The sequence below is a fragment of the Planctomyces sp. SH-PL62 genome, assembly GCF_001610895.1.
Taxonomy (GTDB): Bacteria; Planctomycetota; Planctomycetia; order Isosphaerales; family Isosphaeraceae; genus Paludisphaera.
This window is the reverse complement of record NZ_CP011273.1, coordinates 5,012,693-5,070,057: the sequence shown is the minus strand read 5'-3', so window position 1 is coordinate 5,070,057 and position 57,365 is coordinate 5,012,693. Positions and strand designations below refer to the sequence as shown.

General features: G+C 68.0%; 46 protein-coding genes, 2 rRNA genes and 1 riboswitch (2 of these 49 running past the window's edge). Of the genes, 23 read left to right on the top strand and 25 right to left on the bottom strand.

Annotation, left to right across the window (positions count from 1 at the left end; all coding sequences use genetic code 11):
- Nucleotides 1–591, bottom strand: the 5' portion of a protein-coding gene (locus tag VT85_RS19585) for a glycosyltransferase family 4 protein (RefSeq protein ID WP_082858744.1). 561 nt of this gene lie to the left of the window's left edge; the window shows 591 of its 1,152 coding nt (coding positions 1–591); the start codon lies at nt 589–591; its stop codon lies beyond the left edge, outside the window.
- A gap of 304 nt (nt 592–895) precedes the next feature.
- Between VT85_RS19585 and VT85_RS19580 the strand changes: the two genes are divergently transcribed.
- The 3 genes from VT85_RS19580 to VT85_RS19570 all read left to right on the top strand — a co-directional run bounded on the left by VT85_RS19580 (nt 896) and on the right by VT85_RS19570 (nt 4,190).
- Nucleotides 896–1,297 (top strand): hypothetical protein, encoded by a 402-nt coding sequence (locus VT85_RS19580; RefSeq protein ID WP_068419207.1) that lies wholly within the window; start codon nt 896–898, stop codon nt 1,295–1,297.
- Between the two features lie 656 nt (nt 1,298–1,953).
- Nucleotides 1,954–3,159 (top strand): sodium-dependent bicarbonate transport family permease, encoded by a 1,206-nt coding sequence (locus VT85_RS19575; RefSeq protein WP_068422344.1) that lies wholly within the window; start codon nt 1,954–1,956, stop codon nt 3,157–3,159.
- A gap of 608 nt (nt 3,160–3,767) precedes the next feature.
- Nucleotides 3,768–4,190 (top strand): secondary thiamine-phosphate synthase enzyme YjbQ, encoded by a 423-nt coding sequence (locus tag VT85_RS19570; protein ID WP_068422341.1) that lies wholly within the window; start codon nt 3,768–3,770, stop codon nt 4,188–4,190.
- On the opposite strand, the gene VT85_RS19565 is transcribed toward VT85_RS19570, so the two are convergent.
- Nucleotides 4,171–5,523 carry an SGNH/GDSL hydrolase family protein gene (locus VT85_RS19565; protein ID WP_068419204.1) on the bottom strand — a complete coding sequence of 451 codons (1,353 nt, stop codon included), beginning with the start codon at nt 5,521–5,523 and terminating at the stop codon, nt 4,171–4,173. The genes VT85_RS19570 and VT85_RS19565 overlap by 20 nt on opposite strands.
- A gap of 121 nt (nt 5,524–5,644) precedes the next feature.
- On the opposite strand from VT85_RS19565, the gene VT85_RS19560 reads away from it, so the two are divergent.
- Nucleotides 5,645–7,165, top strand: coding sequence for an aldehyde dehydrogenase family protein (locus tag VT85_RS19560; protein WP_068419201.1), 1,521 nt, complete (start codon nt 5,645–5,647; stop codon nt 7,163–7,165).
- On the opposite strand, the gene VT85_RS19555 is transcribed toward VT85_RS19560, so the two are convergent.
- Together VT85_RS19555 and VT85_RS19550 are read right to left on the bottom strand one after the other, a co-directional pair.
- Entirely contained in the window at nt 7,162–7,866 is a 705-nt protein-coding gene (locus tag VT85_RS19555) for a (5-formylfuran-3-yl)methyl phosphate synthase (RefSeq protein ID WP_068419197.1), read from the bottom strand. The two genes, VT85_RS19560 and VT85_RS19555, sit on opposite strands and share 4 nt — an antisense overlap.
- A complete protein-coding gene (locus VT85_RS19550; protein WP_068419196.1) occupies nt 7,848–8,693 on the bottom strand; it encodes an exonuclease domain-containing protein in 846 nt (281 codons plus the stop codon). The genes VT85_RS19555 and VT85_RS19550 overlap by 19 nt, the downstream gene beginning before the upstream one ends.
- Before the next feature lie 123 nt (nt 8,694–8,816).
- Here VT85_RS19550 and VT85_RS19545 point away from each other — a divergent pair, with 123 nt between their 5' ends.
- The gene (locus tag VT85_RS19545; protein ID WP_068419191.1) at nt 8,817–9,371 is read left to right on the top strand and encodes a CAP domain-containing protein; all 555 of its coding nucleotides are present in this window, start codon (nt 8,817–8,819) and stop codon (nt 9,369–9,371) included.
- A gap of 103 nt (nt 9,372–9,474) precedes the next feature.
- Entirely contained in the window at nt 9,475–9,816 is a 342-nt protein-coding gene (locus tag VT85_RS19540) for a hypothetical protein (protein WP_068419188.1), read from the top strand.
- A gap of 78 nt (nt 9,817–9,894) precedes the next feature.
- Here the strand turns inward: VT85_RS19540 and VT85_RS19535 are convergent, their stop codons facing one another.
- From VT85_RS19535 to thrC, 7 genes are all read right to left on the bottom strand, one after another.
- Nucleotides 9,895–11,085: a phosphoglycerate kinase gene (locus VT85_RS19535; protein ID WP_068419186.1), complete on the bottom strand. Its 1,191-nt coding sequence runs from the start codon at nt 11,083–11,085 to the stop codon at nt 9,895–9,897.
- Nucleotides 11,086–11,214: 129 nt separating this feature from the next.
- On the bottom strand, nt 11,215–12,219 hold the full coding sequence (gene gap / locus VT85_RS19530; RefSeq protein WP_068419183.1) for a type I glyceraldehyde-3-phosphate dehydrogenase: 1,005 nt from the start codon (nt 12,217–12,219) through the stop codon (nt 11,215–11,217).
- A 265-nt stretch (nt 12,220–12,484) separates the two neighbouring features.
- A complete protein-coding gene (locus tag VT85_RS19525) occupies nt 12,485–13,708 on the bottom strand; it encodes a glycosyltransferase family 2 protein (protein WP_068419180.1) in 1,224 nt (407 codons plus the stop codon).
- A gap of 165 nt (nt 13,709–13,873) precedes the next feature.
- The gene (locus tag VT85_RS19520; protein ID WP_068419177.1) at nt 13,874–15,028 is read right to left on the bottom strand and encodes an aminotransferase class V-fold PLP-dependent enzyme; all 1,155 of its coding nucleotides are present in this window, start codon (nt 15,026–15,028) and stop codon (nt 13,874–13,876) included.
- A 76-nt stretch (nt 15,029–15,104) separates the two neighbouring features.
- Nucleotides 15,105–16,160, bottom strand: coding sequence for a ThiF family adenylyltransferase (locus VT85_RS19515; RefSeq protein ID WP_068419174.1), 1,056 nt, complete (start codon nt 16,158–16,160; stop codon nt 15,105–15,107).
- Between the two features lie 57 nt (nt 16,161–16,217).
- Nucleotides 16,218–16,487, bottom strand: a complete 270-nt coding sequence (locus tag VT85_RS19510; RefSeq protein ID WP_068419172.1) for a ubiquitin-like small modifier protein 1 — start codon at nt 16,485–16,487, stop codon at nt 16,218–16,220.
- A gap of 69 nt (nt 16,488–16,556) precedes the next feature.
- On the bottom strand, nt 16,557–17,837 hold the full coding sequence (gene thrC / locus VT85_RS19505) for a threonine synthase (protein WP_068419169.1): 1,281 nt from the start codon (nt 17,835–17,837) through the stop codon (nt 16,557–16,559).
- Nucleotides 17,838–18,023: 186 nt separating this feature from the next.
- Nucleotides 18,024–18,181: riboswitch (SAM riboswitch) on the bottom strand.
- A 187-nt stretch (nt 18,182–18,368) separates the two neighbouring features.
- Between thrC and VT85_RS19500 the strand changes: the two genes are divergently transcribed.
- The 4 genes from VT85_RS19500 to VT85_RS19485 all read left to right on the top strand — a co-directional run bounded on the left by VT85_RS19500 (nt 18,369) and on the right by VT85_RS19485 (nt 24,154).
- Complete coding sequence (locus VT85_RS19500) at nt 18,369–19,703, top strand: hypothetical protein (RefSeq protein ID WP_156512961.1); 1,335 nt, start codon at nt 18,369–18,371, stop codon at nt 19,701–19,703.
- Between the two features lie 115 nt (nt 19,704–19,818).
- Complete coding sequence (locus tag VT85_RS19495) at nt 19,819–21,537, top strand: DNA repair helicase XPB (protein WP_068419162.1); 1,719 nt, start codon at nt 19,819–19,821, stop codon at nt 21,535–21,537.
- 62 nt (nt 21,538–21,599) lie between these two features.
- The gene (locus VT85_RS19490; protein ID WP_068419159.1) at nt 21,600–21,824 is read left to right on the top strand and encodes a hypothetical protein; all 225 of its coding nucleotides are present in this window, start codon (nt 21,600–21,602) and stop codon (nt 21,822–21,824) included.
- A 20-nt stretch (nt 21,825–21,844) separates the two neighbouring features.
- The gene (locus VT85_RS19485; RefSeq protein ID WP_068419153.1) at nt 21,845–24,154 is read left to right on the top strand and encodes a helicase-associated domain-containing protein; all 2,310 of its coding nucleotides are present in this window, start codon (nt 21,845–21,847) and stop codon (nt 24,152–24,154) included.
- Nucleotides 24,155–24,179: 25 nt separating this feature from the next.
- Here the strand turns inward: VT85_RS19485 and VT85_RS19480 are convergent, their stop codons facing one another.
- Nucleotides 24,180–24,872, bottom strand: coding sequence for a DUF1080 domain-containing protein (locus tag VT85_RS19480; protein WP_068419152.1), 693 nt, complete (start codon nt 24,870–24,872; stop codon nt 24,180–24,182).
- Nucleotides 24,873–25,157: 285 nt separating this feature from the next.
- Between VT85_RS19480 and ald the strand changes: the two genes are divergently transcribed.
- From ald to VT85_RS19460, 4 genes are all read left to right on the top strand, one after another.
- On the top strand, nt 25,158–26,282 hold the full coding sequence (ald, locus tag VT85_RS19475; protein WP_068419150.1) for an alanine dehydrogenase: 1,125 nt from the start codon (nt 25,158–25,160) through the stop codon (nt 26,280–26,282).
- A 121-nt stretch (nt 26,283–26,403) separates the two neighbouring features.
- Nucleotides 26,404–26,715, top strand: coding sequence for a hypothetical protein (locus tag VT85_RS19470; protein ID WP_068419146.1), 312 nt, complete (start codon nt 26,404–26,406; stop codon nt 26,713–26,715).
- Nucleotides 26,712–27,863, top strand: a complete 1,152-nt coding sequence (mtnA, locus tag VT85_RS19465; RefSeq protein WP_082858742.1) for an S-methyl-5-thioribose-1-phosphate isomerase — start codon at nt 26,712–26,714, stop codon at nt 27,861–27,863. The genes VT85_RS19470 and mtnA overlap by 4 nt, the downstream gene beginning before the upstream one ends.
- Nucleotides 27,864–27,900: 37 nt before the next feature.
- Entirely contained in the window at nt 27,901–28,212 is a 312-nt protein-coding gene (locus VT85_RS19460) for a Dabb family protein (RefSeq protein WP_068419144.1), read from the top strand.
- Nucleotides 28,213–28,314: 102 nt separating this feature from the next.
- Here the strand turns inward: VT85_RS19460 and VT85_RS19455 are convergent, their stop codons facing one another.
- The 3 genes from VT85_RS19455 to VT85_RS19445 form a co-directional block, all read right to left on the bottom strand.
- Nucleotides 28,315–30,024, bottom strand: coding sequence for a bifunctional sulfate adenylyltransferase/adenylylsulfate kinase (locus VT85_RS19455; protein WP_068419136.1), 1,710 nt, complete (start codon nt 30,022–30,024; stop codon nt 28,315–28,317).
- A 75-nt stretch (nt 30,025–30,099) separates the two neighbouring features.
- Nucleotides 30,100–30,519, bottom strand: a complete 420-nt coding sequence (locus tag VT85_RS19450; RefSeq protein WP_068419132.1) for an RrF2 family transcriptional regulator — start codon at nt 30,517–30,519, stop codon at nt 30,100–30,102.
- 49 nt (nt 30,520–30,568) lie between these two features.
- Nucleotides 30,569–31,291: a phosphoadenylyl-sulfate reductase gene (locus tag VT85_RS19445; protein WP_068419131.1), complete on the bottom strand. Its 723-nt coding sequence runs from the start codon at nt 31,289–31,291 to the stop codon at nt 30,569–30,571.
- Between the two features lie 247 nt (nt 31,292–31,538).
- Between VT85_RS19445 and VT85_RS19440 the strand changes: the two genes are divergently transcribed.
- Together VT85_RS19440 and VT85_RS19435 are read left to right on the top strand one after the other, a co-directional pair.
- Nucleotides 31,539–32,873, top strand: coding sequence for a cytochrome ubiquinol oxidase subunit I (locus tag VT85_RS19440; protein WP_068419129.1), 1,335 nt, complete (start codon nt 31,539–31,541; stop codon nt 32,871–32,873).
- Entirely contained in the window at nt 32,873–33,937 is a 1,065-nt protein-coding gene (locus VT85_RS19435) for a cytochrome d ubiquinol oxidase subunit II (RefSeq protein ID WP_197490890.1), read from the top strand. The genes VT85_RS19440 and VT85_RS19435 overlap by 1 nt, the downstream gene beginning before the upstream one ends.
- Here the strand turns inward: VT85_RS19435 and leuD are convergent.
- The 6 genes from leuD to VT85_RS19405 form a co-directional block, all read right to left on the bottom strand.
- Nucleotides 33,918–34,580 (bottom strand): 3-isopropylmalate dehydratase small subunit, encoded by a 663-nt coding sequence (gene leuD / locus VT85_RS19430; protein WP_068419125.1) that lies wholly within the window; start codon nt 34,578–34,580, stop codon nt 33,918–33,920. The genes VT85_RS19435 and leuD overlap by 20 nt on opposite strands.
- A 65-nt stretch (nt 34,581–34,645) precedes the next feature.
- The gene (gene leuC, locus VT85_RS19425) at nt 34,646–36,052 is read right to left on the bottom strand and encodes a 3-isopropylmalate dehydratase large subunit (RefSeq protein WP_068419123.1); all 1,407 of its coding nucleotides are present in this window, start codon (nt 36,050–36,052) and stop codon (nt 34,646–34,648) included.
- Between the two features lie 76 nt (nt 36,053–36,128).
- Nucleotides 36,129–37,100 carry a lipoyl synthase gene (gene lipA / locus VT85_RS19420; protein WP_409999953.1) on the bottom strand — a complete coding sequence of 324 codons (972 nt, stop codon included), beginning with the start codon at nt 37,098–37,100 and terminating at the stop codon, nt 36,129–36,131.
- Nucleotides 37,042–37,776: a lipoyl(octanoyl) transferase LipB gene (locus VT85_RS19415; protein WP_068419121.1), complete on the bottom strand. Its 735-nt coding sequence runs from the start codon at nt 37,774–37,776 to the stop codon at nt 37,042–37,044. The genes lipA and VT85_RS19415 overlap by 59 nt, the downstream gene beginning before the upstream one ends.
- A gap of 124 nt (nt 37,777–37,900) precedes the next feature.
- Complete coding sequence (locus VT85_RS19410) at nt 37,901–38,935, bottom strand: DUF1559 domain-containing protein (RefSeq protein ID WP_068419119.1); 1,035 nt, start codon at nt 38,933–38,935, stop codon at nt 37,901–37,903.
- A 462-nt stretch (nt 38,936–39,397) separates the two neighbouring features.
- Nucleotides 39,398–40,486: a DHH family phosphoesterase gene (locus tag VT85_RS19405; protein ID WP_068419116.1), complete on the bottom strand. Its 1,089-nt coding sequence runs from the start codon at nt 40,484–40,486 to the stop codon at nt 39,398–39,400.
- A gap of 426 nt (nt 40,487–40,912) precedes the next feature.
- Between VT85_RS19405 and VT85_RS19400 the strand changes: the two genes are divergently transcribed.
- The 3 genes from VT85_RS19400 (at nt 40,913) to VT85_RS19390 (ending at nt 43,718) form a co-directional block, all read left to right on the top strand.
- Nucleotides 40,913–41,131, top strand: coding sequence for a hypothetical protein (locus tag VT85_RS19400; protein ID WP_068419114.1), 219 nt, complete (start codon nt 40,913–40,915; stop codon nt 41,129–41,131).
- A 249-nt stretch (nt 41,132–41,380) separates the two neighbouring features.
- Entirely contained in the window at nt 41,381–42,250 is an 870-nt protein-coding gene (locus tag VT85_RS19395; RefSeq protein WP_156512960.1) for a hypothetical protein, read from the top strand.
- A 103-nt stretch (nt 42,251–42,353) separates the two neighbouring features.
- Nucleotides 42,354–43,718: a hypothetical protein gene (locus VT85_RS19390; protein ID WP_068419106.1), complete on the top strand. Its 1,365-nt coding sequence runs from the start codon at nt 42,354–42,356 to the stop codon at nt 43,716–43,718.
- Nucleotides 43,719–43,783: 65 nt separating this feature from the next.
- Here VT85_RS19390 and VT85_RS19385 read toward each other — a convergent pair whose 3' ends face one another.
- The 3 genes from VT85_RS19385 to VT85_RS19375 all read right to left on the bottom strand — a co-directional run bounded on the left by VT85_RS19385 (nt 43,784) and on the right by VT85_RS19375 (nt 47,321).
- Nucleotides 43,784–45,112: a glycosyltransferase family 4 protein gene (locus tag VT85_RS19385; RefSeq protein WP_197490889.1), complete on the bottom strand. Its 1,329-nt coding sequence runs from the start codon at nt 45,110–45,112 to the stop codon at nt 43,784–43,786.
- Between the two features lie 38 nt (nt 45,113–45,150).
- Entirely contained in the window at nt 45,151–46,725 is a 1,575-nt protein-coding gene (locus VT85_RS19380) for an oligosaccharide flippase family protein (protein WP_082858740.1), read from the bottom strand.
- Between the two features lie 350 nt (nt 46,726–47,075).
- Complete coding sequence (locus VT85_RS19375; RefSeq protein ID WP_068419101.1) at nt 47,076–47,321, bottom strand: hypothetical protein; 246 nt, start codon at nt 47,319–47,321, stop codon at nt 47,076–47,078.
- Nucleotides 47,322–47,675: 354 nt separating this feature from the next.
- On the opposite strand from VT85_RS19375, the gene VT85_RS19370 reads away from it, so the two are divergent.
- Together VT85_RS19370 and VT85_RS19365 are read left to right on the top strand one after the other, a co-directional pair.
- On the top strand, nt 47,676–48,014 hold the full coding sequence (locus VT85_RS19370; protein WP_068419097.1) for a phosphoribosyl-ATP diphosphatase: 339 nt from the start codon (nt 47,676–47,678) through the stop codon (nt 48,012–48,014).
- A 71-nt stretch (nt 48,015–48,085) separates the two neighbouring features.
- Nucleotides 48,086–51,955, top strand: a complete 3,870-nt coding sequence (locus VT85_RS19365) for a PVC-type heme-binding CxxCH protein (protein WP_156512959.1) — start codon at nt 48,086–48,088, stop codon at nt 51,953–51,955.
- A gap of 16 nt (nt 51,956–51,971) precedes the next feature.
- On the opposite strand, the gene VT85_RS19360 is transcribed toward VT85_RS19365, so the two are convergent.
- Entirely contained in the window at nt 51,972–53,111 is a 1,140-nt protein-coding gene (locus tag VT85_RS19360) for a glycosyltransferase (protein ID WP_197490888.1), read from the bottom strand.
- Between the two features lie 1,325 nt (nt 53,112–54,436).
- Between VT85_RS19360 and VT85_RS19355 the strand changes: the two genes are divergently transcribed.
- Together VT85_RS19355 and VT85_RS19350 are read left to right on the top strand one after the other, a co-directional pair.
- A 16S ribosomal RNA gene (locus VT85_RS19355) occupies nt 54,437–55,959 on the top strand.
- A 776-nt stretch (nt 55,960–56,735) separates the two neighbouring features.
- Nucleotides 56,736–57,365: ribosomal RNA gene (locus tag VT85_RS19350) — 23S ribosomal RNA — on the top strand; it runs 2,173 nt beyond the window's last position.
- The 16S and 23S rRNA genes sit together here, the layout of an rRNA operon.

The following is a 57,365-nucleotide window of genomic DNA, read 5'->3' as shown; positions in this document are numbered from 1 at the left end:
CCTGAGCTTCAGCCCGGGGATCTCGCGCCCCAGGCGTTCCCAGAGGGGGCGTCTCGCCTCGATCCCTTTGAGCGTGCTCGACGACCCGATCCAGACCAGTTCCAGCGGTCGCTCCCCGGTCGTCGGCGTCCTGGGGGTATAACGGCCTGGCTCGACGCACGTCGGGATGATGCGGACGCGCTCCGCCGAGGCTCCGGCCCGAAGGGCGCAGTCGGCCAGGAAGTCGTTGCCGGCGATCACGACATCGGAGGATCGGACGGTTCTCGCAAACCGGGACGCGCGGCGAGACGAATCCTGGCCCCGGCGATCGTAAGAATCGCGGTAGAGGACGGCGTCGTCGAAATCGAATGCCAGGTGGCGTGCGCTTCTGCGAAGGACGGCGAACTGCCAGCCGGGCAGGAGCTTGCGCTGGAGGATGACCGCGTCGTAGGCGGCGGCCGTCCGGAGTTGGCGCAGTCGGGGCAGGAGCCCAGGCTCCAGCGGCTCGCAACGCAGGGTGCATCCCGCGTTCAGGAGGGCCGGTTCGAACGCCCGGATTCGGTATCGGCAGCAGACGTGATCTGTCGAATCCACCAGGGCGAGTAATCTCATCCCGTCCTCCGTGACGGTTCAAGCGGGCATCCCTTGGAGCGTGGAGTCCGGATCTCGCGATCGAGACGGCTGGGATCTTAATCCGGATTGGGAAAGATTCCAAGCCCGAAGCGGCTCGATCCAGGCGATCGAGACTCCCCGGCCGATCAGGTTTCCAGGGCCTCGAATTTGGCACGGCAGGCGGAACCCACTGGACTTTGGCGGTCGATTCGTAAAAATTATTCATGTCGGCGAACGCAGCGGTTCCGCAGGGAACATCGCTTACGCCGGATGAATCCGCCCCAGGCCGATCGCATCGAGCCTCATGGCGAAGATCTGGTCCCCTTACCTTACGGTAGCCGCCGATTCCGGATTCATGAGAGAGATCCTTCTGATCGTCTTCGCTGTGCTGGCCTTCCACTGTGCGACGTCTCCCGAGACGGCCGCCTGGACGATTCAAGGGCTGCGCAGCGATATCGCGATTTCGGGAGATCTGATCGGCTGTACGCCTCCCCATTCGGATCCTGGGCCGTCGCTGCGCAGGGACGTCGACCAGGTCTTGGAGCGAGAGAAGAACGAGAAGGATCCCAAGGATTCAATCGCTCTCGCCATCGCGGAAGCCCGTTTCTTCGAGGTGTTTCGCCTCCCGCCAGCACGCCCTTTCGCCATGCACGAAAGCTCGGCGGCGTTGCTTTCCGCAAGGCTCGCCACTTCCCTGAGGTGCTAAGTCGGCCCCCCCCTCAGGCTTTGAACGCCTGACCCCCGCCCTCCCTGATCAACGTAGGCGAGTGACGGCCTCATCCCTCCTGGGCCTCTCCGCCGCCGACCTGATCTTGACCGTGCGCCGCCAGTCCCCTCGCCTCGTGTGGGCTCGTTGCGGATTCTCGACGACGACCTGGCGTTGAAGTCGGATGCGTCCACTCGCCGCGGACGGCGTCGCTCCGATCAGTCAGTTTTCCGTCCCCTTCCCGATCTGCGAGGTGGTCGTCCGGCGATGCGCTGGGACCCCCTGCCGTCCCGCCCGCAACGCTCTAGAAGGAGTGTCCGATGAGCCGATTCCGCCCCCCACGCCTCGCGACGATCATCGTCCTTTCCCTTGCGGTCCTTGCGATCGCCGGCCCGTCGCGGGCTGACGATCTCCGCGGGCCGATCAAGTCGATCGACGCTGCCAACTCGACCCTCACCATCCGCGACGAGTCCGGCCAGCGAGACGTGGTGGTCCACTACGACAGGGGGACGACCATCAATCGGGCGGACGGTCCGGTTCAGCCGCTCCAAGCCCTCAAGGTCGGGATGGTCATCACGGTCTCCGACTCAATCACGGCCTCCAGGATCACGGTCGACAGCCAACCGACCACGCCCTCGTCCTCGTCCTTCTCTTCGATGCTCCACGAATTCTGGTACAACTTCCGGCACAATCTGTTCAAGCCGCTGCTGTTGTTTTTCTACCTGGGATTCCTCGTCCCGATCCTCCGCGTGCAATTCGAGTTCCCCTACGTGATGTATCAAGCGTTGACGATCTATCTGCTGATCGCCATCGGCTGGCATGGTGGCGAGGAGCTGGCGCATCTGAACCCCGACTCGATCAAGTCGATCGTCGGGTTCATGGGGGTCGGCTTCCTGGCCAACACGCTCATAGGACTGATCGCGTTCGGCATCCTCCGGTCGGTCACCCGGATGCGGCGGGTGGATCAGGCGACGGTCGCGGGATATTACGGGTCTGACTCGGCCGGCACGTTCGTGACGGCCCTGGGCGTGCTGGGCTCGGCGCACATCGCTTTCGACGCCTACATGCCGGTCATGCTGGCGATTATGGAGATCCCCGGCTGCCTTGTCGCCCTGTATCTCGTCTCCCACTACCGCGCCCAGGGGATGGACGCGTTGGGCAACATGCCCTACGAACCGGGCTACGATCCCTCCGCCGAAGCGCCGCCGATCTTGATCGACGAGCATGGTCGCGACCAGCATGCCTCGGCCGTCCAGACCGAGGCGGAGATGTCGCTGGAGCGGATGGAGCACGAGAGCGAGGACGTGGGCAACGGCCGCAAGAAGGGCTTCATCAACGGCAAGCTGCTGCACGAAGTCTTCCTGAACACCGGTTTATATCTCCTATTCGGCGGGATCATCATTGGACTGATCAGCGGGCTTCAGGGGCCGGAAGTGACCCGCGCCGACGATAGCTTCTTCGTCACCCTGTTCCAGGGCGTGCTCTGCCTCTTCCTGCTGGAAATGGGTATGACGGCGAGCCGCAAGTTGAAGGACCTGAAGACCGCCGGGTGGAACTTCGTGGCCTTCGGCCTCCTCGCCCCCAACCTCTTCGCCACTCTGGGGATCATGATCGCCCACACTTATGCGTGGGTGACCGGCACGCACTTCGAGCTTGGCACCTACGTGCTGTTCTCGGTGCTCTGCGGGTCCGCGTCGTACATCGCCGTCCCGGCCGTGCAGCGACTGGCGATCCCCGAGGCCAGCCCGACCTTGCCGCTCGCCGCGTCGCTCGGCCTGACGTTTTCTTACAACGTCACGATCGGCATCCCGATCTACATGGAGATCGCCAAGGCCATCACCCGCTCCTTCCCGATCGGCTGATCCCGCGTCTCGTCGTCCCGTCCGTCGGCCCAGGGCCGACGGACGGGACGGGCACTCCCCGCCTACCCCTCCACCCGCTGCAACGCCTTCCACTTCGTGGGATTGCCCGGCAAAATCTCAAGACATTCGGCCGAGCGGCTTTAGCGGCGGGACGCCTGTCGGAGCGTTCATCAGGTGGCGTCTTGCGGCGACCGATGCATTCTTGACAAGGGGCGACGAACCGGGCATTTTCGACCCTCGCGGTCAGGCCCGGCGTCGATGAGCGACCTGAAGGCCAGCGAGCGAGATCAGGCTCGCAAGCCCGACGCGTCGTATGCCATTCATCGCCGGCGCCCGCAAGGCGGACAAGATCAACCCGAACGAGCGCGACGTCGCCTGAGCACCTTTCCATCCCAGGATCGACCCCAGGCCGGGCGCGGGGTTTGCTCTCGGGAATGGAAGACCGTCCCCCAATTTTATGCGTACCAGAGTTCGGCCCTCTCCCCTGAATCGGGCTTCGCTTCGCATTCAGGAGAGAGGATCGGCGGACCTTTCTTGCCTGAGGTCCGCCGGTGGACGACAAGGAGGTCGTCCCCGTCCTCCCCGCAAGCCCGCGTGAGAACCCCCTGATGAAATCGCAGACCGAGCACCTGACGTTCAACCTGCCCGACCGAATGGGCTTCCTGAACATCACCCGCGAGGTCGAGGAGATCGTCCGCAAGAGCGGGGTCCAGGAAGGGCTGGTCCTGGTCAACGCCATGCACATCACCGCAAGCGTCTTCATCAACGACGACGAGCCCGGGCTGCACGAGGATTACAAGCGGTGGCTCGAAGCCCTCGCCCCGTTCGACGCCTCACCCGCTCGCTACCAACATAATCGGACTGGGGAGGACAACGCCGACGCGCACATGAAACGACAGATCATGGGCCGTGAGGTGGTCGTCGCCGTCACCAAGGGCAAGCTGGACTTCGGGCCCTGGGAACAGATCTTCTACGGCGAGTTCGACGGCCGACGGTCCAAGCGGGTCCTGGTCAAGGTGATCGGAGATTGAGGCCCGCGCCGACCTTTGCTTCGACTTCCCCACGCGGCCGTCGAGATTCCAGGAGCCGCGCCAGCCGCCGTCCCACCGCATCGCCCCAGACCTCGCAGCCCAGCGGGGAGAAGTGGCCGTCGCCGAGCTTGCCGTTGAAGAGGGGGCTCGGGGTCGTCGGCTCTCCACGAGCCAGTCGAATCAGGGCCTGGCGGTCGTTGGCCGCGATGAAGTCCTCGATCGGGTCGAAATACGTCAGGCCGGGGTCGTCGAGGATGTCGGGAATCCGGCCGGGATAGTGGGCCGTCTTGCGTGGGCCTTCCACATGATTGACCCAGGGGGCGGGGACGACCAGGCAGGGGATACCCAGGTCGTTGCAGTAGCCGGCGATCTTCGCGATCCAGTAGCGATTCTCTTCCCAATCGGCGCGGCCGTCGAGGACCTCAAACAGGTCGCCGAAGTCGTTGGCGAAGAGGCTGAGGATGACGAACTGGGGCCTGAACCGGTCGGCGTATTCCAGCAGGGTGAAATACTCCTGCTCGGGCGAATAGCCCAGGTGGCCCGTGTTCAGGATCTCCACGCTGGTCCCGAAACCTGTCGCCAGCGCGCGTTTCAGACACTCAGTCGGCGTCTGGTCGTCGCCGACGAACAGACCCTGCATGTAGGAGTCGCCGAGGACGAGGCCGCGGTGCTCCGCCGTCAGGTTCGGCTCGTCGCCGCGACAGCCCCAGGAGTTCGTCGTCTGGACCGACTCCCGGACGATCGCGGCCCCGGCGGCTTCGGCGAGCTCGAGGAGCCGAGGCGTGTCCGGGATCGGGAAATAGGCGAGGACGCCCCCCTGGCTCTTGAGATTCCGGACCCAGATCGAGCGGGTGTTCGGTCGGAAGCGGTAGGATCGCCCCGAGTCGTCGGGTTCGAAGACGGTGGAGGGGAGCAGCAGCGCCTTGTCGAAGTTCCCCCATCTCAAGAGGGCGTGATCGGGGTCCAGTCCCGTCGCATCGAGCAGCGTCCTGACCTTCGGGTCATAGTGCTCGTAGGCGGCGTAGAGCTTGCCTCGCGCCTGCTCCATGTCGAATTCGCGGCGGCGTCGCCAGTCGGCCTCGACCCCCTCGCGCGAGCCGGCGTCGCCGACCAGCGAAGCGACCGCCCGTCGCCCCTTGGCCATCGTCCAGGACGCCGCGTAGCGCCCGGTCGACGTCCCCACCAGGAGGCCGACGACCAGGCAGGTGGTGAAACCCAGGATGACTTGCTTGAACCGCCGGGCGAGTCGCTCGCCGCGCTCGATGAAGCGGAACGACCGCTGGCGGAACCTGGGGCGAAGTCGGAGCCATCGAGGTGGGCGGGAATGGGGCACGGTGGACGTTCTCGCTCGGGTCGTGGACGTCGCGACTCCTGCATCTTATCCCCGAAGCCGGCGGGACGCAGTAGAATGGGAAAGGGATTCGCCCGGTCCGGGACATGAGGAGCTCCTCACGATGTTCGAAGACCTCCTGAAGCGGCTGGGACTGGGGCCGGTCGAGTCGGGCGCCTGTCACGTCCGCTGGATCGAAGACCCCGGGGGCGAGGAGATCGAGTCCTTCAACCCCGCCGACGGCAAGCCCCTGGGGCGGGTCAAGCTCGCGAGCCGGGCCGTGTACGACGAGGTCGTCCGGCACGCGGCCGACGCCTTCACGAGATGGCGGACGACGCCCGGCCCGCGCCGGGGAGAGGTGGTCCGGAAGATTGGCGAGGAGTTACGCAAGCACAAGGCCGACCTGGGCCTGCTGATCACCCTGGAGACCGGCAAGATCCGCTCCGAGGGGGAGGGCGAGGTCCAGGAAATGATCGACATGTGCGATTTCTCCGTTGGGTTGTCGCGCCAGCTTTACGGGCTGACGATCGCCAGCGAGCGGCCTCGACATCGGATGATGGAGCAGTGGCATCCGCTGGGGCCGATCGGCGTGATCACCGCGTTCAACTTCCCGGCCGCCGTCTGGGCCTGGAACGCGATGGTCGCGGCGGTCTGCGGCGACACGGTCGTCTGGAAGCCTTCGCCGCTCGCCGCGCTGACGGCGACGGCGGTCCAGAAGCTCGTCGCCAGGGTCGCCGAGGACGAAGGCTTTCCGGGCGTGTTCAACCTCTGCCTGGGCTCGATCGAAGACGTCGGCGAGCCGATGCTCAACGATAAACGGCTCCCCTTGATCTCGGCCACCGGGAGCTGCCGGCTGGGCTGTCGCGTCGCAGAGGTCGTGGGCCGCCGTGTGGGCCGGACGATCCTGGAGTTGGGGGGCAACAACGCCGTCATCGTCGCCCCGAGCGCGGACCTGGACCTGGCGATCCGGGGCATCGCCTTCGCCGCCGTGGGGACCGCCGGCCAGCGCTGCACGACGGCCCGCCGCCTGATCGTCCATGAATCGCTTTATGAGACGGTCGTCGAGCGGCTCGCCCGGGCGTACGCGACCTTGCCGATCGGCAACCCCTGGGACGACGGCGTCCTGGTCGGCCCTCTCATCCACGAGCAGGCCGTGGAGGCCATGAAGAACGCCCTGGATCGCTCGGTGGAGCAGGGGGGGGAGGTCGTCGTCGGCGGCGAGCGTTTGGATCGCCCCGGCTGTTTCGTCCGGCCCGCCTTGGTGAAGGCGAAGCGTGGCATGGCGATCGTCGGCGAGGAGACGTTCGCGCCGATCCTGTATGCGATTCCGTATCGGGACATCGACGAGGCGATCGCGATCCAGAACGAGGTCGAACAGGGGCTGACCTCGGCCATCTTCACCCGCGACCTGATCGAGGCCGAGAGGTTCCTCTCGCCGCAGGGATCGGACTGCGGCATCGCCAACGTCAACATCGGCACGTCGGGCGCGGAGATCGGCGGGGCCTTCGGCGGCGAGAAGGCCACCGGCGGCGGCCGCGAGGCCGGCTCCGACTCGTGGAAGGCCTACATGCGCCGGCAGACCTGCACCATCAACTACGGCGCCGACCTCCCCCTCGCCCAGGGGATCCGCTTCGACATCGGCTAGGGGAGGCGGGCGTCCGGCAGCTTGCCGACGATCTCGGCCAACTCCTCGACCCGATGTAAATCGAGGTCCCGCATGCGGTCGCCGTCCTCGCAGGCGGCCCCGCGCACCGCGATCACGTGCGGTCGGAGCACAGCAAGCCGATCGACCGTCGCAGCGGTGACGCTGCCGGCGACCGCCAGCATCAGGCCCTTTTCGATCACCCGGCCCGCGATGGCGGCGAGTTCCGGAGTCCACGCCGCCGGGCTGGATTTGTCCCAGGTGTCGAACAGGACGCCCGCACACTCGGGCGGCGTCCCATCAAGGATTTCCGAAGGGGGGGGCGAACCGGCCGCCCGCCAGTCGGTATAGGCGACGGCGATCCATCGGCAGCCCCTCGTCGGGAGGGTCGCGCGCAGCTCGCGCCAGGCCGATTCCCATCCGGGTCCCGCGCCCGCCAGGCCGACCTTGCAGAACGTCACGTCCTCGAAGGCGTCGTCGGGCACGTCGGGGCGACGCTCGTCGAGCCATTCGGGCAGTTCGCCCAGGGCGACGCTGAGCGCGACGCCCCCCGGCAGGACGCTACGGATCTCGCGCCAGGTCTCGAACGAGGCGCGGCCGAGCGGGCCGTTCGCGGGCTCCTTGACGTCGAGGATGGACGCGCCTCCGGCCAGGGCCCTGCGGGCCTCGTCGGCCGATCTCACGCTTACGAGCAGTCGGGGCACGGCGTCGCGACCTCCGGGGGACGGGACTCGTCCAGGACTTCATATGTGCGAATCCGGTCGAGCCGGAACGACTTCTCGATCGAGTCGAGATGGCAAGTCGCCACGAGGTAGGCGATGCCGCCTCGATGGGCGAATCGCCTCGGCGTGACCAGTCGGGGGGCGTCGCCTCGCGAACCGCCGACATAGGCGATCCGGACGGGAAGGCATCGGAACAGGGCCTCGTCGAGCCGCTCCCAGCCGAGGGGCGGACGGATCGCTTTCGATCCGTCGCGGATAGGATACGAGACCATCGCCCGCGAATCCAGGTTGGGACCGTCGAGCCGAAACCACAGCGCCGCCACGGCCGCCGCGTCTTCGAAGGCCCGATGCCGAGCCCGGGGCGCGATCCCGAAGTGAGCGACCAGCAGGTCCAGCCGATGGCTCCGCAATTCCGGGAGCCTGGCGCGGGCCAGGGGGAGTGTGTCCACCACCGGGCGGGCAGGAATCGGCAGACCCGCGCGAGCCAGCTCCATGCCGAGGAAACCGGCGTCGAACGCGGCGTTGTGGGCGATCAGCGGGGCGTCGGCGGCCCGGTCGAGGAGGCGGAGGAAGTCGGGCAGGACTTCGGCCGCGAACGGGCATTCGGCGACGTCGGAGTCATGAATGCCGCTGACCGCGCTGGCGGTCGCCGCGATGGGGCGGCCGGGATTGATCAACCGCTCGAACCGGTCCACGATGTTCCCGTCCCCGTCGAGCACCAGGGCGCCGACCTCCACGATGCGGTCCACGGCGGGGTCGAGTCCGGTGGTCTCCAGGTCGAACGAGATGAGCGACGGGGCGTGCGTCATGGTTCCGGTGGGGTCTCACGAAGGGCGAAGGGCTCGGCCGCTCGATCCTCAGGTATGATAGGGGGTGCGACACTGGTTCCCAGTCGTCGCGAGGCCTCGAATGCGGGCGGAGATGGAACGACCATGATCTTCGTCAGGATGCGTACGCTTCGCCGACTCGCGGGGGCCGTCGCGACGCTCGTCCTGTTCCAGGGCTGCGCCGGCGTCGACGTGTGGCCCCGGCCGTTGACCGTCCCCGGCGAGGCCCGCCCCTGGCCGACTCCCGACGCACCGGGAGATATGGAGCTGGACGGGGTCCGTGAATCGTTGCTCAGGCTGCACAACCGGGCTCGCGCCGAGCGGAAGCGGACCCGTGTGGAGATCAGCCCGGAGCTTCAAGAGGCCGCACAGCTCCACGCCGAGGAGATGGCCGGACGCGGCCAGATGACGCACAAGGGGGCCGACGGCTCGTCGGTCGCGGATCGGGTGCAAAATCTCGGGTATCGCTACCGGCGCTGTGGAGAGAACGTCGCGTATGGCCATTACTCCCCCGAGTTGGTCATGCGGGGATGGCTGACCAGCCCCCCCCACCGCAAGAACATCCTCGGCGATTACCGCCAGGTGGGTCTGGGCTACGCGACCGCTAAAGACGGTACGCCGTACTGGTGCGTCACATTCGGACTCCCCGCAACCCGATGATCGCCGACCGATCTCGATTCCGTCGGGTATCCTTGGGAGGATCCGTGACGGAACACCGGATCGACCATCGCTGCGCGTCGACCCGACGTGAGGATCAAGGACCATGATCAGACTGAAGCTTTTCGCGTTCCTGATGCTGGCGGCGACGATCCTGGCGACGTCCGGCTGCCACGGCACGGGGGGGCGGCGTTCCATCGCCGACGAGCCGACCCTCTCCGGGCTCGACGCCGAGGACCAGGCGTATCTCGACGCCCCGGCGGCGCGGCCGATCTCCACGGTGGACCGCCACCCGCTGCTCTACAAACCGCGCGAATACTGGGAGAATTCCGGCGACAACCGGATCGTGAAAGCCGCCGCGGCGACGTTCATCGGCGTGCCGGCGGGCCTTTACGGAGAGGTCAAGCAGATCTTCGTCGGCGCCCCGCCGACGACCACGCTGCAATGATCGCCCCACGATCGGCCGGACGCCCCGGAATCTCCGGAGCGTCCGCGCCTTGATCGGAGCCGTATGCTCGACGAGGGATCAACGGTCGGGGATGACCTTGATCGAGTTGAACTCCTTGCCCTCGAGCGATTCGAGGAACGCGCCGCCGCCGGTAGAGACGTGGCTCACCTTCTCGGCGTAGCCGAACTTCTGGATCGCCTCGGCCGATTCGCCGCCGCCGACGGCCGTCACGCCAGACGACTCGGCCATCGCCAGCGCCACGGCCTTGGTCCCGTCGGCGAAGGCTTCCACTTCGAACATGCCCATCGGGCCGTTCCAGACCACGGCGCCGGCCTCGCGGACGATTCTGGAATATTCCTCGATCGTCTTGGGGCCGATGTCCATGCCGAACCAGCCCTCGGGAATCTCCTGGCCCTCGGTCGCGCGGGTCTCGGCGCCCGCCTCGGGCTTGTCGGCGATGAGGTGGTCGACCGGCAGGACGATCTTGTCGCCGGCCGTCTCCAGCAGCTTCTTCGCGACGTCCAGCTTGTCCAGCTCGACGCGGCTCTTGCCGATCTCGATCCCTTTGGCCTTCAGGAACGTGTAGGTCATGGCCCCGCCGACGAGCAGCTTGTCGACCTGGGCGAGCAGGCTCTCCATGACGAGGATCTTGTCGGAGACCTTGGCCCCGCCCATCACCGCGACGTACGGGTGCTTGGGGTTCTTGAGCAGGGTGTCGAGGATGTTCAGCTCCTTCTCGACGAGGAAGCCGATCGCGCGCTTCTCGGCGGGGAACTGCTCGGGGACGGCGACCATCGACGCCTCGTCCCGGTGGCAGGTGCCGAAGGCGTCGTTGACGTAGGCGTCGCCCAGGCTCGCCAGGGCCTTGGCGAACTCGGGGTCGCCCTTCTTCTCGCCCTTGTTGAACCGCACGTTCTCGAGCACGAGCACTCCGCCCGGCTTGAGGTCGGCGGCGAGCTTCTGGGCGCTCGGGCCGACCGTGTCGTCGGCCTTCTCGACGGGCTTGCCGAGGAGGTCCTGGAGCTTGGCGGCGACCTTGTCGAGCTTGAACGGGGCGTCGACGGTCGGATCCCCCTTGGGACGGCCGAGATGGCTGATGAGGATCAGCGACCCGCCGCGATCGAGGACGTCCTTCAGCGTCGGCAAGGCCGAACGGATGCGGCGGTCGTCGGCGACCTCGCCGTCCTTGGTCTGGGGCACGTTGAAGTCGACCCGGACGAGGACCTTCTTCCCCTTCACGTCGAGGTCGCGGACCGTCTGCTTGGGCATCGTTGTATCCTGATGGGGCCTGGAAGAAAAAAAGGCCCGCTCCGTCACGGGCCCCGGCGGGCCGGGGACGGCGTCGAAGCGGGCCGATGGGTTGGGACGCGGCGGGCGTTCACGCCCGGCTCAGCGGTTTCAGAGGGCGCCCAGCTTGGCGATCAGCTCGACGGTCCGGTTCGAGTAGCCCCACTCGTTGTCGTACCACGAGAGGACCTTGACGAAGTTGCCGTCCAGGACGATCGTCTGGTCGGGCACGAAGATCGAGGAGTGCGGGTTGCCGATGATGTCGGTGGAGACGATCGGGTCGGCGTTGTACTCGAGGATGCCCTTCAGGGGGCCGTCGGCGGCCGCCTTGACGGCCGCATTCAGCTCGTCCCTGGTGACGCTCTTCTTGAGGATCGCGGTCAGGTCGACGACCGAGCCGTCGGGCACGGGGACCCGCATGGCGAAGCCGGTGAGCTTGCCGTTGAGCTCGGGGATGACCTCGCCGACGGCCTTGGCCGCACCCGTCTTGGTCGGGATCATGTTGATCGCCGCGGCGCGGGAGCGGTAGAGGTCGCTGTGGATCTGGTCGGCCACGCGCTGGTCGTTCGTGTACGCGTGGATCGTCGTCATCAGGCCCTTCTCGATGCCGAAGGTGTCATTGATCACCTTGGCGAGCGGGGCGAGGCAGTTGGTCGTGCACGAGGCGTTCGAGACGATCCTCAGGTCCTTGTTGATGACCGAGTCGTTCACGCCGAGGACGATGGTGGCGTCCAGCTTGTCCTTGGCCGGGGCGCTCAGGATGACGCGGTCGGCGCCGGCGTCGATGTGCTTCTGGAGCTGTTCCTTGCTCGTGAAGAAGCCGGTCGACTCGAGCGCGACCTGGCAGCCCAGCGACTTCCAGGGCAGGTTGACCGGGTCCTTCTCGGACGTGATGGCGATCTTCTTGCCGTTGACGACGAGCGCCTTCTCGGCGGCCTCGACCGTGCCGTTGAAGCGGCCGTGCACGCTGTCGTACTTCAGCAGGTAGGCCAGGTGCTTGGGATCGGCCAGGTCGTTGATCGCAACGACGTCGAACTGCTCAGGCTTCTGGGCGAGCACGCGGAAGACGAGGCGCCCGATGCGACCGAAACCATTGATACCGACGCGGACAGACATCGAAGATCTCCTGACACGCCCGGCGGGCTCGATCCACGAGAACGGGAGTCCGCCTGAGCCTTTTCCAACCCACAATTTCGTCGGGACGGTGTTCCAAATCGATCGAGGGGGCGCTTCGGTCGGGACGTCCGCCTTTCGGCATGGTCCTCGAACTCATGGCCCCGACCCGCCCCTTCCTGTACCCTCTCTCCAAGACTAAATCAGACAGCATTTTCGACGAATTGGCAAGACGTCGTTCTCCGAGGCCGCGAGCCCCGGGCTCTGTTCAACGCCCGACCGACCGCGTCGTCCGGACCCATTGGGTCGGTTTCCCCCCCAACCGGACCATCAACTTCCACACCGCGTAGATCGGCACGTAGGCCAGCGTTCCCAGGTAGCTCCAGGGGAGATTGAAGACCAGGAACGGGCTCAGCGCGTAGATCCCGACCGAGAGGACCATCAGCACGCTCGCCCCCAGCAGGACCCACGTCGCCGGGTGGGAGAGCGGGTGGGGGAACGCCGACGCCGCGGCGACGTTCAGGATCGCCAGCAGCACGAGCAGCCCGAGCAGCGTCATCATCGGCGGCGTCTTCATCTCGATGGCCGAGGTCAGACGCTCGACGAGGCTCAGCTTGCGGTCGCGGATCATCGGCCCGAACAGGCGGCCCTTGATCTCCTTGCGTCCGAACTCCCAACGCCGGCGCTGGTTGGCCGCGGCCTCCCCGCCCCCTTCGAGCATGGTCGCGTGGACCGAGGCGTCGGGCACGAAGGCGATCCGCTCGCCGGCCATCCGGACGACCCAGGAGTATTCGTAGTCTTCGGCCAGCCCGTACGCCCGCCAGGGGACGCGCTTCAGCCCGTTCACGGTGAAGCACATGCCGTTGCCGTGCAGCGGCGAGCTCAGGCCCAGCCGGTAGCGACCCCAGGGCCCGACGCCGTTGATCAGGCTGAAGGCGTACGTCATCAGTCGGGTCCGCCAGGAGGCGCCGGCGTTGTCGACGATGTCGTAGCACTGGATCCAGTCGCAGCCTTCGAGGATCTTGGCGTCGAACTTCCGCAGCAGGTCGGCCGACGCGGTGCTGTCGGCGTCGATGACCACGAGGGCGTCCAGGTCCGCCAGCCGGCCTGACTGATCGAGCTGCTCGATCAGATGTTCCAGCGCATAGCCCTTGGATTTCTTCACGTCGTGGGTGCGGACGAGCACCTCGGCGCCCTCGGCGGCGGCGATCTCGGCGGTGTCGTCGCTGCAGTTGTCGGCGATCACCAGGACCTGGAACATCTCGCGGGGATAGTCCAGGGCCAGGCAGCTTCGCACGGTCCGCGCGACGCCGCTCCGCTCGTCATGGGCCGGGATCGCGATCAGGAACCGGGACGCGGGGGTTGCGGGCGTTTTGGTCTTACGCGGAGATACGATGGCCGCGACGGACGACAGGAGGAGCATCACGAGGAACGGCAGGGCCAGGAGGTTCAGTCCGATGGCCACCGCCGCGAGCAGACCGGCGAACGACATGAAGGTGGATATCCCAGGAGGCGGTGATGGCTTGGCTGCGTGCTCGGCCGTTTACAAAAGGAGAGGCGGCCGGGTAAGAGTCTAATCGCGCGTTCGTCGTTTGGAAACCGTCGAGTTCGCGACGACCGGCCGCGACGGACGCGCCTGAGGAGACTCCGGCCGGACTCAGACGACGCCCGCGGTGATCTCGGAGAGCGCGTCCAGGAACTGGGCGATGTCGTCATGGGTGGTGAACGGCGAGGGGGAGAGCCGCAGCAGGCCGTCCGGGAACGAGCCCAGGTTGCGGTGGATGTAGGGGGCGCAGTGGAGGCCCGGCCGAACGGCGATGTCGAACGTCACGTCGAGCACGGCGGCCAGGTCCTGGGGGGAGAGCCCCTCGGGGGTGAAGAGCGAGAGGGCGCCCGCGTGGGTCTCGGGCTCCCAGCGTCCGGCGATTCGCCAGGCGTCGTTACGCTCGGCCCAGTCGACGGCCTGCTGGAGCAGGTCGACCTCATGCTTGCGGAGGGCGCCGGGCCCGCGTTCGGCGACCCAGGCGATCCCCGCGCCCAGGCCGGCGATCCCGAGGACGTTGGGCGAGCCGGCTTCGAGGAAGTAGGGGCGGAGCGTGGGTTGCGACTCCGAAGACGAATCGCCGCCGGTCCCCCCTTCTCGCCAGGCGCGGACGCGGCCGTCGGCCCGAGGCCCGGTGTAGAGCGCTCCGGTCCCGGTCGGGCCGTAAAGCCCCTTGTGGCCGGGGAGGGCTAGCAGGTCGATCGGGGTCGACTTGAGGTCGATCGGCACGACGCCCGCCGACTGGGCGGCGTCGACCAAAAGGAGCGCGCCGGCGGTGCGGACGGCCTGGGCGACCGCCGCGATCGGCTGGACCGTCCCCAGGACGTTGCTCGCCTGGGTGATCGCGACGAGGCTCGTTCGGGGGGTGAGGGCGGCCGAGACTTCCTCGGCCGTGACGTAGCCCTCGCGAGAGACGACGCGCGTGGTCGTGATCTTCCCCGCCTTCTCGAGCGCGCGGATCGGCCGGCTGATCGAGTTGTGTTCGAGGTCGGTCAGGACGACGTGGTCCCCCTCCTGGACGATCCCCTTGATCGCCATGTTCAGGGCGTCGGTGCAGTTCAACGTGAAGACCCAGCGGTCGGGCGACTCGCCCCGGAAGAACTGGTTCAGTGCGTGTCGGACGTCGTCGAGCGCCTTCTCGGCCGCCATCGCCATCCGGTGGCCGGCGCGGCCGGGATTGGCCAGCGCGGTGCGCGCGAAGCGGTCCAGCGTCTGATAGACCGGCTCGGGTTTCGGGAAGCTGGTGGCGGCGTTGTCCAGATAGATCATCGGAGGCTCCGAGAAGGGCCGTCCACGACGGTCTGGTCGCGGTGCGGTCGAGAAGGCGGGCGGGAGAGGGCGTTTGTCAGGCGCCGACGAACTGGGCGTAGAGCGTTCGCGCCTTGGCGATGTCGTTGGTCCCCTTGATGATGGCGCGGCCGTCGGGGAAGACGGTGAATTCGTAGCCCTCGGTGGCGAACCGGAGCATGAAGGCGTTGTGGCGGACCTCGCCGACGCCCTGCAGTCGCTCTGCCATCTCGGCGAACTTCAGCGGCTCGGGGCGACGGCTGGCGATCTGGACGGCGTTGCGTCCGCAGAGGGCCGTCGTGTGCGAGCCCATCTCCCCCTCCAGCCACTCGAACTTGCGGTGCTTGCAGCAGGGGCAGTCGACCTTGCCGAACAGGCCCGAGACCTTGAGCTGCCGGAAGGTCCAGTCCCAGAGGTCGACCATGATCAGGTCGCGGTTGAGCGCTTCCTTCGCCCCGGTGAGGACCTTGATCGCCTCGACGGCCTCGAACGAGGCGATGACGGCGACTGCGGGCCCGAGGACGCCGGCCGTCTCGCAGGTGGGGGTCATGCCCGGCGGCGGCGCGGTCTCGATCACGCAGCGCAGGCAGGGGGTCTCGCCGGGGAGGATGGTCATCGTCTGGCCTTCGGAGCCGATGACCCCGCCGAAGATCCAGGGCTTGCCCAGCTTCACCGCCGCGTCGTTGATGAGGTAGCGGGTCTCGAAGTTGTCGGTGCCGTCGAGGATCAGGTCGGCGTCGCCCATGAGGTCGAGCGCGTTGGTGTGGTCGATGTCGGTGACCACCGGCTCGATCTCGATCGTGCTGTTGATGCGCCGGAGCTTCCGAGCGGCGGCCTCGGCCTTGGGGAGATTGTCGGAGACGTCCTGCTCGTCGAAGAGGATCTGCCGCTGGAGGTTGTGGGTCTCGATGAAGTCGCGGTCGATGATCCGCAGGTGGCCGACGCCCGCTCGGGCCAGGTGGTTGGCCAGGACGGTCCCCAGCGCGCCGCAGCCGCAGAGCGTCACCCGGCTCTTCATCAAGGCGCGCTGGCCGTCCTCGCCGAGGGCCGGGAAGCGGATCTGTCGGGAGTAGCGGTCGAGCAGCGGGTCGGGGGTCGTCGAGGCGGCGGACATATCGGGCTCCGGGGGCGTGCGTCGTTCGCGGGCGCGGTCGGGGGCGTGGGCCGTGGATCAGCCGCCGGCGACGGCCGGGATGATGCTGACCTCGTCCTTCTCGGCGACCGGGGTCTCCAGGTCTTCGAGGTAGCGGACGTCCTCGTTGTTGACGTAGATGTTGACGAACCGCCGGATTTCCGCGCCGTCGAAGAGGCGATCCTGGATCGCCGGGTGCTGGCGGCCGAGGTCGGCCAGAACTTCGCCGACCGTCGCGCCCGAGGCCTGGACCTTGTCGAGCCCGGCGGTCTGAGGGCGGAGGGGGGTGGGGATGCGGACCAGTGCCATCTGAGGAGTTCCTGCCTGGGGGGACTGTATAGAATAAGAGACGAGACGGACGCCAGTCCTCGCCTGTGATCAAGCGAATGACGTCGAGGTGAGCCCGGCGAAAGCCTCGGCGCCGTCCTCGACGAGGGCCTCGAAATCTGCGAGCGTGGGCCTGATGACGACCGGCCGGGGGAGGTGGTCGACGAGCGCTTCCTGGGTCTTCAGGCCGTTGCCGGTGATGCAGAGGACCGTGGATCCATCGCGGTCGATCCGGCCCTCTTCGATCAGCTTGCGGGCGACGGCCAGGGTGACGCCACCGGCGGTCTCGGCCCAGATGCCTTCGGTCTCGGCGAGCAGCCGCATGGCGTCGACGATGGCGTCGTCGCTCACGTCCTCGCTCCAGCCGCCGGTCTCGCGGATCATCTTGGAGGCGAACCAGCCGTCGGCGGGGTCGCCGATCGCGAGGCTCTTGGCGATGGTCTCCGGGTTGCGGATCGGCTTGACCTTGCCCGCGCCCGTCTTGACCGTGTTCGCGATCGGATTGCAGCCGGCGGCCTGGGCGCCGAACATCTTCGTCTTCACGGGGCCGTCGATCAGGCCGAGCGTTTCCAACTCCCGGAACGACTTGTGGAGCTTGCCGATCAGGCTGCCGCCGGCCATCGGCGCGACGACGTGGTCGGGGGCCCGCCAGCCGAGGTCCTCGGCGATCTCGTAGCCCATCGTCTTCGACCCCTCGGCGTAGAACGGCCGGAGGTTGACGTTCACAAAGCCCCAACCGTAGCGGAAGGCGATCTGCGAGCAGAGCCGGTTGACGTGGTCGTAGTTCCCCTTCACGGCGACGACCTTCGCGCCATAGATCGTGGCACCCAGGATCTTCCCCTGTTCGAGGCCGTCCGGGATCAGGACGTAGGCCTCCAGCCCGGCCGCCGCGGCGTTGGCGGCGACGCTGCCGGCGAGGTTCCCCGTCGACGCGCAGCCCACGGTCTCGAAGCCCAGCTCCACGGCCTTGGACAAGGCAACCGCCACCACCCGATCCTTGAACGACAGGCTCGGATAATTGACGGCGTCGTTCTTGAGGTACAGCTCGGCGACCCCCAGTTCCTTCGCGAGCCGGTCGGCGCGGATCAGGGGGGTGCAGCCGACGTGTCTGCCGACGGTCGGCTCGCCGTCGATCGGCAGCAGCTCGCGATAGCGCCACATGGTGCGGGGGCGGGCCGCGATCGCTTCGCGGGTCAGGGTGCGGCCGACGGCTTCATAGTCATAGGCCACTTCCAGCGGCCCGAAGTCGTCGGTGCAGAAGTTGAGCGCTTCCTTGGGGTAGAGCTTGCCGCAGAGTCGACACTTCAGACCCGTCACCAGTTGACCTGACACCGGATTAACCCCCCATCATGCGAAAGATGCGATACATCCTCGCCGCGGCTCGGAGACGCCAGTCGATTCGAGCGGACGATCCGCTCGCTCGCTTCGGGGCGTCTCGAAACCAGAGTGTCGATCAGGGGGTGGGGCGAACAGGTGGGGTCGGGGACGGGCCGAGATGCAGCGCCGCCGCCGAAAACCATCTTATCTGTCCGATGAACCGCGATCGGCGATCCGGGGGATTTCCCCGGTCTCGCCCGAACGGGCGCTCGGCAGGAGTTAGCACCAGCGTCCACCAAAACGGTGGACCGGTTGCTGTGGCGTCATAGGGCCCTTCCCTCAGCCACTCTGGATAAGATACGCGCCGAATTGTGAGGCCCGAGTCTAGCGGACGCCGGATCACGACGTCAAGGGACGCTTCGGGGGTCTCGCGGATTCGCCCGGCGAGGCGCGACCGGCTGGTCGCGCGCGGGGGATGTGTTACAGTTGTCGTTTCAGGCGGGCCTCGTTGTGGTTCGCATCTGGATCCGAAGGGGGAGAGGTGCGATGATGCCGGCTCCGTGGCGGATGTTCTGGCTGTTCGTGCTGGGCGTCCACGTCGTCGCGGCGCTTGGCTGGTGGTGGCTGGCGCCTGGGGGGTTCGCCGTCTCTCATCCGAGGTTCTGGAGTAACCGCGTCGCGCCGGGGATCGTCCTGGCCACCGTCGCGACGGCCGTCTGGGCGGCGCGTCGGGATCGGATCGACGTCTTCCGCGCCTCGCTCGCGGCGTTCCCCGCCGGCTGGGCGGCCGGGGCGGCGTCGTTTCGATTCGAATTCCCGATCACGTTCGAGCGACTCCTTCTGGCCCCCCTGTTCGGCTCCGTTCTGATGGCCCTCGCCGGGGTTTTGGCGTTCCGAGGCCGGGCCTCGGCGTCGCGGCGGGTGATCGCTCTCGTCGTGGTGCCGGCGGCCCTATTCGGCGGCCTGACGCCGATGGCGTTTCGGCCGCCGGGGCCGGATACCAGGCCCCTGGACGGTCCGACGCCGGGGACGATCGTCGGGACGGTCGCGGTGGATGGGGGGATCGCCCCTCGATTGTTCGTCCACGTCGGCGACGGCTCGGCGTCGATCAAGGCCAGGCCGCTGACCCTGTCGATCCAGCCGATGCTCCGGTTCCTCGACCACGCGCCCGACGGGGCTCCCACCGTCCTCGTCCCGCGCCGCGTGCGCGAGGTCCCCGGCTTTCGACTCGTCGCCGCCGCTCCGATCTCGGGAGGGCTCGACCTGCGCTATCGGGCCGACCACGAAGCCGCGGTCCGCGTGGAGACGGAGGGAGACGGGCTGATTCGCCTGGACGCCTCGGCCTTCCTCCCCGCGCCGATCTGGTCGCACCTGAACTCGTACAGCGACATCGACGTTTCAGGTCATCATCGTCTCTCGCTGGCGTTCTCGCCCTGCCCGGGCGAGCGGATCGAGGTCCGGCCGATGGACTACCCGATCGGTCGGCCGTTGCGGTTCGCCTTCCTGGACGCGGGCGGGCGGTTTCGCGTCGTCGAGGCCGCGAGCGGCGAGAAGGGGCCGTTCCGCGAACTGGCCGCCGGGCCGCTGGCGAGAGGAGAACCGCTGGCGATCACGCTGTACGACGGGGACGAGGCGGCGGCCCGGATCACCCTGGAGGACTGGTCGGCCCAGTTGGGGACGCAGCTTTCGCCGACGGCCGGCTGGGGGGCCCCGGTCAACGCGATCGAGTTCTCCCTGGCCGGCGACGAGCCCACGTCGACGGCCTCGATCTACCTCACGCTCGCCGCCACGTCGGTCGGTCGGGGCTGGGACTGCGTCGGCCATCGGGCAGGGAGGTATCGGAACCGCATGCGGGTGGAGATCCTCGGCGTGCGGTCGTGACCTTGCGGCCCCCGCGGGCTCCGTCTAACATGGAGCGTTCGCGTTCCGAGGTCACGGTCACGCACCGCCGACGGCCTGCTCGTCCTGCTCACTCGATCGACCCGGCAAGGAGCCCATGCAGTACAACCCGGCCAACCCGCTGATCGTCCAGGGGGACAAGACGATCCTCCTGGAGGTGGACAACCCGCTGCACGCCGAGGCCCGCGACGCGATCGCCCCGTTCGCGGAACTGGAAAAGAGCCCCGAGCATATCCACACGTATCGCCTGACCCCGCTCTCGCTCTGGAACGCAGCGGCGGCCGGGATGACCGCGGACGGCATGGTCGGGGCGCTGGAGACCTACTCGAAGTTCCCGCTGCCGACGAGTCTCCCGGCCGACCTCCGCGACATGGTGGGCCGCTACGGGCGGGTGAAGCTCCAGCGGATCGAGGGGGCGCTCCGCCTGATCGCCGGCGACCAGCCCCTGATCGAGGAGCTGGCGAGGCAGAAGGGGGTTCGCGAGTACCTGGGCGAGCGGATCGACCCGACGAGCTTCGCCGTCGACGACCTGGACCGAGGCGTCCTCAAGCAAGGGCTGATCGCCGTCGGCTACCCCGCCGAGGACCTTGCGGGCTATGCCCAGGGCGCCGCCCTGGCGGTCGAGCTGCGCGAGGTCGCGAAGTCGGGGAGCCCCTTCACGGTCCGCGACTACCAGCGCGGAGCGGTCGACACCTTCCACGCCGGCGGCGACGTCAAGGGGGGCTCGGGCGTCATCGTCCTCCCCTGCGGCGCGGGCAAGACGATCGTCGGCATCGCGGCCCTGGCCGCCATCAAGACCGAGACCCTCGTCCTGACCACCAGCACGACCTCGGTCGAGCAGTGGCGGCGGGAGATCCTCGACAAGACCGACCTCGACGAGTCCCAGGTCGCCACCTACACCGGCGAATCCAAGAACATCGCGCCGGTGACCCTGGCGACCTACCAGATCGTCACCTACCGCCCTAAGAAGGACGGCGACTTCCCCCACTTCGGACTGTTCAACAGCCGCGACTGGGGCCTGATCATCTATGACGAGGTCCACCTGCTCCCCGCCCCCGTCTTCCGGATCACGGCCGACATCCAGGCCCGCCGTCGGCTCGGCCTGACCGCGACCCTCGTCCGGGAAGACCACCGCGAGGAGGACGTCTTCAGCCTGATCGGCCCCAAGAAGTACGACGTCCCCTGGCGGGTCCTGGAGTCCCGAGGCTGGATCGCCGAGGCCCAGTGCCACGAGATCCGTCTCAGCCTCCCGCCGGCCCTCCGGATGGAGTACGCGATCGCCGAGTGGCGCGACAAGTTCCGACTGGCCAGCGAGAACCCCGTCAAGGAAGACCTGATCGAGCAACTGCTGGTCCGCCACGACCACCCGGAAGACCGCGTGCTCATCATCGGCCAGTACATCAAGCAGCTCCGGCGGATCGCCGATCGGTTCGACATCCCGCTGATCACCGGAGCGACGACCAATTCGGAGCGAGAGGACCTCTACGGTCGCTTCCGCACCGGTGCGGTCCGCCGCCTGGTCCTCTCCAAGGTGGGCAACTTCGCGATCGACCTCCCGGACGCCAACGTGATGATCCAGGTCTCCGGCACCTTCGGCAGCCGCCAGGAAGAGGCCCAGCGGCTGGGCCGCATCCTCCGACCCAAGGAAGAAGAACGCGCCGCCTGCTTCTACTCGCTGATCACCCGCGACACCCGCGAGATGGACTTCGCCCACCATCGCCAGCTCTTCCTCACCGAGCAAGGCTACAGCTACGAGATCCTCGACGAGTCCGAATTGTGCGCCCAGATTCTGGACGAATCCAAGTCCGCAGGGTGACCTGACTCCCGACTCGACCCGATCGTCTCGACCTCTTACCGAAACCGACCTGGACCCGCCCGATGACGCGAGCCAATACTCGGACCCCCGTCAAGCTCCACAGGAATGTGACCCTGATCCGCACCTCGGAGCCGGTGATCGCGGAGGAACTGCTGGCGCGGAAGTCGCTCGGCCGCCTCGTGCTCGCCAGGCTGTCGGAGACGGTCCTCCTGGTGAAGCCCGACGAGGCCGACGCCGCCGTCGACGAGCTGCGGAAGATGGGCCACACCCCCCGGATCGCTCGCTGAGGCGAGGTGGAACCACGACCATGGCCTCGACACCCAGCCCCAGCTCCAGCACCGGGGCGTCCGCCGATCGACCAGGACGCCCCGCCAGCCTGTTCGCCGAGGACGCCGACCCCCGGTTCGTCTTCCGGAGCCTGCTCGGCCGCACCCCGTTGGCCTTCCTCCGCGCCCTCGCGGCCGAGCGGGGGCACGAATCCGACGCGGTCCGGGCCGCGACCCTCGCCGCCGAATTGACGGACCTGCTCGACGACCCGCTCGCGCTGGCCGCCGCCCGCAAGGGGCTGTCCGACGAGGACCGGCTGGCCCTCGGCCTCTATGGGCTTACCGAGTCCAGGAGTTGGCCCCTTGCCGGGCTTCGGCACGCCCTGCGTGCCCTGGCGGTCGACGCCGACGCGGTCGTCGCCAGCCTCGTCCGGCGCGGGCTGCTGGCCGTCGACCTTCCGCCGGAGAGTGAGACGGCCGACCCCGCCCTGGCGATCACCTCGCCGAGTTCGGGCGACCTTGAGATCTGGGCCCACCCCTCGCTGACCTTCGGCGGCCGTCCCCGCATCCCCGCCGAGCCCTTGCCCGCCATCTCCGAGGGCGTCGTGCAGATTCGCGAATCCGACGGCCTGGAGCCGATCCTCCGGCTGGCCGCGCTCTGGCAGCGGACCGGTGCCGGCCCGCTGCGCCGGACTCAGCAAGGGGTCCTGTACAAGCGCGACCGCGAGCGGATCGAGGAGGACGGCGTGCTTTCCGCGGCGGTGGACGACGCGCTCGTCGAGCAGCCGTCGCTCCCGGCGCTCTGGATCGGCCTGGCCCGCCGGGTGGGCCTGATCCACGTCGACCCCGCCGACGAATCCCTCCAGGCCGCGCCCGCCGAGTTCTGGACCGAGAACGCCGTCCACCTCCCCCAGATGATCGCCTCGGCCTGGCTCGGCCTGCGCTCCTGGAACGAGTGGTCGGAACCGACGCCCGAAAGCCCGACCTTCGGCCTCCCCCTGGCCTTCCTCCGCCCCGCCGCTCTCCTCTGGCTCGCGTCGATCGAGCCCGACGCCTGGACGACGCTAGAAGACCTCGCCGCGAGGCTGGACGCCGACGCCCCCGGCTGGGAGCGGACGACTTTCGACGAGCCGGCGAACCCGACGGCGACGAACCCGAAACGGGTGAAGAACCCCGCCCGCCGCGGCCAGTCTCTCTCTCGCGAGGTCCAGTCGGCCCGCGTCCTGGAGCGCATCCTTCTCGGAGGCGCCTACGCCCTGGGGCTGGTCCGGGTCGGCGAGGAAAAGACGACGAGCCGGCGGGCGGTCCAGCTCACGCCGCTGGGCCGCTACGTCCTGGCGACGGGACCGCCGCCGCCCCCCCGGCCGACGTTCGAGCACTTTCTCTTCGTCCAGCCCAACCTGGAGGTCATCGCCTACCGCCAGGGGCTGACGCCTCCGATCATCGGCCGGCTCAGTCGGTTCGCCTGGTGGTCCAAGATCGGCGCGGCGGTCGAATTGAGGCTGACGCAGGAATCGATCGCGCTCGGCCTGGAATGGGGGCTGACCGCCCCGCAGATCCTCGAGGTCCTGGCGAAGCACAGCCAACGTGCGCTGCCGGGAAGCGTGAAGGACGCCGTCGACCGCTGGGCCGACCGCCGCGAGCAGGTGACGTTCTACTCCGCCGCGACCCTGATCGAGTTCAACACCCGCCAGGAGCGCGACCACGCCCTGGCCACCTGGGACGCCGAAGCTCCCGACCGGCGGCCGTCCCTCGCCGTCGCCGACCGTTTCCTCCTGGTCGAGAACGCACAGGAGATCCCCACCTCCAAGATCAGCACGACCGCTTCGCGCGACTATCGCCTCCCCCCCGAACGCTGCGTGACCGTGGAGGCCGACGGCGTCACGCTGACTCTCGACCCCGCCCGCTCCGACCTCCTCGTCGAGGCCGAGCTGGCGAAGTTCGCCGACGAGGGCGCGGCGTCGACCTCGGCCCCAGGGCGGGCCGGAGGGGCGCGTCGACGCTTCCTGGTGAGCGCCCCGTCGCTGGATCGGGCGGCCGAATCGGGCCTGACCCCGGCCATCCTGGCCGACTGGTTTCGGCGCCGGACGGGGGAGGGCCCCCCCCCGGCCGTCCGGCTGATGATGCGTTCCTCGCCGGCCGCCTCGACGGCGAAGCCCTGGCTCGCGAAGCGGCTCCTGGTCCTCACCGCCCCGTCCGCCGACCTGCTCGACGGCGTCCTCCAGCACCCGGAGACGCGGCCCTTGCTGGGAGATCGCCTCGGCCCGGTCTCGGTCGTCGTGCCCGAGGAATCGGTCGACCGCCTCCGCGCCGCGCTCCGGGCGTTCGGCCTGGACTTCGACCTGTCCTGAAACCCTCGAACGGGCGGTGCGGGTCTCAGAGCGCCTTCAGCTTGAGGTTGCGGAACTCGACCCTGCCGCCTTCGACTTCCAGGCCGATGTAGCCGCGGGGCACGCCGCAGCCCTTCCACTCATTGGCCACGGCTCCGTTGACCCAGAGCGCGACCGACCGCCCCTTGCAGGTCAGCTCGAACGTGTTCCACTCCCCGGCGGGCTTCACGCGCTGATCCTTGACCTCGGCTTCGAGGTTGAACGGCTTGGCGGTGAACCCGGCGAAGGTGGACCCGACGAGATAGCCCCCCTTGGCGTCGCCGATCTGGGCCTTGTGCCACATGCCGGCGTCGTTGGAGTTGCGGAAGTAGACGCCCCCGCCGGTGGACTTCGCGGCCGGATCGGGGACGATCCGCCATTCGACGTGGACGATGAAGTCGAGCAGGACCTGATCGAGCCGCAGCCATTCGCGGTCGGCGCCCGGAGCGGAGGCGGTCAGGACGCCGGTCGAGGCGTCGAGCTTCCAGGGCGAGTCCTCCACGAGGTCGCCGCCCGCCGGGATCGGCTCTCGGGTCCACGCGTCCAGCCCCGCGCCCGATGGGGCGAGGAGGTCGCTCCATCCAGCCGGGGCGGATTCCAGGGCGCTCGGGACGTCGCCGGGCTTCTGGGCCCCCAGCATCAACAGAATCGCCGATGAGGCGACGATCGCCAGGCGACGCCGCACGCTCAACTCGCGCATCGTGAAAGCTCCTCAGTCCGACCCCCGAAGTCGGCCGACGCTTCGTCGTCGGATCTGCCTCGGAGGGCTCCCCTCCAGTCTAGGCGCGGCGGACGGGGCGCCACAACCGTGCGGGCGGCCTCATTCCCCACGCCGTCGCCACACCCCGTCGGGCGGCCCCGTCGATTGCGGGACGGTCCCTTGATTCGGGAAGCCAAGTCTGATCGAATGTTTATGGCGATAAGTGGGCGAGGACGCGCGCCGGAGTGATCGAGGCGAGGTTCCGGTGCAGGGGGTATCGAGCCGATGATTGTTGGGGTGCCCAGGGAGATCAAGCCCGACGAATACCGCGTCGCGATGCTCCCGGTCGGCGTCGAGGAACTGACCGAGGTCGGCCATCAGGTCCTCGTCGAGGCCGGCGCGGGGCAGGGGAGCGGTCTGACCGACGCCCAGTACCAGGCCGCCGGCGCGACCATCGCGGCCGACGCGGCCGAGATCTGGGCGCGGGCGGATCTGGTGGTCAAGGTGAAGGAGCCCCTGCCGTCCGAGTGGTCCCACATCCGGTCCGGGCAGACCTTGTTCGCCTACTTCCACTTCGCCGCCGACGAGGCCCTGACCCGGGCCGTCGTCGAGAGCGGTGCGACGGCGATCGCCTACGAGACCGTCCGCGACCCCCGCGGCTCGCTGCCGCTGCTCACGCCGATGAGCGAGGTCGCCGGCCGGATGAGCATCCAGCAAGGGGCCAAATTCCTCGAGCGTCCCCAGGGGGGCCGCGGCGTCCTGCTCGGCGGGGTCCCCGGCGTCGCGCCCGCCGAGGTCGTCATCCTCGGCGGCGGCGTGGTCGGCTCGAACGCGGCGAAGGTCGCCGCCGGGATGGGGGCGAACGTCAAGATCCTCGACGTCAACCTCGACCGGCTTCGCCACCTGGACGATTCCCTACCGCCCAACGCGACGACCCTCTACTCCGACCGCCACACCGTCCGGGAGGCCGTCGAGGCGGCCGATCTTGTGGTCGGCGCCGTCCTCGTCGTCGGCGCCCGTGCGCCGCGACTGGTGCGACGGGAGGATCTCGGGCGGATGAAGCCGGGCTCCGTCGTCGTCGACGTCGCCATCGACCAGGGGGGCTGCGTCGAGACCAGCCGCCCCACCACCCACCACGAGCCCATCTTCATCGTCGACGGCGTCGTCCACTACTGCGTCACCAACATGCCGGGGGCGGTCGGGCGGACGAGCACCTACGCGCTCTGCAACGTCACGCTGCCGTACGTCCTCCAGCTCGCGAACCTGGGATGGCGGGCCGTCGCCGAGAAGGACCCGGGCGTCGCGGCGGGCGTGAACGTTCACGAGGGGCGGGTGACCAATCAGGCCGTCGCGAAGACCTTCGGCTTCCCGTACGTAGAGTGGAAGGACGCCTCGACCGACCGAGGATGAGTCCGCCGCAATCAACCACGAAACCACGTTGACCACGTCGTCCGGCGCCGCCCGATCTCGGATCACGGCGCCGGTTCGACATCCCCCTGTTTCCACGATCCTCTAGGGAGTAGAAACGCCGATGAGCCACGACGAAACCGACATCAGTCCCGAGAACGAGCAGGAGCACGACGTCGAGGAGGCTTTGGAAGAAGCCCTCGAGCTCGACACCCAGAGCCAGATCTTCCTGGAGATGCGTCGGCAGAACCTTGAACTGCTGAAGATCGCCTCCGAAGTGGCCGGCTACTCCGGCCCCCACGGCCCGCTCAAGCCCGGCGACGTCCGCAACGCGCTGCGGAGCATCTGGGACGTCTTCGCCGAGTTCTACTCGTGGATCGACCCCGAGGAGACTCAGGAGGACGACGAGGAGGAGTCGGACGAGGACGACGAATGACCATCTCCCAGGACGGGGAGACCGCGGGCGGCCTTCGCAAGGAGGCCGCCCCGTCCGGGGACGCGGATCGCCGCGATCCGGGCGTCTTCCGGACAGTGCACTGGGTCGGCGACGCCGCCGCCGGGCGGCTCCGCATGATCGACCAGACGCGGCTGCCTTCCCAGTTCGTCGAGATCGACTGCGACGACGTCGAGTCGGTCTGGGGGGCGATCAAGCGTCTGAGCGTCCGGGGGGCCCCGGCTATCGGGGTCGCCGCCGCGTACGGGGCCGTCATCGGCGCCCGCTCGGGCGATCACGCCGACCCCGGCGCGATTCGCGAAGCCCTCCGCACGGCCGCCGCCCACCTGAGGACCAGCCGGCCCACCGCCGTGAACCTCTTCTGGGCGCTCGACCGCATGGAGGCCGCCGCCGACGCCGCGATCCGCGAGCCGCGCGGCCCGCTCCTGGAGCGGCTGCTGGACGAGGCCCACGCGATCGCGCGGGAAGACCGCGCCATGTGTCGCGAGATCGGTCGGTTCGGCGCCGAACTGATCGAGGACGACGACGGCGTCCTGACACACTGCAACGCCGGCGGGCTGGCCACGGCCGATTACGGCACGGCGCTCGCCGTCATCTTCTCGGCCCACGAGCAGGGCAAGTCGCTCCGCGTGTTCGCCGACGAGACCCGGCCTTTGCTTCAGGGGGCCCGGCTCACGGCCTGGGAGCTGGTCAACCGCGGGATCGACGTCACCCTGATCTGCGACAACATGGCCGCCCAGGTCATGAAGGAAGGCAAGGTCCGCAAGGTCGTCGTCGGGGCGGACCGGATCGCGGCCAACGGCGACGCCGCCAACAAGATCGGCACCTACGGCGTGGCCCTCCTGGCGAAGGCGCATGGCATCCCCTTCTACGTCGCCGCGCCGTCGAGCACGTTCGACCTGACGCTGGCCGACGGCTCGGGCATCCCCATCGAGGAGCGCGACCCGCGCGAGGTGACCGAAGGCTTCGGCCTCCGCACCGCGCCCGAGGGGGTCGCCGTCTACAACCCCGCGTTCGACGTCACCCCGGCCGACCTCATCACCGGCATCATCACGGAGCGCGGCGTGATCCGGCCGGTCGACGCCGACTCCGTCCGCCGCGTGCTCGGGACGCCGAAGCTCGAGTCCTGACCACCCGATCCTTTCCTCCCACCGGAACCGATCCGCCATGCTCGCCCACAGCGTCTTCTTCTCGCTCGCCGACTCCTCGCAGGCTTCCATCGACGCCCTGATCGAAGCCTGCAAGACCTACCTGACGGATCACCCGGGCGTGGTCTTCTTCGGGGTGGGAACCCTGAACAAGGAACTCACGCGGCCGGTGAACGACCAGGCGTTCGACGTCGCCCTGCACCTCGTCTTCGATTCGAAGGCCTCGCACGACGCTTATCAGGTCGCGCCTCGGCATCTCCAGTTCGTCGAGGAGAACAAGCCGAAGTGGAAGCAGGTCCGCATCTTCGACGCCGACCTGCTCCCCTCCTGACGAATCCGTCACTCTGCGGCGGATGGAACGAAGAAACGCCCACCCTGAGTCGCCGGACCCAGGGCGGGCGTTGAACGTCGGGAGGCTGGGCAAGTCCCGCGATCAGACGTTGATGTGACCGTGGGTCAGGATGTAGCCCAGGGCGAGAAGCTTCTCGACGATCGCATCGACGCATTCGGAAACGCCGAGCTTGCTGGTGTCGAGGGTGACCTCGGCGTTCTCGGGGGCTTCGTACGGGTCGTCGACGCCGGTGAAGCCCAGGCCCTTGCCGTCCGCGACGGCGGCTCGGGCCCTGGAGTAGAGCCCTTTCACGTCGCGCTGCTCGCAGACGTCGACGGGGGTCGAGCAGTGGACCTCGACGAAGTTCCCCCGGGACATCTGGCGGGCCTCGTCGCGGACGGCCCTGTACGGGCTGATGACGGAGCAGAGCGTGGTGCCGCCATGCTGCGCGATCAGGCCGGCGACGTAGCCGACGCGGCGGATGTTGACGTCGCGGTCTTCCTTGCTGAAGCTGAGCCCCTTCGACAGGTGGGTGCGGATCTCGTCGCCGTCCAGGAACGAGCAGTTCCGGCCGTACTCGGCCAGGCGTTCGACGAGAGCCTGGGCGACCGTGCTTTTCCCCGAGCCGGAGAGCCCCGTGAACCAGATGGTCAGGCCCTGGCGGAAGCGGGGGGGGTGGGTCTCGTTGAGAATCTCGGCGACGGCCGGGCGGGTGAACCACTCGGGAAGTCGCAGGCCCCGGGCGAGGTAGTCGTCGCGCACCTGGACGTCCGAGATGTCGGCCGTCGCGATCCCCTTCGGCACCAGGTCGATGGACTCGTAGCGATCCTCGTCAGGCAGGTAGACCATGGGCGGGAGGTCGAGCAGCCCGACGCCGATCTCGTCCTTGTACTTCGCCATCGCCTCCTGGGCGGCGTCAGGCTCGTAGAAGGTCTGACCGCCCGAGTCCCGATCGGGGCCGACGAGGAAGTCGGTGCAGCCGTAGTTCCGGGCGATGATCGCCTGCAGCAAGACCTCGCGCGGGCCGGCCAACCGGGTGGCCAGCGGCAGCAGGCTGAGGACCACGGTCCCCGGCTCGTAATCGTTGTCGACCAGGGCGCGATAGCAGCGGACGCGGGTGTAATGGTCCACGTCGCCCGGCTTCGTCACGCCGACGATCGGGTGGATCAACAGCCCGCCGCCGATCTGCTCGGCCGCCCGCCTGGTCAGTTCTTCCTGAGCGCGATGCAGCGGGCCGCGAGCCTGGAAGGCGACGATCCGCGACCACCCCAGCGACCGGAAGCGCTCGCGAAGCTCGGCGGGGGTCCGGCGGAGGTCGACGAAGTCGTAGTGGGGAGGGGTGCGGACGACCTCGAGTCGGCCGGCGGCGTAGTGGTCGGAGACGCGGTCGAGGTAGGCGACGGCCGGGTGCGTCCTGTCGAGCGTACCGTAGGCGTGCCGCGCCTCGGCCTGCTTGTCGGCCCTGTAGATCTCCTCGACGTGGAGGAAGGCGAGCAGGTTGCCGTAGACGTCGCGGAGGGCCAGGGTCTTCCCCTCGGCGGCGCCTTCGCCCGGCGTCACGGGGAGGACGACCGGCAACGGCCAGAGGGTGCCGTCGGCGAGCCGCTGCTCCTGCACGACGCGCTCGTAATCGGCCTTGCCCAGGAAGCTCTTCAGGGGTGAGAACCCGCCCACGCTCAGGAGTTCGAGGTCGCAGACGCCTCGCTCGTCCAGCGTGACGTCGGCGTGGTCCTTGGCGGCGGCCTTCATTTCCGAGGCTCGGGCTTCATCGACCAGCAGATCGACCAGGGGGCCGCCGTACGGTGAGTTCAAAGTCCCTTTCGAGCCGGTCGCGGCGCTAATCTCAAGGTCTCCCTTCGGTGGGGCGGGAAAGGGGCGGTTGGGACGTCAGATCGTCCACTCGTGCGGCGTGGCCTGAGCGACGAGTTCCGCCACGGTGGTCTGATCGAGCACGGCCCGTTCGGCCTCGCGTACGCGGTCCCAGAGGAGGCTGAGGATCTGGGCGGCGCGGCGGTCGGTCGAGGGAGACTCGCGGGTCGTGTCGTCGGGCCCGTCGACGGCCGTGAGGACCTCTCGGACCGAGATGTCCTCAGGGGGGCGAGCCAGCTGGTAGCCGCCGGAGGCCCCCCGCGTGCTGACGACCAGGCCCCCCCCCTTGAGGTGCAAGAGGATCTGCACGAGATAACGCTCGGGGATGCCGTGGGCCTCCGAGATGTCCCGGATCCGCAGCGGAGGGGCGTTCGGCCCCTGCTGGGCGAGCGCCAGGAGCGCCAAACAGGCATACTCGGCTTTGGCGGAGACCTTCATCGGACCCGGGACCTCGAAATCGCGCGGCGGTCGATGCCTCGAAGCACTGTCAGAGCTGGCTGCTGTCGAGCGAGTGCAGGCCGCATTCGGTCTTGGCCTGGCCCGCCCAACGACCGGCGCGCTCGTCGTCTCCGGCGGTCACGGACCTTGTGCACGGGAAGCAGCCGACCGAGGGATAACCCCGATCGTGCAGCGGGTTGTATGGGATCTTGTTGGCCACGATGAACGCCCAGACGTCGCGTCGCGTCCACTTCAACAGCGGGTTGAGCTTCACCAGCCCGAACTTGGCGTCCCAGCCGACGATCTTCGCCTGGGCCCGGTGTGCGGACTGATCGGCCCGAATCGCCGTGATCCAGGCCTCGTATCCCGCGAGGGCGCGACGCAGCGGCACGATCTTCCGATCATGGCAGCACTGGTCGGAATTCTTGACGTACAACGGACCGCCGTGCTCGCGTTCGTACTCGGCCACCGTCTTCTCGGCACCCACCAGCTCGATCTCGAGTCCGTATCGTTCCATCAGCTGCTCGCGGAGCGCCAGCGTCTCCGGGAACTGATAGCCGGTGTCGAGATTGAAAAGCCGGGTCCCAGCCCCGATCCCCGCCAGCATATGGATCAGGATACAGCCTTCGGGTCCGAACGCCGTGGCCATCGTCAGCCGCGACCCGAAGCGTTCCACCCCCCAACTCAGGATCTCCACCGGAGTAGCTCCGGCGAGGGCCGCGTTGGATTCCGCAAGTTGTTCCGCCGAAAATGATTCCGTCACCGTAGCCATGGCTCGTCGAGACTCCGGAAAAGCGTTCGAACCGAGGCAATGATAAGTAACTTGCGCATCAAAGTCAACATTCGTCGGGGGAGATCTCCCGGCCGCTGCCCGGTATCAGGTCGCTATTCAAAATGGAGTTGAGACTGTTACAATGGAAAAGACCGACGAAACAGGCGAGTCCTCCTCTGGGACCACCCGATTTCGAGCTGCCCCGGGTAAAGACCCACCGTAGCGTCCTTTTGAGATTCACCGTGACATGACGAACCTGATGGCCGCCCGCCTCCAGATGGCGATGTCGCTCGGATTCCACATCATCTTCGCGGCGATCGGGATCGCCTTGCCGTTGATGATGACCATCTCAGAAGCGTGCTGGTTGCGGACCCGTAATCCGGTCTATCGAGTGCTCGCCCAGCGCTGGGCGAAGGGGGCGGCGATCCTCTTCGCAGTCGGTGCGGTGTCGGGAACTGTGCTCTCGTTCGAGCTGGGCCTCCTCTGGCCGGAGTTCATGAAGTTCGCCGGCCCGATCATCGGGGTGGGGTTCGGGCTGGAGGGCTTCGCGTTTTTCACGGAGGCCATCTTCCTGGGCGTCTACATCTACGGTTGGGACCGGGTCCCTCCGCTGGCCCACTGGCTCGCGGGGGCCGTCGTGGCGGCGAGCGGCGCGCTCTCGGGGATGCTGGTGCTGTCGGTGAACGCCTGGATGAACACGCCGGCCGGGTTCCGGCTGGTCGACGGCCAGGCGGTGGACGTGGATCCGATCGCGGCCCTGCTGAGCCCCTCCGTGCTCTCCGAGGCGATGCACATGACCCTGGCGGCGTACGCCGCGACCGGCCTGCTGGTGGCCGGGGTCCATGCGATCCTGCTCCTGAAGGACCGCGAGAATCCGTTCCACCGTCGGGCGATGGGGATCGCCCTGCTGGTCGGCGGGGCGGCCTCGCTGCTCCAGCCCCTGGTCGGTCACTACGCGGCGCACGTCGTGGCCGAGACGCAGCCGATCAAGCTGGCGGCGATGGAGGGCCAGTTCGCGACGGAGCGGCGGGCGCCGCTGCGGATCGGCGGGCTGCCGGATCCGAAGGCGGGCGTAACGCGATACGCCCTGGAGATTCCCGCCGCGCTGAGCATCCTGGCCTACAACGACCCGAACGCCGAGGTGAAGGGGCTCGACGCGTTCCCGGCCGACGTTCACCCGCCGGTCGTGGTGGTCCACCTGGCGTTCCAGCTGATGGTGGCCTGCGGGATGGCGATGGCGGCCGTTTCCCTCTGGGGCGCGATCTCCTGGTGGCGGACGCGAAAGGCCCCGACGGGGACGGCGTTCCTCTGGGCGGCGGCGATGGTCAGCCCGCTGGGTATGATCGCCATCGAGGCCGGCTGGACGGTGACGGAGGTCGGACGTCAGCCCTGGATCATTCAGAACGTCATGCGGACGACCGACGCCGTGACGACCGTCCCCGGCCTCTGGATCTCGCTTACGGTGTACACCGCCCTGTACGCCGGGCTCGGCGTGATCGTGGTCCTGCTGTTGCTGCACCAGTTCCGGAGCAGTCCCCGCGCGGGCGAGCTCGCCCGGGCCTTGACCAAGGAATCGCACTGATGGCCTTCCTGACCATGTTGACGCCCGCCGAGGGCGTCGCGGCGGCGATGTTGATCTCACTCATCGCGTACGCCCTGCTGGGCGGCGCCGATTACGGCGCGGGGGTCTGGGACCTCCTCGCGCGGGGACCTCGCGCGGAGGACCAGCGCGAGTTGATCGCCGGGGCGATCGGGCCGGTGTGGGAGGCGAACCACGTCTGGTTGATCGTGGTGGTCGTGCTCCTGTTCACCGGATTCCCCACGGCGTTCGCGGCCGTCATGACGACCCTGCACGTCCCCTTGTCGCTGCTGCTGATCGGGATCGTGCTGCGAGGCTCGGCCTTCACGTTCCGCAGCTACGATGCGACCGAGGCGGCCAGGAAGCGCTGGAACCGGGTGTTCTCAATTCCCAGCGTGGTGACGCCCGTCTTGCTGGGCGCCGTCATCGGGGCGATCGCCACGGGCGAGCCGGGGCGCGCCATGATGGCCGACGGGGCGATCCCGCTGTTCTCGACCTGGCTCCGGCCGTTCCCGATCGCCGTCGGGCTCTTCGCGCTGAACCTTTTCGCCTATCTGGCCGCGGTCTACCTGACGCTGGAGACGTCGGACTCCGGCTTGCAGGAGGCTTTCCGCTTCAAGGCGCTGGCGTCGGCGATCACGCTGGGAGGGGTGGCGTGGGTCGTGTACCTGCTCGCGAGGACAGAAGCGCCGCTGGTCTTCGCGGGGCTGAGTCGATCCTCGTGGGGGGCGTCCGTGAGGTATGCGACGGGCGCGTTCGCGATCATGGCCATCGCCGCCTTGTGGCTGCGGTGGTACTCCGCGGCCCGGCTCGCGGCGATGTTTCAGTCGGCCCTGATTCTCTGGGGGGCGGGCACGGCGCAGTTCCCGTACCTCGTCCCCCCCGACATCGACGTCGCCCACGGGGCCGCGCCGCCGATCGTCCAGAAGTTGCTGCTGATCGCGCTGGGATGCGGATCGTTGATCCTCATCCCCTCGCTGATCTACCTGTTTCGCGTCTTCAAGGGGCACACGTTCCGGCCTGGGCGACCGGCCGGTGACGAGCCGGTCAGGCCGAAACCGGCTTGAGCCACGCAGGGCTGGTCTGTTCGTAGCGGGCGATGTCCTTCTCGAGCAAAAGCGTCTCAGAGATCGCGTCGAGGCCCTGGAGCAGGCGCTCGCGACGGGTCTCGGGGATGAAGAAGGGGACCTCGACGGTCGCCCCGCCCTTCTGGACGGTGATGGTCAGCGAGTGGAGGTCGACGACGGCCTCCGCGCCCCCCGTCCCGGCGAGCTCGACGATGCGGTCCCAGTCGGCCTGGGGGACCTCGACGGCGAGCAGGCCGTTGTTCAGGGCGTTGCCCTCGAAGATGTCGGCGAAGCCCTCGTCCTTGCCGGGGGCGATGACGACCGAGTAGCCCCCTTGCGCGACCGCCCAGACGGCGTGCTCGCGGCTGGAGCCGCAGCCGAAGTTGCGGCCGACGACGAGGACCGACGCCCCCTGCTGCTCGGGACGGTTGAGCGGGAAGTCGGGATCGAGCGGCCCGTGCTTCTCGGGCTCGTCGATCGGCGGCGCCCCGCCGGGGGCGTAGCGCTTGTCGGCGAACAGCAGCGGGCCGTAGCCGATGCGCTCGATCCGCTTGAGGTAGCGCGCGGGGATGATCAGGTCGGTGTTGACGTCGGTCCAGTCCAGGACGGCGACCTTGCCCCGATGGACGGTGAACGGCTTCATGGGGATCTCGTCTCTCGTTCGATCGTTCGTGTTTCAGGCCATGCGAGCAGCGACTTGGGACGACTTCAGCGGTCGAGCAGCCGGCGGACGTCGACGAAACGGCCGGTGACGGCGGCGGCGGCGGCCATCGACGGGCTGACGAGGTGGGTCCGCCCGCCGGGCCCCTGTCGGCCTTCGAAGTTCCGGTTGCTGGTGCTGGCGGCCCGCTGTCCCGGCTGGAGCCGGTCCGGGTTCATGGCCAGGCACATGCTGCAACCGGCCTGCCGCCACTCGGCGCCGGCTTCCTCGAACACGCGGTCGAGCCCTTCGGCGTGGGCCTGGCTGCGGACCTGTTCGCTCCCCGGCACGACGAGCGTGCGGACGCCCGGCGCGACCTTCCGGCCCTTCATGACCTGGGCCGCGGCCCGGAGGTCCTCGATCCGGCCGTTGGTGCACGAGCCGATGAAGACCACGTCGATCGGGATCTCCGACAGCGGCGTGCCGGGGGTCAGACCCATGTACTGGAAGGCGCGGCCGGCTTCCTCGCGGAGCGACGAAGGCAGCTCTTCGAGCGTCGGGATGCGTCCGTCGGCGTCCACGGTCATCGCCGGGTTCGTGCCCCAGGTCACCTGGGGGGCGAGCTTGGAGGCGTCGATCGAGACGTGCGAATCGAACTGGGCGTCGGGGTCGGTCTGGAGCGTCCTCCAGTCCTCGATCGCGGCGTCGAGCGCGGCGCCCTTGGGGGCGTACGGCCGCTCGGTGCGGGTGAAGTACTCGAAGGTCACGTCGTCCGGGGCGATGAGGCCCGCGCGGGCGCCCGCCTCGATCGACATGTTGCAGATCGTCATCCGGCCTTCCATCGAAAGGGCGCGGATGGCCGGGCCGTAATATTCGATCACCGTCCCGGTGCCGCCGGCGGTGCCGATGGCGCGGATGACGGCCAGGATGATGTCCTTGGGCTCCAGGCCCGGGGAGAGGACCCCGGTCACCTCGACGCCCAGCGCGGTCGGCCGCTTTCCCTGCCAGAGGGTCTGGGTGGCCAGGACGTGCTCGACCTCGCTGGTGCCGATGCCGAACGCCAGCGCCCCGAACGCGCCGTGGGTGCTGGTATGGCTGTCGCCGCAGACGATCGTCGTGCCCGGCAGGGTCAGTCCCAGCTCGGGGCCGATGACGTGGACGATCCCTTGTCGACCGCTTTGGATGTCGTAGAAGTTCACCCCGAACTCGCGGGCGTTGGCCCGGAGCGTCTCGATCTGGCGGCGCGAGAGCGGATCGCTGATATCGAGCTGGTTCTCGGTCGGGACGTTGTGGTCGATGGTGGCGAAGGTCAGCTCGGGCCGGCGGACCTTGCGGCCCGCGAGTCGGAGGCCGTCGAAGGCCTGCGGGCTGGTGACTTCATGGACGAGGTGGCGGTCGATGTAGAGGAGCGTCGCCTCGTTGGTGTTCGTGAGGACGTGACGGTCCCAGACCTTCTGAAACAATGTAGCTGGCATGCCCGATCCACCTCGGAAGATCGTCGAATAGGGGAATTCGAAACGAAGAAGTAGAGCCCCTTGCGGGCTCATGGGTTCACGCGCGGGCCATCTCGTCGGCGTGGTAGCTGGAGCGGACGAACGGCCCGCTGGCCACTTCGTCGAAGCCCATGAGCCGGGCCAACCGGCCCAGCTCGTCGAATTCGGCCGGGGGCAGGTAGCGCTCCGGCGGCAGGTGGCGCGGCGAGGGCTGAAGGTACTGGCCCAGCGTCAGCAGGTTGCAGCCCACGGTACGCAGGTCGGCCAGGGTGTCCAGCAACTCGCCGGTGGTCTCTCCCAGCCCGAGCATGAAGCCGCTCTTGGTGCGGGTCTCCGGGCAGAGCTTTTTGGCGGTCTCCAGAACGCGGAGGCTGACCTCGTACTGGCTCTTGCGGCGGACGTGCTGCTGGAGCCGGGCGACGGTTTCCATGTTGTGGTTGAAGACCTCGGGGCGGGCGTCGAGCACCGTCGCGATCTGGTCTTCGCGGCCGTTGAAGTCGGGGGTCAGGACCTCGATCGTGGCCCCGGTGCGCTCGCGCACGGCGAGGATGCAACGGCGGAAGTGGTCGGCGCCGCCATCGGGGAGGTCGTCCCGGGTGACCGACGTGATGACGACGTGGCGGAGATTCAGCCGGGCGCACGCCTCGGCCACGCGTTCGGGCTCATCGGCCGCCACGGCCTCGGGCTTGCCCCGCTTCACCGCGCAGAAGCCGCACGGTCGGGTGCAGGTCTCGCCCAGGATCATGAACGTGGCGGTGCGGCGGCTCCAGCACTCGGAGCGATTCGGACATTTCCCAGACTCGCAGATCGTCTCCAGGCCCAGCTCTCCGATCAGGCTCTGGGCGAAGTACATGCCGCCCCCGGAGGGGATCGGCCGCTTCAGCCATTCGGGGAGCCGACGGGGCTTGCGGGCGATCTCGAGGACCTGGGGGGCCGAGCCGCACGATTTCGAATCCCGATCGTCCGGACGTTCATCCAGGACTGGGAGCGTAAGCATGGGTGAGGACCTTCCGCCTAAGTCGCGGATGATGCGTGTAGAGATGATGGCGGTCCAGTTCGAACACCCGTTCGATCTGGCGGACCAGCGCCTCACGCACCTTGGACATCAGGGTTGGACGCTGGCGCCGCGACTCCATCGACGTCTGACGCAGTGGGGAGCCGGCGAAGCCCGGCTCGACGAGCACGTCGAACAGGTCGAGATACGGACCGACGTTGAGCGTAAATCCATGGTAGGCGATCCCGCGGCTGACCGCCACCCCGATCGACGCCACCCTGGCCGCGCCCAGGAAAATCCCGTGGGGGAAGTAACGCGCCTCCCCCCGGAGCTCGAACTCCTCGAGCACGGCGAGAAGCGCCTCCTGAAGCCGTTCGACGTGCCGCATCGCGGGGACGGCGGCCGGGTCCAGGGGGGTGACGAAATAGCCGGAGAGTTGCCCCGGCACGTGGAGCACGCAGCCCCCGCCCCGGTTGACCCAGTGCGTTCGGATCCCCATCCCGGCCAGCCCCGCGTCGTCCAGGGCGACATGCGCACGGCTCCCGGTACGGCCGACGCTCAGGGTCGGCGGGTGCTCGCAGAGCAGCAGGGTCGCACCGCCGCGCTCCCCATGCTCGTAGACGAGCCGACGTTGGAGCTGCTGGACCTCGCCGAAATCGACCGCGCCGAGAAGGTAGATCTCCAGCGAGGAATTCGAGTGCGGTATCGTCATCGAGAGGGAGCGTCTCCGAGAATCGGCGACGCCGCTCCGAGCGATCCGATCGCGGGAAGCGGCGGTTCCACACCGATATTATAGGCGCGGCGTCGCGAAGATCCGAGAACCTTCGGCTCGCCTCCTAGTAACTCGACGAATCGACGACCTCACCGCCGTTGACGGTCCCCAGCGCCCGCCAGACCGTGGGGGCGATCGTGCTCGTCACGAACCGGGCGGAGCCGTCCCCCATCAGGGCGTTCACCCCTCCCGGGTGCTGGCTCCGCGCCAGGACCGCCGCGTAGGTCGGGCCGCCCAACCACTCGCGATAGCCGATGATGTCGGTCTCAAGGCCTCGGGAGAAGGTGGACACCAGCGCGAAATTCGGGGGCAGCGACGTCGTGAATCCGGTCTGGTCCACGCCGCCGGCCGCCCACAGGGTATGGCCCGACTGCCAGGAGGAGCAGGCGCTCTCATCCCTGACGATCAGCCGCTTGTCGATCGGGACGTCCGTCCCTGGAACGTCGGCCGGGCTCAGTTTCACCAGTTGGCCCCCGCATTCCGTGACCTGATTCTGGCGCGACATCACCTCGCTCATGAGGATCGTCCCGCCAAGGCCGTCGCCGAATTCCGAGGCCCGACGGCTCAGGTTCGGCGAGAACGCCGATCGGCTCGGGCTCAGGCCGAATCCGCCCCAGACGTACCAATCGCCCGAGGCGACGGCGTAATTGGTCGCCGCGGCCGTCGGCAACGAGGTATAGGCGGACGGCCCATACTGGACCTGCCGGTTCACCTCGCTCGGGCATGCGAAGACGCTCACGCCGGTCCCCGACACGGTCAGGTTGCTCGAATCTTCAAAGCTGAACGAGAAGTTGACGGCGTCGAAGAGACTGCTCAGCTCCAGGAACGGCAGCAACCGCGTCTGGGCGCTCCACCCCTTGGAGGCCGTGACGTTCCCCGGCCTGACGCCCAGCAGTACGGGGGGCGGGAGAGCCCCCCAGGCCGATTCGTAGTTGTGCATCGCCACGCCTAATTGCTTGAAATTAGACGTGCAATGAATCCGCCGAGCGGACTCGCGGGCCGACTGGACGGCCGGCAGTAGCAGCCCAAGCAAAATCGCGATCACCACGATGACGACGAGCATCTCGATCAGGGTGAAAGCGGCTCGTCTCGATTTCATCTCAGGCCGACTCCATCGCGGTCATGATGAAGGAAAGAGGTCGTCCGCCTTCCAAGATCAAGCAATCCGAGCGTAACGGGCTCTACGGTCAGGTGCCGGTCGGTCGGTCGACCTCTCCCGTGGCGACCGAAAACAGGGACTTGGACGGGGCGGCGGCTCTCGGCCGGCCTGCGTCCTCATCGTGATGATCAACGCCGGAAATACTTGAGGCTTCGACGCGGGCAGCGCTAATACTGTTCGATTTCTGCGGTCAGAACTTCCAGATTTTTCTTGCCGAATGCACGATTTCAGGGAAGGAGGGGGATCTGCGGCGTATCACGGCTTCCCGGCGATCTCCGAAGAAAAGCCACCCCTGGCCAGAGTATAACCGGGTCAAGGGTACAAGCGAACCGAGAACATGGTCCGGTGGCTTGAATGCGCGTGCCAGCGTGGATGGGTCGTCGGCGTCGCGGTGGGGGAGGTTCAGGGGGCGGGGATTCTGGAGAAATCGTTCAGGAGCCGACGCCCTTGGTGTTCGTCGACCTCGAGTTCGGCGAGGAGGCGGCGGCGCAGTTCGGTGAGGGTCTGGTCGACCGTCTGGGGGCTGGCGTCGGCGAGGGCGACGAGGCCGCCGGCCCGTTTGTCATGACCGCCGGCGTTGCCCAGGCCGTCGACCACGTCGCGAAGGATTTCGCCGGCCTGCCGCCCCAACTCGTTGGCCCGGAGGGAGATCTTCAGTCCCCCTTCATAGAGCCCCACGGAAAGGACCCAGTTCACCTGATCGAAGCGGCTGAAGAAGTCGGCGATCTCGGCGACGATATCCGGCTGGGAGACTTCGCCGCACCAGGTGAAAATCAGGTCGCGGTAGAGGAACGCATTCGCGAGGGCTCGCTGGAAGGTCGCGAAATGGCTCTGCGGAAGCTTGGGATTGCGGATTCGCGCCAGTAATTCCTTGTCGGCTCTCGGGAACAGCCAAACCAGCGCGCCGTCGTCGAGCGAGCAGGCCTCGCGCGGGTATCCGGTGGTCTCCGACTCGATGCCGTAGAGGAGCGCCGTGGCGAGTTGGGGCGAGATGACGACCTTTTGCTCCAGCAGGTAGCCGGTGACGATCGTGCTGGACGCCCCCATATGGGTGCGAATGTCGTGATAGAGGACGCCGCCGAGATCGCCGCCGGTCTCGTGATGGTCGATCACCGCGTGCGGTGTGGCGCTCTCGCTGCTCCGGCGTCCGGTGTGCGGCTGGGTGTCGACCATGACCACGGCCGTCTCGCGGTCGATGGCCACCGACTTGACGGGGACCAGCGGGATCGGGATCAGGTCGACCATCGCCCGGTTCTCGGCCCTGGCGATGATCCCGTCGACCGTCATGATCACCGGCTTGCCGGGCTGGCACTTCTGGATCAACTCGCGGATCCCCAGCATGCTCGCCAGCGAGTCCGGATCCGGATTCACGTGCGACACGGCGACCACTCGCCCGTACGGCTCCAGGACCGACAGCAGCCTGTCCGACCGCACGCGGCGCTTGGAGTCGAATTCGCTGACGGGATCTCGTTCGTCATTGTCGCCGGTCATGTTTCGGAACACCCTCGGGACCGGGGGGCCGTGGCGATCGGGACGGGCGGTCGGGCGCCCACGCCTTCACACCCGGTTCCATGTTCTGCGGGCTCCAGTTTAAATCATGCCGTCTTCTCCCCGCCAGTCGTCGTCCCTGGGGAAATGGGAACCCGGGGCCGGACATGGACGCTGGAGACTCGATCGCCCGGGGGTGGGAATGGGCATGCTCATCACCTTGAATCGCGAGGACGCGACACGCTCCATCAGACAGGCGAAGCGGGCGGGCGAGCTCGTCTACGAAGGAATTCCTACATTCTCCCGTCAATCCTTTGACTTGGGCGCGCCGATTGCGGATTCTAGCGTCTGAAGTCGGCGGCCGTTGTCATGACCCTCTCGCGAGGTCATGGGTTGCTGAGTTGGACGAGTATCGAGGAAGATCCTGTTATGAAGAAGCTGCTCACCTCCCTGGCCTCCGTCGGCGTCCTGTCGGTCTCTCTGATCGCGATCGGCTGCGGCGAGACCGACAGCGTCACCAAGACGACCGAAGTCGAGACCCCCAAGGGGACCGCGACGGTCACCGAAGAGAAGAAGGTCGAGACCACGGGCGAGGCCCCGCCGGTCGTCGCCCCGGCCGAAACGCCGGCCACGCCCGCCACCCCCTGATCGCCGATCTCCGGGCGATCTGATGAGGAAGCGAATGAACCGTCGGGGGCCTTCCCTGGCGGTTTTTTTGCGCGCCGAGCCGGATTCGCGGTCTCGGCCTTGCCGAAAAGGTCGAATTGCGGGATGAAGGCGGTCGACGCGAAGTTCCGGGCACGGAAGCTCACGGAACAGGCGTCCCAGGCCGAAGAAGAGTCGTGCGTGCCTCGTGGATTCGTGTGCGCGGACGATGAATTCAGGAAGTGTGCCCGCATGTCAAGGACGACCCCAGAGCGTCGCGGATCCGCCACCCAACCGAAGCCGCGGCCCCGATGGCTGAGGGCGCTGGGCGGCGACGCCCCGCCGGATCGGCTGGACGTCGGCGGCGTCGAACATCGCCTCGTCGAGCTGTTCAAGCACGACTCCTGGGCGGCCACCGCCCTTTATGAAGATGGCGACGGGGTCCGACGGGTGGTCAAGCTCCACCGCAAGGCCTCCGCCTTCGGCGTCCCGTTGCGGTTGATCGGTCTGATGACGGCGCGTCGCGAATCGACGATGCTCCGCAGCCTGGCCGACCTTCCGGGGATCCCGGAACTCGCCGGGCCGGTCTCGATCGACGGGGTCCTCCAGCGCAACGGGGTCGCCCGCGCCTACCTCGAAGGTCACCCCCTGGGCGACCGCGAGCCGGTCGACGATGGATTCTTTCCCGAGTTGCAGTCGCTGCTCCGGGCCATGCACGGCCGGCGGATGGTCTACGTCGATCTCCATAAGCGAGAGAACGTCCTGGTCGACGTCCACGGCCGACCTTGCCTGTTCGACTTCCAGATCAGCGTCTCCTGGCCGCGATGGCTGCCCCTCCGGCCGATCTTCCCCATCCTCTCGGGGAGCGACGAATATCATCTCCAGAAGCACTGGTCACGCTGTCGACCCGACCAGTGCGGCTTCGCCGAAGGCGAGATGGCGGCGAGGCGGCCCTGGTGGATCCGGGCGCATCGCCTGATCGCCAGGCCCATTCGCGAGATGCGGCGGCGGCTCCTGGTCCGTCTCGGCGTCCGCACGGGCCGGGGCCGGGTCGAGTCCGAGCAGTTCGCCGAGCACGCGCTGAGGGCGGACGACGCAGGGGCCGACCGCCGGGCGGCTTGACGAAATCGCCCGGATCTGGATCATCGCGTCACGTCCTCGGGGCGACCTCGCGCGTCGTCGCGCGCGGCCACGGCGACGAAGTCCAGGGAAGGGGCGACGAGCTTTGACCGATCACCACTCCATTCCGTCGCGACGCAGGCTCTGGCCGTGGATCGCGCTGGCGCTCGCCGTGACGCCGGCGATCTGGCTCATCCTCGCCTACGAGAAGGCGCTCGACCCGGAGTTCCCGCGCGTCGTCCGCCAGACGTATAGCGCCTACCCGCCGGCGGCGTATCGCTTCGCCGAGGCCGGCGACACGATCGACTGCGTGGCGGTCTACGTCTCCTCGGCGGCCCTGGTGCTCGCCGCCTGGGGATGCCTGCGCGACCCTCGGGGACGCCTGCGATATGCCGCGCTCGCCCTCTCGCTCGCAGCCTTCTGGCACGCCGCGACTCCGGGCCCGCTCCTCAACGGATGGCACGGCCTGGGCTGGCGGACGATGTTCGACCCGAGCGTGTCCCAGCCCCAGCGCCTTACGCTGGCCGTTTGCGCGCTGACCCTGGCGGCGGTCGTGCTCGTCGCGGGACGTCCCTGGCGGCTCGGCTCGCTGACGTCCGAGGCGAAGCGACGCGGGGTGCTCGGCCTGCTGGCCGTCTCGCTCGTCCTGATGGTGGTCCGTCAACTCCCCTGGATCGACCGCGAGCCGTTCGGCTTCTGGCCCCGTTGGGTCTATGTCTGGGGATTGCTCGCCTGGGCCTTCGCCATGCTGAGGCTCGCGCCTCGGGCGCAGCCGGGACGGCGGGGGATGTGGGTGGCCGTGGCGTTGATCGCGGTCTCGATCGGCCTCGATTTCGTCGGCCGCGGGATCTTCTGGTATCAACGCCCGATCGCCCGCCTCCGCGAGATCATCCCGGGACGGCTCTACCTCAGCGCGATGCCGACGTACCGCGGCCTGAAGATCGCCCAGGAGCGCCATCACTTCAAGACGATCATCAATCTGTTCCCCGAGTTCACCCCGGAGGGGAGCCCGCACTGGCCCGACGAACAGCGGTTCTCCCGCGAACACGGCATCACGCTGTACAACCAGCCGCCCGAGGATCCGACCGGGGTCCGGTGCGTGCCGGAGACCCTGGAATTCGCCAACCAGCCCGAGAACTGGCCGGTCCTGGTCCATTGCCACGCCAGCATGGACCGCTCGCCGGCCTGGGTCGGCATGTATCGGTTCGCCAACCAGGGCTGGCCCCTGGCCGATGCGATCCGAGAGATCGAGCAGCACCGCGGTTCGCGTCCCAAGTCTTCCGTGACCTTGCTCTACAACCGCATGCTCCCCCGCCTCGCCCCCGAACGGGCGGCCGAGGACCCCACGGCGCTCCTGCTTCGAGAGAACGCCGTCGGCACTCCCGACCCTCTTGAGCAGCTCCTCAAACGGCTCGGAGCGTCGGCCCCGCAAGCCGCCGCGAACGTCGAGGCGCCCCCGGAGCGTCGCTGAGTCCGAAAGGGCCGATCGAACGACCGAACCGGGCTCGCGATCGAGCCCGGACGGTCAGGCCCGATTCAGCGGGCCTTCGTCGCCGGCGAGCTGGACGTCGCCCGGGTGGCGTGGCGGGCGGCGAGCGAGCCGGCCGCGGGGTCGAGGCGGGTCTTCACGCCGGAGTCGCGGGCGGCCCGACGGCCGGCGATCAGCTCCAGGTAGCGGTGGACGTGCTCGGTCTCGGACCACGGGCCGATCCGCTGCGAAAAGCCCTGGGCGGCCAGCCCGGAGCGGAGGTCCTCGTCGTGGACCATCCGCCGCATGGCCGTGAGTAGCTCGGTGTCGGTCCGGTAGCCGAGTCCGCCGCCGCTGGCGACGCCCGTCTCGAGGATCGCGCCTCCCCCTTCGTGGACGATCACAGGCGTGCCGGTCGCGAAGGCTTCGAGCACGACGTAGCCGAAGGTCTCCGGGAAGAGCGAAGGGACCACCACGGCCCGCGAGCCCCGGAACAGCCGGGCGAGTCCCTGGCCTCCCAGCAGCCCCTCGAAATGGACGTTCGGCAGCCCCTCGGCCAGCTTCCGGAGGCTGGCCTCGTAAGGGCCGGTCCCCGCGATCCGCAGGTCGGCCTCGGGGAGGTTCCGCATCAGCGGGATCAGTCGCTGAAAGCCCTTCATCGCGACCAGGCGGCCGGCGGCGGCCAGGTACGGGCGCTCCGTGGGCGTCGGTTCCTCGTCCTCGATCCCCTGCGACCAGTCGTCGGGGAGGAAGTACGGGAGGTGGACGAGCGGGGCCCAGCGGTCCACGCCTCGACTCCGGTGTTCCTCCAGCGCGTGGGCGCTCGGGAAGAGCAGGGCGTCGAGGTGGCCGAGGGCCTTGGGGATCGCGTTCGTGTACCGCCAGGCCTGGGGCGGGCGGCCCCCCGCCACGGTGCACCGGAGGCAGCTCGCGCCGTCGCAGGGCTTGCGGTCGTACTTCCAGAGCAGGTGCATCGGGCAGATGAGCCAGTGCTCATGCGCCGTCATGATCCGCACCGCGCGGGTGTTGGCGCCCAGGCCGAGCACGCCGGGGCCGCCGACGAGCGAGATGTTATGGAAATGGACCACGTCGAGGTCGTCGGCGTCGAGCACCTCGCGGAGCGCCTTCGACTTGAACAGGGGGAGCCCGGTCGCCTGGGTCGCCAGCGGCGACAACGTCCCGTAGCCGCTCTCCAGCGGGTGGAGATGCAGGCCGGGCGTGGGGGTGTACGATCGGAGGGGGTGATCGCCTCGGACCGCATTGAAGGCGTCCACGCAGTAGAAGACGTGGACCTCATGGCCGCGTCGGCAAAGCGCCTGGCAGAGCCGGTCGACGTAGGCGGCGTCGCCGCCGAAGCTGTGCGGCCCGAAGAAGGTGGTGATCATGCAGAATTTCAAAGGGGCGACCTCCTGTCGCTGACTCGCGGGCGCGAGCGTCACATCTTGGAACCGGGCGAGACCTCGGCCCGCGCCGGCGAGGGGGCGGGCGATTCAATCGGGTGGAAGGCGGCGCGCCAGTGCCGGGTCCGATCCAGGCCCCCGGTCGCCAGCAACACCAGCAGATAGGTCGCGGCCCCGCCGAACACCGCCAGCACGACGTGCCACTGGACCAGGAAAAGGCAGACGGGGGCCATGGCCAGCGAGGCGAACAGGGGCCGCCCCAGGTGATGATGCCAGGCCGGCTGCCGCCCCTCGCGGGCCAGGCTGTGGAAGCCGGCGATCACCAGCGCCAGGGCGACGATCAGCACGGCGGCGGTCGCGCCGACGAGCCCGAACTGGGTCCGCATCAGATAGACCAGCGGGCCGATCCCGATGGCGGCCACGATCAACGAGCCGACGCCGACCGTCTCCCGATTGAGCGCGATCAGCGTCGTCTGGTAGCAGAAGGCCACGTTCAAAAGCGGGGCCCGCCAGATCCCGACCGCCAGGAGCAGCCCCGCGCCGTCGTAGTCCGACGACCCGAGCAGCCCGACCAGCGGCTCGGCCAGCAGCGTGACCCCCACCGCCAGCGGCGTCAGGGTGGTCATCAGGGCCTCGACCAGCGAGTCCAGGGCGTCGCGGCCGGCGTCCGGATGGTGCCGCCAGAGGCGGGCGAGCGTCGGGAAGGTCGCGTGCTGCACGATCATCCCGAAGGTCAGGATGATCGTCACCATGCGGTACTGGGCCCCGTACCGTCCGACGTCCCCCCAGGTGCTCAGGCTCATCATCCCCACCACCAGCACGTCGGCGGCGATGATCAACGCCTGCGAGAGCTGGATCGCGCAGACGATCTTCCCCCGCTGGACCAGGATGCTGATGAACCGGAAGCTGAAGCGGGGCCGGGGCATGCGGTACGTGCGGAGGTAACTCAGCCAGATCAGGCCGATCCCGCCCGCCTCGCCGACCGTCAGGAAGATCGGCACCCAGGTGATCCGGGAAGCGTCGCCGACGAACGCGAGGACGCCCGCCCCGTAGAAGATCGTCCGCAGGCAGAGCGAAACGGCCAGCAGGCCCATCCGCTCCGTACCCCGATAGACGAAGTCCAGCCCGATCGCCGTCGTGAACAGCATCAGGCCGTACAGCGTCAGGATCGACCAGTCCGAGCGGTCCTTGAGCGTGAACCAGCCGACCAGCGTCAAAACGGAGAAGAGCGTCACCGCCAGGAACGTCTTGAACGCCAGGACGTGATCGACGAGCGGCCGGATCAGCCGAGGATGTCGCGAGAGTTCCCGCGCCACCATCACGTCGCTGCTGTCCCGCACCAGGAGGACGAGCCAGAAGACCACGCTGAACGCGAACTCCACCCGGCCGTAACCGCTCCCCCCCAGTCGCTTCATCAGGGCGAGCGTCACGAACACCGAGCAGGCCCGGCAGAACAGCTCGGCCAGACTCAAGTAGGCGACGTTCGAAGCGATCCGCCGCCCGCGGGCGCGGGGACACGTCACCTCCGCCGGCAGCGGCGGACGCGATCGCAAAGGACGCTTCAGCGGCGTCAAGGGCCGCCTTCGCTGGCTGAGGGTCGGGCTTGCCATTCGAGAAGGAACTTCCTTGAAGGCTCGAGCACAGCTCGCTTCCTTGCGAGCCTTAGCAGCCCGCACTCAGATTGCCAGGACTTATCGGCTTTTCAGGTTTCCCCACCTTAGCTGGGTTCGCCATGCCGCCGCCCCGCGATCCGTGCTCAGGCTCGATTTTCGTCACCTTCGTCTTCTTCGCATCGCGAAGCGGGTCGAAGGGCTGCCATGACGAATCGAAAATCGGGCACTCGAGGCGCAGGTCGACGTCGAAGATTTCGCGCGGACCCGTCGCCCCAAAGCTCGCGCATCGTAGGAGTGGGCCCTCATACTGTCAATTCGGTTTCACCATCACGGCCGCCGAATCGGCGTCAGGCCGGATGCGAGGCTTCCGGCTTGTGGTGCCTCGGACGGAAACGCACGCAGTAAATGAGGCCGATGGCCGTCATGATGATCCCCCACCAGACGTCGGCGTGCAGGTGGAAAAGTGCGACTCGGGCCTCGGGCGGGGGGGGGAAGGCCAGGGCGTACAAACCGGCTCCCAGGATCAGGATCCCGTAGACCACCAGGATCCCGCCGATGAAAAGCCAGATCGGAATCTGATCTTCGTCGTGCATGCGCGCTCGCCTTTGTACTGCAGGCCGGGGCCGGTCCTTCGTCGATCGATCACACGGACCGGCTGCAAGTTTACGGCCTGGACGGTCCGCCTCCAACGGTTCGCCGGCGCATCGCCCGGTTTCTCGACGCAGTGCCGCCTCGCTGGGGCGATAGCCGGCCGCGAAACTTCATCGCGACCAGTCGGCGGCGGCTTCGATCTCGTCGTAAGTCGTTTATGGGGAATTGGAACCGGATGGAGAGACCATTGCCGAGACGCGATCGGCGATGGTATCCTTGGGGCCGCTCAGCTCCCTGACGGGCGAGGTTCGACGCGAATCCCCGGTCGGGGGCTTCAGTCTTGAGGAGGAGTCGTCATGGCGGAAGCATCGATCATGGACGCGCTGATGAAGGTGATCGCCGAGCGCAAGGCCCAGACCGAGGGGAAGCCGTCGTACGTCGCCAACCTCATGAAGGGGGGCGCGGCGGCCATCAGTGCGAAGATCATCGAGGAGGCCGCCGAGGTCGTCGAGGCCAGCGACGCGCCGGGCGACGCCGGCCGCGAGCATCTCGTGAAGGAGGTCGCCGACCTGGTCTTCCACACCGCCGTCCTGCTCGGCTTCCGCGACCTGGCCTGGGGCGACGTCGAGGCCGAGCTCGCTCGTCGATTCGGCACCAGCGGCCTGACCGAGAAGGCCTCGCGCAGCCCGAAATAATTCCCGATCGTCGCTCGAGACTCAGTGGACGCCAGTTCCTTCAACCCGTGATCCCCGAGCTGGAGAATTGCATGGTGCTGGACGAAGATCCCTTTCGGCCGGTCGTGACTCGCGCCGGCCGATCCCCCTCGACTCAGACGGCTCGCACCTTGCGGGCGTCGGCGCTTTCGCTCTGCTGGCTCCTGGTCGCGAGCGCCGGGGCCTTCGGGCAAGAGGCCGCCGCGCCCCACTGGATCTGGCGGGCCGGCGTCGGTGACGGCCGGGACGTGCCGGCCGAGACCTGCTACTTCCGCAAGTCCGTGGTCGTCAAGGAACCGTCGCGGCTGGCCCTGTTCGCCGCCGCCGACAACGCCTTCGAACTCTTCCTCGACGGCCGGAAGATCGCCGGCGGCGACGACTGGCGCACCCCCGCCAAGGTCGACCTGATCCTCGAGACCGGTTCGCACGTCCTGTCGGCCTGGGCCTCGAACGAGGGGCCGGGCCGGGCGGGCTTCCTCGTCTCCGGCGGCGTCCTTCCCCTGGGCCAGGGGGCCCCGGTCCACACCAACAAAACCTGGAAATCCGCCGCCGAGGTCCCGGCGGGCGACGGTTGGAAGCTCGCCGGATTCGACGACTCAGCCTGGCTCGCCCCCGTCGACCTCGGCGAATTCGGCGTCGAGCCCTGGGGCCGCCTGGCCTTCGGCCTGGGCGACGCCTCGGATCGCTTCCGCACGGCCGAAGGCTTCCAGGTCGAGACGGCCGGGGCCCCCCAGGTCACGGGCTCGGTCGTCGCCTTCACGTTCGACCCCGACGGGGCCCCTTGCGTGTCGGTCGAGCGTGGCCCCATAGCCCGGCTGGTCGACGACGACGGCGACGGCAAATTCGACCGCAGCGTGGTCATCGCCCCGGGCATGAGCAATTGCCAGGGCCTCCACTTCGATCGAGGCGTCCTGTTCGCGGTCGGCAAGGGTCCCGAAGCCGACGGCCTCCACCGCCTGACCGACGAGGACCATGACGGCGTCTTCGAGCGTATCGAGCTGATCCGCGGCGTCGACGGCGGCATGGGCGAGCACGGCCCGCACGCGGTGATGATCGGGCCGGACGGCCGACTCTATTACAATAGCGGCAACCACTCCCACCTCAAGCCGCCGATCGACCCCGGCAGCCCCTTGAACGTGGCCTACGAGGGCGAGCTCCTGCCGCACCTCAACGACTCCCGAGGCCACGCCGTCGGGATCATGGCGCCGGGCGGCGAGATCTACCGCAGCGACGACCTCGGCGCGACCTGGAAGCGGATCGTCGGCGGGTTTCGCAATCAGTACGACTTCGCCTTCAACAGCCACGGCGAGCTGTTCTCCTTCGACAGCGACATGGAGTGGGACGTCGGCGTCCCCTGGTATCGCCCCGTCCGCGTCAACCACAGTCCCGTCGGGGCCGAGCTGGGCTGGCGAAACGGATCGGCCGACTGGCCGGAGTATTACTTCGACAGCCTCCCGGCGACCCTGGATCTCGGCCGAGGCAGCCCGACCGGCGTAACCTTCTATCAGGCCGGCCAGTTCCCGGACGAATACCGCGACCAGTTCTTCATCTGCGACTGGTCGCAGGGGCGGATTCTCGCCGTGGCCCTGGAACGCGAAGGGGCCTCCTATCGCGGCAAGGCGAAGGAGATGGTCAGCGGCCAGCCCCTCAATTGCACCGACATCGAGGCCGGCCCCGACGGCTGCCTCTACTTCTCGACCGGCGGACGCGGCACCCAGGGAGGCCTCTTCCGGCTCAAGTCCACCCGCACTCCCCCTCCGACGAAAGCTCCGGACGACTTCGCGACCGCCGCCCTGGAAATCGACTCCCCTCTCTCCAGCTTCTCCCGCAAGAAGATCGCCGACTTGATGGCGGCGAACGCCGCGGCCTGGGGACCTCGCCTTGAAGCGATCGCTCGCGACGCGTCCGGCAGGACCCCCGCCCGGCATCGCGCGCGGGCGCTCGAAGTCCTTTCGCAGCACGGCCCGCAGCCGACCGAGGCCCTCTTGCTCGCCCTGGCCGCCGACGCCGACGCCGAGGTTCGATCCAGGGCCGTCTCGCTCCTGGGCTACCACCCCACCGACGCCTCGCGCGCCGCCCTCACCGCCGCCCTCGGCGACAAGGACCCGTTCGTCCGTCGCCACGCCTGCGAATCCCTGATGCAGCAGCCGGCCGAGACGATCCCCGCGCTCGCGCTCCTGCCGCTGCTCGCCGACCCCGACCGCTTCATCCGCTTCGCCGCGAGGACCGCCATCGAGCACGCCGGCCCCGAGCGATTCCGCGATGCGATCACGGCGGTCGACGGCCCCCGCGCCAGGATCGAGGGGATGCTCGCGCTCGTCCGCGCCAGCCGCCTCGATGAAGCGATCCAGGCCGACCTGCTCGACCGCGAACTGGTGCTCCTTCGCGAGACCCTGGACCCGGCCTTGCAGCTCGACCTGCTCCGGCTCATCCAGCTCACCTACCTCCTCGGCCCCCACAAGGCCGAGGCGCCGGCGTCGGTCGAATTCCGTCCCCGACTCCTGGCGATGCTCTCCGATAAGGTCGACACGCCGGTCAACCGCGAGGTCGCCAAGCTCCTGGCCTTCCTCGACGAGCCGAAAGCCGTCCCCGCGCTCCTGGACCACCAGGACGCCGTGGCCGACTCGGTGTCGCAAATCCACGACGCCTACTGCCTCCGGGCGATCAAGCAGGGCTGGGACGCCGAAGGCAAGCAGCGGTACTGGGCCTGGTTCGATCGCGCCAGCGCCTGGGACGGCGGCTACAGCTACCTAGGCTTCCTCGACATGATGGCCCGAGAGTGGCTCCCGGTCCTCACTGCCGAGGAGCGGGCGGAATGGCTCGCCCAGGGCGAGAAGCACCCGTTCCCCACCCGCGTCCTCGTCCGCGAACTCGACCCGGAGAAGGATCCGGTCCTCGTCGACGGCCTCGCCAAACTCTACATGCGGCTGATGCTCACGGCCGGGGAGACCAGCCCGCAGGCCGACGACCTCAAGTCGACGATCCTGGAGAAGTTGGGGCGAACTCCCGGCGAGGAGGCCCGCGTCGCGCTCCGATCGCTGCTCAAGGCCGACCCCGGCAGTCGCGACCGACTGGTACGCGCCCTGGCCGAGAGGCCGTCGAAGGTCGACCTGCCGATCTTCGCCGCCGCCCTCGACGCCAGGGACGAGAACACCCTGCGCCTCCTGCTCCGCGCCTTGCAGCGCATCGACGAGGCTCCCGAAGGCCCCGAGGCCCCCGCCGCCTTGATCCGCCTTGCCCGTCGCGCCGCCCCCCCGCTCCAACCGCCGATCCAACAGCTCGCGAATCGCTGGCTGGGAACTCCCGATAAGGCCGACGCCGACTCATTCGAAGCCGCGATCGCCTTCTGGGATCAGGCGTACAAGGCCAAACATCCGGGCGGCCCCGCCACGGTCGACGACACCGTCGCCGCGGCCAACGCTCGCGACCTCCCCGACCTCGTGCGCAACGTCCTCCAGGCCGAGGTCATGAAGAACGCCTCCCCCGAGCGCGGGACGATCGTCCTGACCAAGGTCCGCTGCCTCGACTGCCACAAGTTCGGCGAGAAAGGCCAGGGCCTCGGCCCCGACCTCTCCACCGTCAACAGCCGATTCCAGCCGGCCGACATCCTGGAATCGATCGTCTCCCCCTCGAAGGTGATCTCGGACCAGTACAAGCCGATCACCGTCGCGATCGAGGACGGTCGGATCCTCAGTGGTATGCCGATCGTGGCCGACGGCCCGAACCTCGTGCTGCTGATCTCCGACGGCTCCAAGGTCACGATCCCGAAGGACGAGATCGAGGAACAGAAACCCTCGCCGATCTCGGTCATGCCCGAAGGTCTGCTGGACCCGCTCTCCTACCAGGAGATCGCCGACCTGATCGCCTTGTTCGAGTCGGTCCCCCGCGTCGCCGCCCCTGACCAGGCCGCGGCGAAGCCGTAACCAGCCTCCTCGACCATCACCCGTCGCGCCGACGTCGTCTCCCGACGACCGGCGCGGCGAGGTGGGGACGGGGAACGCCGGCGTGACGCTCCTTCGACGTCGCTACATCGGCGAGCAGCCCCAGCAACCGCCGGCGGAAGACCGGCAGCGCGTACGTCTCCGCCCGCCTCCTCGCGAACTCCGGGTCCTGTGGCAGGCCCTCCGCCTCCCAACCGTCGAGAGCAAGCGCCAGCGCCTCGGTCGTCGGCTCGCCGTACAACAGACCGCACTCGCCCGTGACAGTCTCGGCCGCACCGCCTCGCCCCAACGCGATCACCGGCGCGCCGCAGGCCATCGCCTCGACCGGCACGATCCCGAAATCCTCCTCACCGGGAAACAGCAGCGCCCGACAGCGCCGATAATGGTCCCGGATCACCTCGTCGGACTGCCATCCCAGGAACGTCGTCGCCGGCCCCGCCGCCGCCTCCAGACGAGTTCGATCGGGACCCGCCCCGATCACCACCAGCCGACGGCCCGACCGTCGACACGCCTCGATCGCCTGATCCACCCTCTTATAAGGAACGAGCGCCGACACCACGAGGTAAAAGTCCTCGCGCGGCGTCGAGGTCGGTGCGGGATGGTAGAACTCGGCGTCGACCGGGGGAGGGACGACCGTGCTCTCGCGATCGTAGCAGCCCGCGATCCGCTCCCGGATCGTCTCCGAGATCGCGACGAAGTGGCTCACCCGCGCCGAGGTCGCCTGATCCCAGGCCTGGAGCCGATTGAGGAGCGACCCCGCCGCCGCCCGGCGGATGGGACGATTCGACCAGCTCTGGAGATAGGCTTCTCGTCCTTGCCACGCATAGCGCATCGGCGTGAAACAGTAGCAGACGTGGGGCACGCCCGCCGGGACCCGCACAGACTTCGCCACGCAATGGCTCAGGCTGATGACGAGATCCACGTCCCTCAACCGCCAGCTCGCCGCCGCGGCCGGCATGATCGGCAAAAGCTGCCGATAATATTGGAAGACCCCGGGAACCTTCTGCAACGGCGACGTCCGGATCGCCATCGACTCGATCGCCGGGCTGGTCGATCCCTTCCGATGAATCAGTGTGTACAGTGACGCCTGGGGAAACGCCCGGCAGAGAACCTCAAGACACTTCTCACCACCCCGCATCCCGGTCAGCCAGTCATGGACAAGCGCGATCCGAAGACCCGCGAGAGCCGAGGGCAGAACATCGGAAGGATGAGAGGTCGCGAGGCCGAGTGTCCCCGCATCTGACTGACGTTCTCGGATGCTGGCGTCCATGCCGGCCCCCCTTCATGTCGGGTTCGCTTGGTCAAGGCCGGACCCTACTCGATCCCCCTGAATCGGACAAGTCGACGACCCGACGGCCGACGATCGAGCGCCACGAGCCATACCCTTCCAAATGACCCCCTCTATAGGGTAAGGCGAGAAGGGCAGGGGGGCATGGATCCCCCAACCATCGTTTCGACCACAGTGTGTATGTAGGGGATGCTACGGACTTCAATCCCTCCTCGAGATCCTGGGACTGATCCCCTGGATCCCGGATCACAGACACGCCACACGCAAATCCGCCAATCGAACCCAATCCCCAGGTCAGAAATCTTAGCCCAACATACGATCAGAACATCATTTACGTCAAATGGGTTCCGTTGGCAGGCAGCCGATCGAACCCAATTCACCCGCGAACCTGGCCTTACCATAGGAGGACCAGGGAATCCTGGAATCGGACGGACGAGCGAAAGACGTTGGGTAGGTTGCCAGGCGTCACGGCAGCCGCAGGCCCGGAATAGGGACTGAAGGAAGGACTGAATCCGAGAGTTCTCCTACCGAAATCGGACCGCATCAGAAAACGTAAATCAAGACAGCCAAACATCCTGCGAGACGAAATGGGGGCGAAAATCCGGTAGCCCGTTGACCCGGTGGGGGGGATGCCTTAATATCTGCCTGTCGAGACGAACGACGCCGAGACGAAACGAACGGCCGACCGAGTCGCCAACAACGACCAGGTCGGCCGAAAACGTCGAGTCGCGGCGGGGGGAGGCTCGGAAGGCGGGGGCTTCGGGACGGCCGCAGGGCCGGGGCGAAGCGGATCGCCGCTCTTTGACAATCCGGTCGATCGTGGAACGAGCCTCGCGTCGCAGGACGCGGGGCGGAGAGAACGATGCGTAGCGAGTGCGGAACGCGGGAAGGGGCCACCAGCCCCTCGGAACGCGTACCGCGGGCGAACCCTTGAGGGGAGCCGGCGTGCGGGATCGTCCCATCGGGACGTCGGAGGCCCAGGTCCTGGACCTCGCAACGACGTCGGGGCGGCCGCAAGGACCGGTGGCGCATCCGGACTCGCGGCCAGCCGTCACGCCTTCGGGCGGGGCGGGGGGTCATGAAGGACGGATCGCCGAGCATTCCTCAGACCTCTTCGAGGATGGGGACCGGAGATCGGGAAGGCCTCCTTCGGGGGGGCGAACGGTCCGAGGACCATTGTGAAGGGTTTGATCCTGGCTCAGAATGAACGTTGGCGGCGTGGATTAGGCATGCAAGTCGCACGGGCCCCGCAAGGGGCCAGTGGCGGAAGGGTGAGTAAGGCGACGGCAACCAACCCCGAGGATGGGTATAGCCGCGGGAAACTGCGGGTAATCCCCAGCGATGCGAGGGCGTCGGCATCGACGCTTCGCCAAAGGATCCGTCCGCCTCGGGACGGGCCGTCGTGGTATTAGGTCGTTGGCGGGGTAACGGCCCACCAAGCCTTCGATGCCTACCGGGCGTGCGAGCGTGGCCCGGCACACTGGGACTGAGACACTGCCCAGACTCCTACGGGAGGCTGCAGTCGAGAATCTTCGGCAATGGGCGCAAGCCTGACCGAGCGACGCCGCGTGGAGGACGAAGGCCTTCGGGTTGTAAACTCCTGTCGAGGGGGAGAAAGGCCCTGCAAGGGGCTTGATCGATCCCTGGAGGAAGCACGGGCTAAGTTCGTGCCAGCAGCCGCGGTAAGACGAACCGTGCGAACGTTATTCGGAATCACTGGGCTTAAAGCGCGTGTAGGCGGATCGGTGCGTCGGCGCCTGAAATCCCCCGGCTCAACCGGGGAACGCGGCACGAAACGGCCGGTCTGGAGGGACGTAGGGGGGTCTGGAACTTCCGGTGGAGCGGTGAAATGCGTTGAGATCGGAAGGAACGCCCGTGGCGAAAGCGAGACCCTGGACGTCTACTGACGCTGAGACGCGAAAGCTAGGGGAGCGAACGGGATTAGATACCCCGGTAGTCCTAGCCGTAAACGATGAGCACTGGGTAGGGGGCTCGCCGATGGGCTCCCTGCCGCAGGGAAACCGTGAAGTGCTCCGCCTGGGGAGTATGGTCGCAAGGCTGAAACTCAAAGGAATTGACGGGGGCTCACACAAGCGGTGGAGCATGTGGCTTAATTCGAGGCTACGCGAAGAACCTTATCCTGGGCTTGACATGCAGGGATTAGCCGGCGGAAACGTCGGCGACGCCGCAAGGTGGAACCTGTGCAGGTGCTGCATGGCTGTCGTCAGCTCGTGCCGTGAGGTGTTGGGTTAAGTCCCGTAACGAGCGAAACCCCTGTGATCAGTTGCCAGCGCGTCATGGCGGGGACTCTGATCAGACCGCCGGCGTCAAGCCGGAGGAAGGCGGGGACGACGTCAAGTCATCATGGCCCTTATGCCCAGGGCTGCACACGTGCTACAATGGGGCGGACAAAGCGTCGCCAGGCCGCAAGGCCGCGCTAATCGCAAAAACCGTCCCTCAGTTCGGATTGCGGGCTGCAACTCGCCCGCATGAAGCTGGAATCGCTAGTAATCGCGGATCAGCATTGCCGCGGTGAATGTGTTCCTGAGCCTTGTACACACCGCCCGTCAAGCCACCAAAGCGGGGGGCATCCGAAGTCGTCGGAGCCGAAAGGCAGGCGCCGAAGATGAAACCCGTGATGGGGACTAAGTCGTAACAAGGTAACCGTAGGGGAACCTGCGGTTGGATCACCTCCTTTCTAAGGAAACTTGGAAAACCAAGCCGGGGACGCCGGATCGCGAAGGTTGCCGCCAGGCCTCCTTCGTCGGCCCCCACGGCTCGTCGGCGCCGCCTCGGACCCCGAGGAGACGCCCGTACGCCTGCTCCCCCCGAGGGTTTGAAGAACCGCATCCGCCTCTCTCCGACCACGCCGGGCCCCGCGCCCGGCCCTCCGGATCCGCCGCAAGGCGGACCGGGCCACGATCGATCGGCATACGCGTCGCCCGCCCGGCCTCCGCCGGGCGGGTCGACGTTCCGACCCTCGCCTCCTGGACGCGGGGCGGGGCCGTCTCCCCCGGGGACGGCCTCGCCCCCTGGCCAGGCGCCAGGGCCCGGGCGGCGGACGCAGGTCCGCCGGCCGCGAGCCTCTTTGACAATTCGGTGGTTGGTCGATACACGAATCCGGCCGCGGCCGGCCGCTTCGCCCCTCGGGCGGGGGGGTCGAAGGCGGGCGGATTCGACACGAGCCCCAACGCGGGTCGTGCGGTCGGCGTCCTCGGACGCGGGCGGCACGCGCCGGCGGGAAGGGCGAGTGGCATACTCCACTACAGTTTCACGCCGCCGCGACGCGAGTCGGGGCGGCTCGAAGAACACGAACCCTTTAGGATCTGGATCGGGCCTGGGGCCGACTTCCGCGTCGCGAGACGCCGGGGTCGAATCCCCTGTCCGGCTTGGCGAGGAATCGCGAAGCGAAGAATCGAGCGGCTGCCCGTCGAGAGGCCCGCGCCTTCCCAGGCGCGGGGGCCCGATCGGCGTGGTCAAGCCCTAAGGGCGCGGGGGGAATGCCTAGGCGTCGTCAGGAATTCGGGCGTGGAAGGCTGCGATAAGTCCGGGGGAGCTGCATAACGAGCGTCGATCCCGGAATGCCCGAGGAACACCCGGGGAACTGAAACATCTCAGTACCCGGAGGAAAGGAAATCAACCGAGACTCCCTCAGTAGCGGCGAGCGAACGGGGAAGAGCCCAAACCGGACGGGTCACCGTCCGGGGTCGAGGGCCCGGAATCACGAGGAACCAACGCGAACCGAAGCCGTTTGGAAAATCGCGCCGGAGCGGGTGACAGCCCCGTAGGTGCAGCGGCGGTTCCTCATCCGGTCGCCCAAGTAGGGTCGGGCACGGGAAACCCGGCCTGAATTCGCGGGGACCATCCCGCAAGGCTAAGTACTCGACGACGACCGATAGCGAACCCAGTAGGGCGACCGAACGGTGGGAAGAACCCCGACAAGGGGAGGATACTGAACCTGAAACCCCGCGCCTACAAGCGGTGGGAGGCCTCTGACGCAAGTCGGGCTGACCGCGTGCCTTTTGCATAATGATCCGGCGAGTTATCGTGTCCGGCCAGGTTAACCCCTTCAGGGGGGGAGCCGCAGCGAAAGCGAGTCTGAAC

Coding starts and splice junctions, on each gene's coding strand:
- VT85_RS19580 (WP_068419207.1), top strand. CDS start 896: ATGGCGAAGATCTGGTCCCCTTACCTTACGGTAGCCGCCGATTCCGGA.
- VT85_RS19575 (WP_068422344.1), top strand. CDS start 1,954: ATGCTCCACGAATTCTGGTACAACTTCCGGCACAATCTGTTCAAGCCG.
- VT85_RS19570 (WP_068422341.1), top strand. CDS start 3,768: ATGAAATCGCAGACCGAGCACCTGACGTTCAACCTGCCCGACCGAATG.
- VT85_RS19560 (WP_068419201.1), top strand. CDS start 5,645: ATGTTCGAAGACCTCCTGAAGCGGCTGGGACTGGGGCCGGTCGAGTCG.
- VT85_RS19550 (WP_068419196.1), bottom strand. CDS start 8,693: ATGACGCACGCCCCGTCGCTCATCTCGTTCGACCTGGAGACCACCGGA.
- VT85_RS19545 (WP_068419191.1), top strand. CDS start 8,817: ATGATCTTCGTCAGGATGCGTACGCTTCGCCGACTCGCGGGGGCCGTC.
- VT85_RS19540 (WP_068419188.1), top strand. CDS start 9,475: ATGATCAGACTGAAGCTTTTCGCGTTCCTGATGCTGGCGGCGACGATC.
- VT85_RS19535 (WP_068419186.1), bottom strand. CDS start 11,085: ATGCCCAAGCAGACGGTCCGCGACCTCGACGTGAAGGGGAAGAAGGTC.
- gap (WP_068419183.1), bottom strand. CDS start 12,219: ATGTCTGTCCGCGTCGGTATCAATGGTTTCGGTCGCATCGGGCGCCTC.
- VT85_RS19525 (WP_068419180.1), bottom strand. CDS start 13,708: ATGTCGTTCGCCGGTCTGCTCGCGGCGGTGGCCATCGGACTGAACCTC.
- VT85_RS19520 (WP_068419177.1), bottom strand. CDS start 15,028: ATGATCTATCTGGACAACGCCGCCACCAGCTTCCCGAAACCCGAGCCG.
- VT85_RS19515 (WP_068419174.1), bottom strand. CDS start 16,160: ATGTCCGCCGCCTCGACGACCCCCGACCCGCTGCTCGACCGCTACTCC.
- VT85_RS19510 (WP_068419172.1), bottom strand. CDS start 16,487: ATGGCACTGGTCCGCATCCCCACCCCCCTCCGCCCTCAGACCGCCGGG.
- VT85_RS19500 (WP_156512961.1), top strand. CDS start 18,369: ATGATGCCGGCTCCGTGGCGGATGTTCTGGCTGTTCGTGCTGGGCGTC.
- VT85_RS19495 (WP_068419162.1), top strand. CDS start 19,819: ATGCAGTACAACCCGGCCAACCCGCTGATCGTCCAGGGGGACAAGACG.
- VT85_RS19490 (WP_068419159.1), top strand. CDS start 21,600: ATGACGCGAGCCAATACTCGGACCCCCGTCAAGCTCCACAGGAATGTG.
- VT85_RS19485 (WP_068419153.1), top strand. CDS start 21,845: ATGGCCTCGACACCCAGCCCCAGCTCCAGCACCGGGGCGTCCGCCGAT.
- VT85_RS19480 (WP_068419152.1), bottom strand. CDS start 24,872: ATGCGCGAGTTGAGCGTGCGGCGTCGCCTGGCGATCGTCGCCTCATCG.
- ald (WP_068419150.1), top strand. CDS start 25,158: ATGATTGTTGGGGTGCCCAGGGAGATCAAGCCCGACGAATACCGCGTC.
- VT85_RS19470 (WP_068419146.1), top strand. CDS start 26,404: ATGAGCCACGACGAAACCGACATCAGTCCCGAGAACGAGCAGGAGCAC.
- mtnA (WP_082858742.1), top strand. CDS start 26,712: ATGACCATCTCCCAGGACGGGGAGACCGCGGGCGGCCTTCGCAAGGAG.
- VT85_RS19460 (WP_068419144.1), top strand. CDS start 27,901: ATGCTCGCCCACAGCGTCTTCTTCTCGCTCGCCGACTCCTCGCAGGCT.
- VT85_RS19450 (WP_068419132.1), bottom strand. CDS start 30,519: ATGAAGGTCTCCGCCAAAGCCGAGTATGCCTGTTTGGCGCTCCTGGCG.
- VT85_RS19445 (WP_068419131.1), bottom strand. CDS start 31,291: ATGGCTACGGTGACGGAATCATTTTCGGCGGAACAACTTGCGGAATCC.
- VT85_RS19440 (WP_068419129.1), top strand. CDS start 31,539: ATGACGAACCTGATGGCCGCCCGCCTCCAGATGGCGATGTCGCTCGGA.
- VT85_RS19435 (WP_197490890.1), top strand. CDS start 32,873: ATGGCCTTCCTGACCATGTTGACGCCCGCCGAGGGCGTCGCGGCGGCG.
- leuD (WP_068419125.1), bottom strand. CDS start 34,580: ATGAAGCCGTTCACCGTCCATCGGGGCAAGGTCGCCGTCCTGGACTGG.
- leuC (WP_068419123.1), bottom strand. CDS start 36,052: ATGCCAGCTACATTGTTTCAGAAGGTCTGGGACCGTCACGTCCTCACG.
- VT85_RS19415 (WP_068419121.1), bottom strand. CDS start 37,776: ATGACGATACCGCACTCGAATTCCTCGCTGGAGATCTACCTTCTCGGC.
- VT85_RS19410 (WP_068419119.1), bottom strand. CDS start 38,935: ATGAAATCGAGACGAGCCGCTTTCACCCTGATCGAGATGCTCGTCGTC.
- VT85_RS19405 (WP_068419116.1), bottom strand. CDS start 40,486: ATGACCGGCGACAATGACGAACGAGATCCCGTCAGCGAATTCGACTCC.
- VT85_RS19400 (WP_068419114.1), top strand. CDS start 40,913: ATGAAGAAGCTGCTCACCTCCCTGGCCTCCGTCGGCGTCCTGTCGGTC.
- VT85_RS19395 (WP_156512960.1), top strand. CDS start 41,381: ATGTCAAGGACGACCCCAGAGCGTCGCGGATCCGCCACCCAACCGAAG.
- VT85_RS19380 (WP_082858740.1), bottom strand. CDS start 46,725: ATGGCAAGCCCGACCCTCAGCCAGCGAAGGCGGCCCTTGACGCCGCTG.
- VT85_RS19375 (WP_068419101.1), bottom strand. CDS start 47,321: ATGCACGACGAAGATCAGATTCCGATCTGGCTTTTCATCGGCGGGATC.
- VT85_RS19370 (WP_068419097.1), top strand. CDS start 47,676: ATGGCGGAAGCATCGATCATGGACGCGCTGATGAAGGTGATCGCCGAG.
- VT85_RS19365 (WP_156512959.1), top strand. CDS start 48,086: ATGGTGCTGGACGAAGATCCCTTTCGGCCGGTCGTGACTCGCGCCGGC.
- VT85_RS19360 (WP_197490888.1), bottom strand. CDS start 53,111: ATGCGGGGTGGTGAGAAGTGTCTTGAGGTTCTCTGCCGGGCGTTTCCC.